Source organism: Inquilinus limosus (genome assembly GCF_051487185.1).
In the GTDB taxonomy this organism is placed as follows: domain Bacteria; phylum Pseudomonadota; class Alphaproteobacteria; order DSM-16000; family Inquilinaceae; genus Inquilinus; species Inquilinus limosus_F.
The window spans coordinates 1-56,456 of sequence record NZ_JAHVDK010000024.1 but is presented as its reverse complement, the minus strand read 5'-3'; the positions used below and the strand labels follow the sequence as shown (position 1 = coordinate 56,456).

Genomic DNA, 56,456 nt, shown 5'->3' with positions numbered 1-56,456 from the left:
TGCGGCCCCGGCTGCAGGCAGCCGAGGCCGTGGTCATCATGAAGCTCAGTCGACACTTCAAGAAAATATCTCAATTGCTTGAAGAAAATGGATTTTATAGCAACGCTCGTTATGTCGAGCGGGCCACGCTCGACCACCAGCGCGTGCTGCCGCTGGCCGAGGTCGATCCGGACTCAGTGCCCTATTTCTCGATGATCCTGGCGCATCGGCGCGGGGCGGCGTGGCGATGACGGCGCTGATCACCCTGACCTCGGGCGGGCTCGCCACCGCGCAACGCCTCAAGCCGCTGCTGCCGGGGGCGGCGATCCACGCGCCGTCCTGCCGCGTCACCGGCGCCGATATCGCCTTTGGCAAGCTGGCCGACCATCTGCGGGCGCTGTTCGCGGCGGGCGAGCCGATCATCGGCCTCTGCGCCGCCGGCGCCCTGATCCGCATCCTGGCGCCGCTGCTGTCCGACAAGCGCGCCGAGCCGCCGGTGCTGGCGGTGGCGGAGGACGGCAGCGCCGTGGTGCCGCTGCTCGGTGGCCATCACGGCGCCAACGAGCTGGCGCGGCGGGTGGCGCAAGCGCTGGGCGTCGCCCCGGCGATCACCACCGCCGGCGACCTGCGCTTCGGCGTGGCGCTGGACGATCCACCGCCCGGCTGGCGCCTGTCAGAAGCCAGCGATTACAAGAGTTTCGTAGCCGATCTTCTGGCCGGCGAGACCGTTCGCCTCGACGGCGACCTGCCCTGGCTGGCCGAGGCCGGGCTTCCGCTCGATCCGGCCGCGCGCAAGGTGATCGTGGCCAACGTTCGCACACTCCCGCCAGATCCCGACCGGCTGGTGTTCCACCCGGCGGTGCTGGCGGTCGGCATCGGCTGCGAGCGCGGCGCCGAGGCGGCGGAGATCGAGGCGCTGATCCGCGACACCCTGACCGGGGCCGGGCTCGCTCTGGAAGCCGTGGCGGCACTGGTCTCGGTCGATCTCAAGGCCGACGAGGCCGGGCTGCAGGCGGCGGCGCAATCGCTCGGATTGCCGGTGCGGGTCTTCGACCCGGTGGCGCTGGAGGCGGAGACGCCGCGCCTCGCCAATCCGTCGGAGGTGGTGTTCCGCGAGATCGGCTGCCACGGCGTGGCCGAGGCGGCGGCTCTGGCCGCGGCTGGACCGGAAGGCCACCTCGTCGCGGAAAAGCGTAAGTCCCGCCGCGCCACCTGCGCCGTGGCCGAGGCGCCTTCGATCCTCGACCCCGACCGGATCGGGCGGAAGCGCGGCACACTGGCGCTGATCGGCATGGGCCCGGGCCGGGCCGACTGGCGGGCGCCGGAGGCCGACCGGCTGATCGCCAGCGCCACCGACCTGGTCGGCTACAGCCTGTACATCGACCTGCTCGGCCCGGCCGCCGCCGGCAAGGCGCGGCACGATTACCGGCTGGGCGAGGAGGAGCTGCGGGTGCGCGCGGCGCTGGACCTGGCGGCGGAGGGGCGGGACGTCGCCCTGATCTGCTCCGGCGACGCCGGCATCTACGCCATGGGCAGCCTGCTATGGGAGCTGATCGAGCGCGGTGGCCGGCCGGACTGGCGCCGGGTCGAGGTCATCACCGTGCCCGGAATCTCGGCGATGCAGGCGGCCGCTTCCCGGATCGGCGCCCCGCTGGGCCATGATTTCTGCGCCATCTCGCTGTCCGACCTGATGACGCCCTGGCCGGCGATCGAGCGACGGATCACCGCGGCGGCGGAGGGCGATTTCGTCGTCGCCTTCTACAACCCGGTGTCGCAGCGCCGCCGCAGCCAGCTGGCCCGTGCCCGCGAGATCCTGCTGGCGCACCGCCCCGCGGCGACGCCGGTGGTGCTGGGCCGCAATCTCGGCCGCGAGGGCGAGACCCTGACCGTGACCACGCTCGGCGACCTGACCGTCGAGATGGTCGACATGCTGACCCTGGTGCTGGTCGGCTCCTCGGAAAGCCGGGCGCTGACGCTCGGCGACGGCACCCCGCGCGTCTACACGCCGCGCGGCTATGGCGACAAGCCGGAGGCGAAGCGGGCATGACCGTGCATTTCATCGGCGCCGGCCCGGGCGATCCGGACCTGCTGACCCTGCGGGGGCGCGACCTGATCGCCCGCTGCCCGGTCTGCCTCTATGCCGGCTCGCTGGTGCCGGAGGCGGTGGTGGCGCATGCGCCGCCCGGCGCGCTGGTGATCGACACCGCGCCCTTGCATCTCGACCAGATCATCGCCGAGATCGAAGCCGCCCATGCCAAGGGCCAGGACGTCGCCCGGGTGCATTCCGGCGACCCGTCGCTGTACGGCGCGATCGCGGAGCAGATCCGCCGGCTGAAGGCGCTGAGCATCCCCTACACCATCACCCCCGGCGTGCCGGCTTTCGCGGCCGCTGCCGCGGCCTTGGGCACCGAACTGACCCTGCCGGACGTCAGCCAGACCGTGATCCTGACCCGGACCACGATGAAGGCCTCGGCCATGCCGCCGGGCGAGGAGCTGGAAACCCTCGGCCGCTCCGGCGCGACGCTGGCGATCCACCTCTCGATCCGCAATATCCCGGCGGTGCGCCGGGCGTTGGAGCCGCATTACGGCGCCGACTGCCCGGTGGTGGTGGTGTACCGCGCCACCTGGCCGGACCAGCAGATCATCCGCGGCACCTTGGCCGACATCGGCGCCAAGGTGCGCGAGGCGAAGATCACCCGCACCGCGCTGATCCTGGTCGGCCGCGTGCTGGGCGACACCGAGTTCACCGACAGCGCCCTCTACGACCCGGCGCATGTCCATGTGCTGCGCCCGAAGCGCGGCACGAAAGTTGCGTCTGCATGATGCCGATGGCCCAAAACCCCGAACCGTCATGGCGAGCCCCGAAGGGGCGTGGCCATCCAGCGGCACCGGCCCCTGGATCGCCACGTCGCTTCGCTCCTCGCGATGACGGTTTCTTACGCATGAACCCGATCACCCGACCCTGGAGACCACAATGAAACTCGCCAAGACCCTCGCCCTGACCGCGCTGGCGACCCTGCTGCCGGTGGCGGCCTATGCCCATCCGGGGCACGACGTGGTCGGCTTCTCGGCCGGCTTCGCGCACCCGTTCTCGGGCCTCGATCACATCCTCGCCATGGTCGCGGTCGGCATCTGGGCCGGCCAGGTCGGCGGCCGCTATATCTGGCAGGCGCCCCTGGCCTTCCTGACCCTGATGGCGCTGGGCGGCGTCGCCGGCATCCAGGGCCTGGACCTGCCGATGGTCGAGCTCGGCATCGCCGGATCGATCATCGTCTTCGGCGCGCTGATCGCGCTCGCGGTGCGGCCGGTGGCCTGGGCCGGCATGGCGGTGACTGGGCTGTTCGCCGTGTTCCACGGCTACGCCCACGGCGCCGAGATGCATCCGGACGGCTCGGCCGTGACCTACGGAATCGGCTTCATCGCCGCGACCGCGATCCTGCACGGGATCGGCATCGGCGCGGCGCTGGGCCTGAACCGGCTGCGCTTCGCCCCGGTGGAGCGCGCGCTGGGCGCGGCCATCGCCGTGGCGGGCGTGGTCATCGCGGCCGGTTGAGCCACTCCAGCGCCCCGGCGACGTCAGGCACGACCGGCGTCGCCGGGGGCGTCGGGCGCCGGATCATGACCACCGGGATCGCCGCCTCGCGTGCCGCCGCCAGCTTCGCCGCCGTGGCCTCGCCGCCGGCATTCTTGGCGACGATGGCGCGGATGCCGTGCCGGCCGATCAGGGCGCGTTCGCTCTCCAGCGTGAACGGGCCGCGCTCGCTCAGCAGCAGGCAGTCGGGCGGCAGGTCTTCGGCCGCGGGCGGCTCGATCGAGCGCAGCACGAAGCGCAGGGCGGGGCAGCGCTTGAACGGCGCCACCTCCTGCCGGCCCAGGGTCAGCAGCACAGCGGAGCCGGCGGGCAGCGCCCCGGCCAGCCAGTCGGCGGCCTCGACGGCATCGGCCACGTCGATCCAGCGGTCGCCCGGTCCTGGCGTCCACGCCGGCCGTTCGATCCGCAGCAGAGGCAGGCCGAGGAGGGCGCAGGCCGCCGCGGCATTGGCCGAGATGGTGGCGGCGAAGGGATGGGTGGCGTCGACCACCCGCTCGATCCGCTTGGTTCGCAGGTATTCCGCCAGCCCGTCGATCCCACCGAAGCCGCCGACCCGCACCGTGCCGGGAAGCGCCGCCGGCGCCCGCGTGCGGCCGGCCAGGGAGGTGACGACGTCCCAGTCAACGGCTTCGGCCAGGGCGCGAGCCAGCGCCGCCGCCTCCGTGGTGCCGCCGAGGATCAGCAGCCGCCTACCAGCCATCGGCGGCCCCCACCAGCCCGCCCTGGCGGTCGAACACCAGGATCTCGACCGCGACGCCGCTGCCCTCGACTACGCCCTGCGCCGTCGCCTGGGCCCGGCGCGCCACCAGATCGGCCAGCTTGATGCCGGCGCCGGAGGCCAGGTCCAGCACCTGCTTCGCCGTGTTCGCCCGCCGCGCCTGCTCGACCAGCACGGCCGGGGCGCCGGCTTCGGCCAGCCGGTCGCCCAGCCAGTCGAAATCCACCTCGCTGCGGCCGGAATGGAGGTCGAGGAAGCCCTGCGCCAGCTTGGTCAGCTTGCCGAAGCCGCCGCCGATGGTCAGGCGCGGGATCGGATGCGCCTTCAGGTATTTCAGCAGCCCGCCGGCGAAATCGCCCATGTCCAAGAGGGCCGTGTCCGGCAGGCCATAGCGGGCGACGACCGCGGCCTCGGAGGTCGACCCGGTGCAGCCGGCGACATGGGTCAGGCCGAGGGCCCGGGCGACATCGATGCCGCTGTGGATGGAATGGATCCAGGCGGAGCAGGAGAAGGGCACGACTACGCCGGTGGTGCCCAGCACCGACAGGCCGCCGACGATGCCGAGCCGCGGGTTCCAGGTCTTCTGCGCCAGCCTTTCTCCATCCGGGATCGAGATCTCGACCACCACGTCGCCGGGATCGCCGTGGTCGGCGGCGATTCTGGCTACGACCTCGGTCATCATCCGCCGCGGCACGGGGTTGATCGCCGGCTCGCCGGGCGGCACCGGCAGGCCGGGCAGAGTGACGGTGCCGACCCCCGGCCCGGCCTTGAAGGTGACGCCCGACCCGGCCGCGCCGCGCCGCACCTCGGCGATCACCAGCGCACCATGGGTCACGTCGGGATCGTCGCCGGCGTCCTTGACGATGCCGGCGCGCGCCCAGCCATCCCCGCGGCCCTCCAGCGCCAGGGCGAAGGACGGGGTCTCGCCGCGCGGCAGCGTGATCGTCACCGGGTCCGGGAAGCGGCCGGTCAGAAGCGCGGTGGTGGCGGCGGCGGTCGCGGCGGTGGCGCAGGCGCCGGTGGTCCAGCCGCGCCGCAGCGGTCCCTCAGGTTTGCGGGCCATGCCTCATCTCATACGTCATGCGTCGCAAGGTGCCTAGCGGCGCCGCAGCACGCCTTTTAAGGTGGCCGCGATGGTTGATCTCCCTCTGTCCTTTCCCGAGTTCGAGCCCGGCTGGGTCTGGCTGGTCGGCGCCGGCCCCGGCGATCCCGGCCTCCTGACCCTGCACGCGCTGCACGCGCTGCGCTCGGCCGATGTCGTGGTCTATGACGCGCTGGTGTCGGACGCGATCATCGGCCTGGCCGCGCCGGGCACCGCGCTGGAATTCGCCGGCAAGCGCGGCGGCAAGCCGTCGCCGAAGCAGCCGGACATCACGGCCAAGCTGATCCAGCTCGCCCAGGCCGGCAAGCGGGTGCTGCGGCTGAAGGGCGGCGACCCCTTCGTCTTCGGCCGGGGCGGGGAGGAGGGGCTGGCCCTGGTCGAGGCCGGCATCCCGTTCCGCATCGTCCCCGGCATCACCGCGGGCGTCGGCGGCCCGGCCTATGCCGGCATCCCTGTGACGCATCGTGACACCAACCATGCCGTCACCTTCCTGACCGGCCACGACGCCAGCGGCGACGTCACCGGCGGCGTCGAATGGGACGCGATCGCCCGCGGCTCGCCGGTGATCGTGATCTACATGGCGATCAAGCACATCGCCCGGATCGCGGCGCATCTGATCGAGGGCGGCCGGTCGCCGGGCGAGCCGGTGGCGGTGATCAGCCGGGCGACGACGCCGCAGCAGCGGGTGCTGGAGACGACGCTGGCCCGGGCGGCGGAGGATGTCGCGGCCCAAGGCATCGAGGCCCCTGCCGTGGTGGTGGTGGGCGAGGTGGTGCGGCTGCGCGCGGCGCTCGACTGGCTCGGCGCGCTGGAGGGGCGGGACCTGACCCCCGACCCGCTCGGCACCCGCGGGAAGGGCGAGGCGGCGTCCTAGCCATGCTTGCGCCCGGCTTGATGATCGCGGCGCCGGCCTCCGGCAGCGGCAAGACGGTGGTCACGCTGGGCCTGCTGCGCCATCTGCGCGACCGCGGCGTGGCCGTGGCCTCGGCCAAGTCCGGGCCGGACTATATCGATCCCGCCTTTCACGCCACGGCCAGCGGCCGGCTCTGCGTTAATCTCGACGCCTGGGCGATGCGGCCGCAGACGCTGGACGCGCTGGCGGCGCGGCAGGCGGAGGGGGCGGAGCTGCTGGTGGTCGAGGCCGCGATGGGGCTGTTCGACGGCGCCCCAGGGCCGGGATCGGTCGGCTCCCTAACAACCAATGGGGGCTCGGCCGCCGACCTCGCCGCCCGTTTCGGCTGGCCGGTGGTGCTGGTGCTGGACGCCGGCGGCCAGGGCTTCTCCGCCGCCGCGGTGCTGGCCGGCTTCAAGGGATTCCGCGACGACGTCCGGATCGCCGGGGTGATCTTCAACCGGGTCGGCAGTGCCCGGCACGAAGCGGTGCTGCGCCGCGCCGCGGCCCATGCCGGCCTGCCGGTGCTCGGCCTGATCCCGCGCCTGCCGGCCCTGGCGCTGCCCTCCCGCCATCTCGGCCTAGTCCAGGCCGGGGAGCACGCGGCGCTCGAGGCGTTCCTGGCCGCGGCCGGGGAGACGGTCGGGGCGGGGGTGGATGTGGAGGCGCTGACGCAGGTCGCTCAAATGGGTCCCCCCTCCCCCCACGGGAGGGGGGACTCTAAAAATCTCGCCCTTCCGCCCCTCGGCCAGCGCATCGCCGTGGCGCAGGACACGGCCTTCGCCTTTGCCTATCCGCATCTCCTGGCCGCTTGGCGCGATGCGGGGGCGGAAATCCTGCCGTTCTCGCCGCTGGCCGACGAGGCGCCGGACGCCTCCGCCGACGCGGTCTACCTACCCGGCGGCTATCCCGAACTCCATGCCGGCAGGCTCTCCGCCAACCGCTGCTTCCTCGACGGGCTGCGCGCGGCGGTGGGGCAGGGCCGGGCGATCTACGGCGAATGCGGCGGCTACATGGTGCTGGGCACCGGCCTCACCGATGCCGAGGGGCAGCGCCACGCCATGGCCGGGCTGCTGCCGGTCGAGACCTCCTTCGCCGAGCGGCGGCTGCATCTGGGATATCGCCGCGCGGTGCTGATCGCCGCGACACCGCTCGGGGCTGCCGGCGCAGCCTGGCGCGGGCACGAATTCCACTATGCCTCGATCCTGTCCGAAGGTCCGGGCGAGGCGCTGTTCGAGGCCTGGGACGCCGAAGGCGCGCCGCTGGGCCGCCTCGGCCGGCGCGCCGGCTCCGTCTTCGGCTCCTTCTTCCACCTGATCGATCGGGCATGAGCATGGTTCCGCATGGCGGCGATCTGGCCGCGGCCGAGGCCCGCTGGGGCCGCCCCCGGGAGGGCTGGCTCGACCTCTCCACCGGCATCAACCCGGTGCCCTATCCGGTGCCGCCGATCGATCCCGCTTCCTGGCACCGCCTGCCTCAACGGGACCGGCTGCAGCGCCTGCTGGACGCGGCACGCGCCTGCTACGGCGCCCCGGCCGAGGCGCCGATCGTCGCCGCGCCCGGCACCCAGATCCTGATCCAGCTTCTGCCCCGGCTGCGTCCCAGCGCCCGGGTGGCGATCCTGGGTCCGACCTATGGCGAGCACGCCGCCTGCTGGGCTGCCGAGGGCGCGACGGTGACCACGGTCGCCTCGCTCGACGAGGCCACGGCAGCCGAGGTCGTCGTGCTGGTCAACCCGAATAACCCGGACGGCCGCATCGTCGCAGCCGAAACCCTGCTGGCCCTGGCCGGGGAGCTGGCGGCGCGCGGCGGTCTTCTGGTGGTCGACGAGGCCTTCGCCGAGGTGACGCCGTGGGTCAGCGTCGCGGTGGAAGCCGGGCGCCCGGGCCTGCTGATTCTCCGATCGTTCGGTAAATTCTTCGGCTTGGCCGGCATCCGGCTCGGCTTCGCGCTCGGCCCGGCGGCGGAGATCGACCGGCTGGCGCGGCTGCTCGGTCCCTGGGCGGTGCCGGGACCGGCGATCGAGACCGGCATCGCCGCGCTGTCGGACCGGGGCTGGCAGGACGAGACGCGGGAGCGCCTGTCGGTCGGCACCGAGCGGCTCACGGCGCTGCTCCTCGCCCATGGCTGTGCCGATCGCGGCGGCACCGATCTGTTCCGGCTGGTCGAGCATCCGGAGGCGGCGAGGGTCTGGGACCGCCTCGGCCACGCCGGCATCCTGGTCCGCCCCTTCCCGGACCGGCCGACGCTGCTGCGCTTCGGCCTGCCGGGCAGCGGGGACGGATTCGCCCGGCTCGCCACTGCCTTCGGCTAAAGGCCTCGCAGCCGCGCCATCAGATAGCTGTCGACATATTCGCCGTCGCGATAGCCCCAGGCGCGTTCGCGGCCCTCGATCTCGAAGCCGAACTTCTTGTAGAGCGCGATCGCCGGCTCGTTGTCGGTCCAGACGCCGAGCTCGAGCCGCTTCAGGTCGAGCCAGTTGTCGGCGGTGTCGATCAGGGCGGCCATCAGGCCGGAGCCGATGCCGCGGCCGTGGAAGGCGTCATGCACGCCCATGATGATGAATCCCGAATGGGCGCGCCGGCCCTTGCCAGGCTGCAGCTGCGCCCGGCCGACCACCCGGCCCTCGACCACGGCGACGATATGGACCTCGTCCGCCGCCGCCGATTCGATCCGTTTGCGGACGGCGTCCGGTGACTGGAACGGGATCTGCATTGTGCCCCAGCGGAAGCGGGGCTGGGCCTGCATCTCGACGATCTCGGGCCAGTCTTCGGCCCGCATCGCCCGCAGGGTGAAGCCGGGATCAGTCATGTGGTCGGCCTCCTCGACACGGTCGGCCATGATAGCTCGCCACGATCGGAATCACGGCCCAAATCTGTTTTAAACTTAAAGCATTTCGTGATTAGATGATCCGAACGCTTCCGCCCGACGGAGGCGCATGAAAGACTGGCGGCGCGACCGGCGGCCATCGTCGGCGCCCGACAAGAAACGGGGAGAGCATCATGGCGAGACGCGTTCCGGCCCTGATCGCCGCTGCGCTGATGGCGACGGTGTCGTTCGCAGCGCAAGCGGAAGAGGGCAAGCTCAAGATCGGCTTCATGGCCACGCTCTCCGGCCCGCCGGCGGCGCTGGGCCAGCACATGCGCGACGGCTTCCTGCTCGGGGTCAAGGAACTTGACGGAAAGCTCGGCGGCCTGCCGACCGAGGTGGTGGTCGAGGATGACGAGCTGAAGCCCGACGTGGCCGTCAACAAGGTGCGCAAGCTGCTGGAGAGCGACCAGGTCGACATCGTCGTCGGCGTCATCTTCTCCAACGTCATGATGGCGATCGCCAAGCCGGTGACCGGCGCCGACAAGATCCTGATCAGCCCGAACGCCGGGCCGTCGCCCCTGGCCGGCAAGGGCTGCAGCCCGTACTTCTTCTCGGTCTCGTATCAGAACGACCAGAACCACGAGGTCATGGGCAAATACGCCCAGGACAAGGGCTGGGCAAAGGTGGCGCTGATCGCCCCGAACTACCAGGCCGGCAAGGACGCGCTGGCCGGCTTCAAGCGTCACTACAAGGGCGAGGTGGTGGAGGAGATCTACACCCAGGTCAACCAGCAGGATTTCTCGGCCGAGCTGGCGAAGATCGCGGCGGCCGAGCCGCAGGCGGTGTTCGTGTTCATGCCCGGCGGCTCCGGCGTCAACCTGGTGCGGCAGTACCGCCAGGCGGGCCTGGCCGACCGCATCCCGTTTCTGTCCGCCTTCACCGTCGACGAGACCACGCTGCCGGCGACCAAGGACGCGGCGCTCGGCCTCTATGCCGGGGCGCAATGGGCGCCGAACCTGGACAACGCCGCCAACAAGGCCTTCGTCGCCGCCTTCGAGAAGGCCTATGGCTACGAACCGGCGCTTTACGCCGCCAACGGCTACGACGCGGCGAAGCTGATCGACGCCGCGATCCGCCAGGCCGGCGGCAAGACCGACGCGGAGACGCTGAAGACGGCGATCCGCGACGCGAAATGGACCAGCGTCCGCGGCGACTTCGCCTGGAACAAGAACAACTTCCCGATCCAGGATTTCTACCTGACCCAGGTGGTGAAGCGCGATGACGGCAAGATCGTCACCAGCCGGGTCGAAACCGTGTTCCCGGATTACGGCGACGCCTACGCCGACCAGTGCAAGATGGATTGAGGCGGGACAGCGGGCCGGTTCGTGATGGCGAAACCCTGCCAGCCCTCACCCGGACGTCCTGGCGGACGTCCGACCTCTCCCGCCACGCGGGAGAGGCAAAGGGGGGCGTATGGATATTTACCTCTCCCGTTTACGGGAGAGGTCGGACTCGCGCAGCGAGACCGGGTGAGGGGCGGCGCGGCCACGCCGCACCAGGCGACGCCATGAGCACCACCCTCCTGGTCGTCCAGACCCTGAACGGGCTGCAACTCGGGGTTCTGCTGTTCCTGATCGCGGCCGGGCTGACGCTGGTCTTCGGGGTGATGGACTTCATCAACCTGGCGCATGGCGTGCAGTACATGCTGGGCGCCTATTTCGCAGTCGCCTTCTACGGGCTCACCGGGCATTTCCTCCTGGCCCTGCTGCTGGCGCTCGGGACGGCTCTGCTGCTCGGCCTGCTGCTCGAGGTGCTGGTGTTCCGGCATCTCTACAGCCGCAGCCATCTCGACCAGGTGCTGGCGACCTTCGGGCTGATCCTGTTCTTCAACGAGGCGGTGCGGGCGATCTGGGGCTCGGCACCGCTGAGCTACCCGATGCCGGAGGCGCTATCGGGGTCGATCGCTCTGATGCCGGGTCTGCTGTACCCCGTCTACCGCCTCGCGGTCCTGGCGGCCGGGCTCGGCGTCGCGCTCGTGCTCTGGATCCTGATCGCGCGCACCCGGGTCGGCATGCGGGTGCGGGCCGGGGCCAGCAACGCCGACATGGTCTCGGCCCTCGGCGTCAACATCCGCCGGCTGTTCATGATCGTGTTCGGCGTCGGCACCATGCTGGCGGGCTTCGCCGGTGCCCTGGCCGGGCCGATCTTCGCGGTCGAGCCGAATATGGGCGACAACTTCCTGATTCTGGCCTTCGTCGTCATCGTCATCGGCGGCATCGGCTCGATCAAGGGGGCCTTCATGGCCTCGTTGCTGGTCGGGCTGGTCGACACGCTCGGCCGGTCCTTCGCCACCGACCTGTTCCGGCTGGTGCTGGCGCCGGCCGCGGCCAACGAGGTCGGGCCGGCACTCGCCTCGATGCTGATCTACCTGCTGATGGCCGCGATCCTGTTCTGGCGCCCGGCCGGGCTCTTCCCCGCCCATGGCCAGTGACGTCGTAACCGGGGCGGCGACCCCGTCCTCCTCCGCCCTGCGCTCGGTCTGGCCGGCGCTGCTGATCTTCGCGTTGCTGGCGCTGGTGCCCGTTGCGGCGCCGCTGGTCGGCGGCGGCAGCTATCCGCTCACCGTGACCGGGCGGATCATGATCTTCGCCATCGCCGCGGTCAGCCTCGACCTGATCCTCGGCTATGGCGGGCTGGTCTCCTTCGGCCATGCCGCCTTCATCGGCCTCGGCGCCTATGCCGTCGGCATCCTCGCCGATGCCGGGGTGGAGGAGGGGCTGGTGCTGCTGCCGGCGGCGATGCTGGCGGCCGCGGTCTTCGCGCTGCTGACCGGCGCGGTGTCGCTGAAGACCCGCGGCGTACACTACATCATGATCACGCTGGCCTTCGGCCAGATGGCCTATTTCACCATGACCAGCCTGTCCGCCTATGGCGGCGACGACGGGCTGACGCTGTGGACCCGGCCGCTGGTCGCCGGCTTCGATTGGCTGAACGATCGGTCAGCCTTTTACTACATCGTGCTGGTCCTCCTGGTCGCCGCCTGGGCCTTGTGCCGGGCCGTCACCCGGTCGCGCTTCGGCCGGGTGCTGCGCGGCTGCCGCGAGGACGAGGAGCGGATGCGCGCCCTCGGCTACGATCCCTTCGCCTATCGCCTGGCCGCCACCATCATCGCTGGCGCCCTGGCCGGGCTGGCCGGGGCGCTGCTGGCGATCCAGGCCGAGTTCGTCAGCCCGGCCTACATGTCCTGGCAGCGCTCGGGCGAGCTGATCGTGATGGTGGTGCTGGGTGGGATCGGCAGCCTGCACGGCGCCATCGTCGGCGCCGCCGCCTTCCTGTTGGCCGAGGAGTTGCTGTCCGGCGTCACCGAGCACTGGCGGATGATCTTCGGACCGCTCCTGATCCTGGTGGTGCTGTTCCTGCGCGGTGGGCTGGGCGGCTTGCTGGGGGCGGTGCGGCATGACTGAGCCGGTACTGGCGGTCGAAGGCCTGTGCAAGCGCTTCGGTGCGCTGGCCGTGACCGAAGCTGTGAGCTTCGACGTTCGCCCTGGCGAGATCCACGCGCTGATCGGCCCGAACGGCGCCGGCAAGACCACGCTGATCCAGCAGATCTGCGGCCGTCTGGCGCCCGATGCCGGCACCATCCGCTTCCTGGGCGAGGACGTCACCCGCCTGCCGGCGCATCGCCGGGCGCAGCGCGGCCTGGCCCGCACCTTCCAGATCACCCGCCTGCTGCCCGGCTTCACCACGCTGCAGAACGTCGCCACCGCGGTGCAGCGCCGGTGGGGCTCCAGCTTCCGCTTCTTCCAGCCGGTCGGGCAGGACGCGGAGATCAACGCGGCAGCCAGGGCGCTGCTGCAGCGGGTCGGCCTCGCAGGCCGCGCCGAGGTGCCGGCCGCCGCGCTGAGTCATGGCGAGAAGCGGCAGCTCGAGCTCGCCATGGCTCTGGCGCTGGAGCCGAAGCTGCTGGTGCTGGACGAGCCGATGGCCGGCACCGGCCAAGAGGAGACGGCGCGGCTGGTCGAGCTGCTGCGCGGCCTGGCCGGCACCGTGCCGATGATCCTGGTCGAGCACGATATGAGCGCGGTCTTCGCGCTGGCCGATCGCATCTCGGTCCTGGTCTACGGAAAGATCATCGCCACCGGCGCGCCGGCCGAGATCCGCGCCAGCCCCGAGGTCCGTGCCGCCTATCTCGGCGAGGAGGCGGCATGACCGCGCTGCTCGAGATCGAGGGGCTGGAGGCCGGCTATGGCGGCGCCCAGGTGCTGTTCGACGTTTCCTTCAGTGTGGCGGCGGGGGAGATCGCGACGCTGCTGGGCCGCAACGGCATGGGCAAGACCACGACCATCCGCAGCCTGATGGGCCTGCTGCGTCCCCGCGCCGGCCGCATCCGGTTTGAGGGATCCGACATCGCCGGCCTGCAACCCTACCGCATCGCCCAGGCCGGAATCGGACTGGTGCCGGAGGGCCGGCAGATCTTCCCGACGCTGACTGTCGAGGAGAACCTGGTCGCCACCGCCGCCGACCGCTTCGGCCGGGCGGCGCCTTGGACCCTCGACCGGGTCTATGCCGCCTTCCCGCGGCTGGCGGAGCGGCGGCGGCACCGTGGCAGCCAGCTCTCCGGCGGCGAGCAGCAGATGCTGGCGATCGGCCGGGCGCTGATGACCAACCCGAAGCTGCTGGTGTTGGACGAGGCGACCGAGGGCCTCGCGCCGCTGATTCGGGCCGAGATCTGGGACTGCCTCGACCGGCTGAAGCAGGAGGGCCAGTCGATCCTGATCGTCGACAAGAGCCTCGACGCCCTGCTGCGCCTGGCCCAGCGCCATGCCGTGATCGAGAAGGGGCGGGTGGCGTGGAGCGGCAGCAGCGTCGAGCTCGCCGCGGCAGAGGGGATACGGGAACGCTATCTGGCGCTATGATCGGGGATCGCCGCCAGACCGAGGGTCACCGATGAACACCGCCAATCTCCAGCTCGAAGGCGTCTATGCCGCCCTCACAGCGCTGATGACAGCGCTGCGGGACAAGGGCCTGCTCAACCAGGACGAGATCGACCAGGCGCTGGCGAAGGCGGAGGCCGGCCTCGTCGCGGACGCCCGGCGCCCCGCCGAGGTCAGCGCCGCCAATGTCGAGGCGATCTGTTTTCCCCTGCGCTACCTCCGCCTGGCCAACCGGGCCGCGGCCGAGGAGCCGGCGCCGTCGTTCTCGATCCTGGCCGCCCGGGTGGGGCAAAGCAAGGTGCGGGTCAATCTGTCTGACAAATAGCCGTTGCGCCGCCTCCCGAGCGCTGCCAGAGTTCCGTCGGGGCTCGGAAGAAGCCTCGTGTGACTGTTTTTCGACAGCACGATATCGGGAGGACGTCCATGGGCGATCGCGAGCATCGCAGCAGGCGTGATTTCATCATGGCCGCGGCGGCCACAGCCGGCGCGGCGGCCGCGCTGGGCGGTCTGGATTTCAAGATGGCGGCGCAGGCGGCGGAAGCCGTCGGCCGGTCCGAGAAGCCGCTGAAGGCGGCCTTCTCCAATGCCGGCCTGCAGGCGACCTGGTGCGCCCAGGGCAAGCAGGCGGCGGAATACTGGGGCAAGCTGTTCAACGTCGAGATCACCTGGTTCGACGGCGAGCTGGCGGCGCCGAAGCAGCGCGCCGCGATCGACAACATGGCCTCCCAGAAATGGGATTTCGTGGCGATCCAGGCCTTTGGCATCGGCACCCTGACCCAGCCGGTGCAGAAGATGATCGACGCCGGCATCCCGGTGATCGACATGGACACGCTGATCGCGCCGCTGGACCAGATCAACGTCCACAGCTTCCTGGCCCCGGACAATGAGTTCATGGGCGCGTCGGTGACGCAGGCGCTGTGTAACGCCATCAACGGCGAGGGCACCATCATCATGACCCAGGGCGCGCTCGGGCACACCGGGGCGCAGGGTCGGGCGCGCGGCTTCGAATCGGTGGTCAAGCAGTTCCCGAAGATCGAGGTGCTGAACACCGACCCGGCGGACTGGGACGTGTCGAAGACAGCCCGCCTGTGGGAGACCCATCTGACCAAGTACCCGAAGATCAGCGCCGCCTTCTTCCACAACGACGACATGGCGCTGGCCGCCTACAACGTGATGAAGGCCCGCAACCGGACCGACATCCTGATCGGCGGCGTCGACGCCATGCCGCCGGCGATCCAGGCGGTGGCGGATGGCCGCATGTTCGCCACCGTGCGCAACCCGTCGAGCCGCATCCATGGCGGTGCGGTGATCGCCGGGGTCGCGGCGGTCGTCGGCGGCGAGAAGACCGGGCCGGGGGGTATCCCGAAGTCCGTGGTCACCGACGGTCCGGTCGTGACCAAGGCGAACGCGGCCGGGATGCAGTGGATGCAGGATCATTTCCTGATCTGACCGCGGCCCGCAGCAGGAGAGCGTTTCCGGCCCCCCGTGCCGTCATTGCGAGCGCAGCGAAGCAATCCAGAGGGCGCACGATCCAGCCCCTGGATTGCTTCGTCGGCTTCGCCTCCTCGCAATGACGACGGGTGGCGGAAGACACACAGACCCGAACGATGACCAAGCCCCCTGTGCTCGAGCTCAGCGGCATCTCGAAGGCGTTCGGCGGCGTCCGGGCCCTTCGGGATGTCGACTTCACGCTCAAGGCCGGCGAGATCCACGGCCTGGTCGGCGAGAACGGCGCCGGCAAGTCGACCCTGATGAAGATCATCGCCGGCGTGCATTCGGAGTATGACGGCCGGATGCGGATCGACGGCCATGACGCGCGCTTCCGCTCGGCTCGCGACGCGCTGGCGGCCGGGGTCGGCATGGTGCATCAGGAACTGAGCATCGTGCCGGACCTCAGCGTGGCCGAGAACGTGTTCCTCGGCACCCAGCCGGTGAACCGGCTCGGCCTTGTCGACTGGGCCGGCATGCGGCGCGCGGCGGAGGAGCAGATTCGCCGGCTCGGCATCGATCTCGATCCGCGCACGCCCGCCGGCACCCTGCCGATCGGGCTGCAGCAGCTGATCGAGATCGCCCGGGTCCTGTTCTCCGGCGCCCGCATCGTCATCCTCGACGAGCCGACCTCCGCCCTGTCGCCGCCGGAGATCGAGCGCCTGTTCGGCGTGCTGCGGCGGCTGCGCGACGAGGGGCGCAGCTTCGTCTTCATCTCCCATTTCCTCGACGACATCCTGCGGATCTCCGACACGGTGACGGTGTTCCGCAACGGCCAGCGCGTCCTGACCGCCCCGGCGGCCGAGACCGACAAGATGACGCTGATCGACCACATGATCGGCGCCGGCCATGAGGAGCTGGAGGAGAGCTATACCGGCGAGTTCCGGCTGGACTCGAAGCCCGGCCAGCCGGTGGTGCTGTCGGTCGACGGCCTGTCGCTCGCCGGTCGATACAGCGACGTCTCGCTCGAGGTGCGAGCGGGCGAGGTGCTGGGCATCTACGGCTTCATGGGCTGCGGTCAGCTTGAGCTGGCGCGGACCCTGTTCGGCAAGCTGCCCTCGGATGCCGGGCGGATCTCGGTCGGCGGCCGTCCCGTGCGGCTCTCCAGCACCGCCAAGGCGCGCCGCGCGGGCATCGCCTTCGTGCCGGAGAGCCGGCGGGCGATGCTGTTCCACCACGAGCCGATCTACAAGAACGTCTCGATCAGCATCCTCGACCGGATCTCGCGCTGGCTGCTGCGGCCGGAGGCCGAGCGTGGCATCGCCCGGAAGCATGTCGAAAGGCTGCGCATCCGCACCCCGCATGTCGACGCCGAGCTAGGCGCGCTGTCGGGCGGCAACCAGCAGAAGGTGGCGCTGGCCAAGTGGCTGACCTATGCGCCGCGGGTGCTGATCCTGAGCGAGCCGACCCGCGGCATGGATGTCGGCGCCAAGGAGGATGTGGTCGGCATCGTGCGGGGCTTGCGCGACCAGGGTATCGGCGTCGTCGTCGTCTCGGCCGAGCCCGAGACGGTGCTGGCGCTGGCCGACCGCATCCTGGTGATGCGCAAGGGCCGGATCACCCGCGAATTCGCGGACGGCACGGTCAGCAAGGACCGCCTGCTCGAGGCGGCGTGACAGGGGGCGGAATCATCATGGACGCGCAGACCACGCAGACGACACGCAGCCCCGGTTCCCGGCTCGGCGCGATGCTGGGCAGCCAGCTGCGCAACATCGCCCCCTTCATCACGCTGATCGCTCTGGTGGTGTTCTTCGGCATCGCCAGCCCGTCCTTCCTGACGGTCGGCAATTTCAGCAACATCCTGAACCAGGTCTCGGTCACCGCGATCATCGCGGTCGGCCTGACCTTCGTCATTCTATGCGCCGAGATCGACCTGTCGGTTGCCGCCATCGCCAACGCCACCGGCATCGTCGTCGCCTTCCTGACGGTGCAGGAATCCTATGTGAACATCGCCAATGTGCCGCTGCCGGGCTGGGCTGCGATCCTGGTGGCGCTGGCGAGCTGCGTGGTCTTGGGCCTGGTCAACGCCTTCGGCGTGACGCGGATCGGCATTCCGTCCTTCATTATGACGCTGGCGATGATGCAGATCGGCGCCGGCATCTGCGCCATGCTGGTGCGCGGCCAGATCGCCTATGCCGTGCCGCCGCTGATCGTCACCCTCGGCTCCGGCTCGATCGGCGGCATCCCCTGGATCGTGATCGTGGCCGGGCTGACGCTGCTGGTCGCCCATCTGGTGCTGACCTACACGCGCTTCGGCCGCTACGTCTACATGGTCGGCGGCAACCGCGAGGCCGCCGAGTTCTCCGGCGTCAATGTCCGGCTGATCATCGGCGCGGTGCTGGTGATCTCGGCCGTCTGCTCCGGCATCGCCGGCATGCTTGGCGTGGCCTATTTCGGCAGCGCCCAGCAGAACGAGTTCGACACCTTCCTGCTCGACGCCATCGCCGCGGTGGTGGTCGGCGGCACCAGCCTGTTCGGCGGCCGCGGCGGCATCGGCAACACCATCGTCGGCCTTCTGATCCTGGGCGTGCTGAACAACGGCCTGGACCACGTCAACATCGACAGTTTCCTGAAGATCCTGATCCGCGGCCTGATCCTGCTGGCGGCGCTGGTGATCAACGTCTACGCTCAGCGGCTGCGGACCACCGTACGGGAGACGGGCCAGGCCGCCTGACGCGGTGGGCCTGCGCCCGAAGAGGGCACCGGAAGGGTGGGGAGGCGGGGCCGGGCGACGGCTCCGCTTGATGCTGCCGCCTCGATCCCCATCTAGGGGACACCCGGCGCCCTCTCCGTCGAGGTGATACATCAAAGACGCCGAGGATCGCGCAAACCCCATGACCATCGCGAAGACCCGCCCGGCCGAGACTTCGGTCGACCACGAGGACATCCTGTATCCGGAGGCGGCTCCCTTCGTGCTGTTCCATCTCGCCGCCTTCGCAGCGATCTGGACCGGGATCACCTGGCAGTCCCTGGCGATCTGTGCTGCGCTTTATATCCTGCGCATCTTCGCCATCGGGGCCGGCTATCACCGCTACTTCGCGCATCGGGCCTATTCGACCAGCCGGGCCTTCCAGGCCGTGCTGGCCTTCCTGTCGCAGAGCACGGCGCAGAAGAGCGTGCTGTGGTGGGCCGCCAAGCACCGGCACCATCACCTCCATTCCGACACGGAGGAGGATGTGCATTCGCCGCGGCATCGGGGCTTCCTCTATGCCCATCTCGGCTGGATCTTCTCGACCCGCCACCGCGAGACGGACCTGACCAGGATCGCCGATTTCGCCCGCTTCCCCGAGCTGATGTGGCTGCACAAATACGAGCTGGTCCCGGCCGTCATCCTGGCCGCGGTCACCTTCCTGATCGGCGGCTGGCCGGGGCTGGTGGTCGGCTTCGTCTGGAGCACGGTGCTGGTCTACCACGCCACCTTCTGCATCAACTCGCTGGCGCATGTGCACGGCCGCAAGCGCTACGTCACCGGCGACGATTCCCGCAACAATTGGCTGCTCGCGATCCTGACCATGGGCGAGGGCTGGCACAACAACCACCACGCCTATCAGAGCAGCGTGCGCCAGGGCTTCCGGTGGTGGGAGATCGACCCGACCTTCTACATCCTGAAGGCGCTGTCCTGGTGCGGCCTGGTCTGGAACCTGAAGACCCCGCCCGAGGCCGTGCTGCGCAACGAGCAGCGGCTCGGCACCAAGATCATCGAGCGGGCGGCGACGGAGCTGGCGGCGAGCTTCCAGATCGAACGCATCGCGACGGCGGTGCGCGAGGCGATGGCGCACGCCCATGCGCCGACCCTGGCCGACCTCCAGGACGCCAGGGTGGCGACACAGCAACGCATCGCGGATCTGCTGGCCAGGGCGCATATCCCGGCCCTGCCGACGCGCGACGACATCCGGGCGCGCGCCGCCTCCATGTTCGCCAGGACCCGGTCGATGGAGGACATCGTCGAACGGGCCCATCGCCTGATCCTGGAAGCCGTGGGCAAGCGGCTGGCCGCGACCTGACCGTGAGGCGCCGAGCGCGGCGCCGATTGACCGCCCGGCGCGCGCCGCCTACTGTGCCGCCATCGCGCAGCCGGTTCCCCGAGGGCGGACGCCCGACGGGATGAAAAGGGAACGCGGGACGGTCTATCCCTTCAGGAGGCCTGATCCGCGGCTGCCCCCGCAACTGTAGGCGGCGAGCCGACCTCCGACAGCCACTGGCCCCTGGCCGGGAAGGCGGAGGCAGGCGAGGACCCGCGAGCCAGGAGACCTGCCGGCGAGGCGATGCGTGCGAACCGCCGGGCGGGGTGAACCGGTGGCGCGGGATGCGCGGCGCCTTCGGGCCCTTCATCGTATCCGGCGTCCGACAGCCCCTTCCGGCCGAGAGGAGGGGCGGGCGTGAAGCTTCGACGGGTTCATGGCTGAGCTGGCGGCGGCGACGCTGGTGCTGGGTGGCGCCCGGTCGGGCAAGAGCCGCCATGCCGAGGCGCTGGTCGAGAGTCAGCCGGGCGACTGCATCTACCTCGCCACCGCCGAGGCCTGGGACGCCGAGATGGTGGAGCGCATCTCTCGCCACCAGGCGCAGCGCGGCTCGCGCTGGCGCACCGTCGAGGCGCCGCTCGAGCTGGTCGAGACGCTGGCCCAGGTCGCCGGCCCCGGCCGCGCCGTGCTGGTCGACTGCCTGACACTCTGGCTCTCCAATCTGATGCATGCCGACCGCGACATCGCCGCCGAGACCGAGCGGCTGGTGCGCTGGCTCGCGGCCCCGCCCGGCCCGGTGGTGCTGGTGTCGAACGAGGTCGGGCTCGGCATCGTCCCCGACAACGCCCTGGCCCGCGCCTTCCGCGACCATGCCGGCCGCCTGCACCAGGCCGTGGCCGCGGTCGTGCCTTCCGTCGTCTTCGTCGCCGCCGGCCTTCCCCTGACCCTGAAATCCGCCTGAGGATCCGCATGCCCGCCAAAATTCCTGCGACTGTCGTCACCGGCTTTCTCGGCGCCGGCAAGACCACGCTGATCCGCCACCTGCTGCAGACGGCGAATGGCCGGCGGCTGGCCCTGATCATCAACGAGTTCGGCGATGTCGGGGTGGACGGGGAACTGCTGCGCAGCTGCGGCGATGCCACCTGCCGCGAGGAGGATGTGGTGGAGCTGGCCAATGGCTGCATCTGCTGCACCGTGGCCGACGACTTCATCCCGACCATCGAGAAGCTGCTGGCCCGCTCCGAGCCGCCGGAGCACATCGTGATCGAGACCAGCGGCCTGGCCCTGCCGAAGCCGCTGGTCCGCGCCTTCGGCTGGCCGGAGATCCGCACCCGGGTGACGGTCGACGGCGTCATCACCGTGATCGACGGCGCCGCCGTGGCCGAGGGCCGCTTCGCGCCGGACGAGGCGGCCCTGGCGGCTCAGCGCGCGGCCGACGAAGCCTTGGACCACGACAGCCCGCTGGAGGAGCTGTTCGAGGACCAGCTGGCCTGCGCCGACATGGTGATCCTGAACAAGACCGACCTGCTGGACGAACCCTCCCTGTCCGCGGTCTCCGCCGACCTCGCAGCCCAGCTCCGCCCCGGGGTGAAGGTGGTCAAGGCCCGGCACGGCGCCATCGACGCCGCGGTGCTGCTGGGCCTCGGCGCCGCCGCCGAGGACGACCTGGCGGCGCGCCCCTCGCATCACGATGCGGAGGAGGAGCACGACCACGATGATTTCGAGAGCTTCCATGTCGACCTCGGCGCCGTGGCCGACCCGGACGCGCTGGCGCGCAAGCTGAAGCCGGTGATCGAGGCGCACGACATCCTGCGGCTGAAGGGCTTCGCCGCGGTCGAGGGCAAGCCGATGCGCCTGGTGGTGCAGGCGGTCGGCGGTCGCATCCAGCACTACTACGACCGCGCCTGGCGTACCGACGAGCCGCGCGGCACCACCCTAGTGGTGATCGGCGAACGCGGCCTCGACCGCGCCGCCATCACCGCGGCGCTGGCGGCCTGATGCACCTCCTCGCCGCCAAGCCGGGCAGCATCGCCGACGGGTCGGAGGCGGTCGATCTGGGCCAGAGCCCGGGCGACATCGTCGTCCTGACCGCGGCGGACACCGAGCTCGCCTGTCTGTCGGCGGCGCGCGCCGGCTTCGGCGCGGATTTCCCGCGGCTGCGCCTGGCCAATCTGCTGCAGCTCGGCCACAACCTGTCGGTCGACACCTATGTCGACGACGTGGTGTGCCGGGCGAAGCTGGTGGTGGTGCGGCTGCTCGGCGGGGCCGGTTACTGGCGCTACGGCATCGAGCAGGTGCACGCCGCCTGCCGGCGCGAGGGCATCGCCCTCGCCGTGCTGCCGGGCGACGACAAGCCGGATACCGATCTCGACGACCTCTCGACCCTGCCGCAGGAGGCGAGGGGCCGGCTGTGGCGCTATCTGGTCGAGGGCGGAATCGAGAACGCCCGCAACTTCCTGGCCTATGCCGCGACCCTGGCCGGCCGGGACCTGCCCTGGGCCGAGCCGCGGCCGCTGCTGCGCGCCGGCCTGTACTGGCCGGATCTGCGGCACCCGTCGTTTGCGGAGATTGCGGGGCGGTGGAATGAAGGAGCCGCCGTCATCGGCCTCGTCTTCTACCGGGCGCTGGTGCAGGCGGGGAACCTGGCTCCGGTCGACGCTCTGATCGCGGCGCTCAAGGCCCGCGGCCTGAATCCGCTGCCGATCTTCGTCTCCAGCCTCAAGGATGCGGTCTCGGCCGAGCTGGTCACCGACGCCTTCGCCCGGCATCCGCCGGCGGTGATCCTCAACGCCACCGGCTTCGCCGTCTCCAGCCCCGGCGGCCCGGCGCAGCCGACACCCTTCGACGCGGCGGACTGCCCGGTGCTGCAGGTGGTGTTCGCGGGCGGCGGCGAGGCGGTGTGGCGCGAGGGCACGCGCGGCCTGTCGGCCCAGGACCTGGCGATGAACGTCGCCCTGACCGAGATCGACGGAAGGGTGCTGACCCGCGCCGTGTCGTTCAAGTCGGAGGCGCGCTGGGACCCGCTGACCGAATGCACCGTGGTGTCCTACCGCCCTGTGCCCGACCGGATCGGCTTCACCGCCGATCTGGCCGCCGCCTGGGCCCGACTGCGCCGCACGCCGCCGGCCGAGCGCCGGGTAGCGCTGGTCCTGGCCAATTATCCGAACCGCGACGGCCGGCTCGGCAACGGCGTCGGCCTCGACACCCCGGCCGGGACGGTCGAGGTGCTGCGCGCTCTGGAAGCGGCCGGCTACCGGGTCGAGGACGCCCCGGCCGACGCCGCCGCCCTGATGGCCCGGGTCTCCGCCGGCCCGACCAACGCGCTGGAGGACCGGGCCGGCCGCTCCGGCGGCGTGGCTTATCCGCTCGCCGAGTACCGCGCCTTCTTCGACAGCCTTCCCGAGGCGGTCCGGACCGCGGTCTCGGATCGCTGGGGGCCTCCGGAGGCCGATCCCTTCATCGAGGGCGACGCCTTCCGGCTGGCGGTGCACCGCTTCGGCCATGTCGCCCTCGGCGTGCAGCCGGCGCGGGGCTATAACATCGACCCGCAGGCGACCTATCACGACCCGGACCTGGTGCCGCCGCACGGTTACCTGGCCTTCTACGCTTGGCTGCGCCGCGGTTTCGGCGCCCAGGCGATCGTCCACATGGGCAAGCACGGCAATCTGGAATGGCTGCCAGGCAAGGCGCTGGCCCTGTCGCGGGACTGCTTCCCCGAGGCCGCCCTCGGCCCCGTGCCACATCTCTACCCCTTCATCGTCAACGACCCGGGCGAGGGCACCCAGGCCAAGCGCCGCGCCGCCGCGGTGATCATCGACCATCTGACGCCGCCGCTGACCCGGGCCCAGAGCTACGGCCCGCTGAGGGTTCTGGAGGCGTTGGTCGACGAATACTACGAGGCCGCCGGCATGGACCCGCGCCGGCTGGCCCATCTGCGCGATCGCATCCTCGACCTCGCCCGCAGCACGGGTCTCGACCGCGACTGCGGCGTGGCGCCGGACGAAGACTCCGATTCCGCCCTGGCCCGGATCGACAACCATCTCTGCGAGCTGAAGGAGATGCAGATCCGCGACGGGCTGCACGTCTTCGGCCGCTCGCCGGAGAGCGACCAGCGCACCGACCTGCTGGTGGCGCTGACCCGGGTGCCGCGCGGTGCGGGGCAGGGCGGCGACGCCTCTTTGATCCGGGCGCTGGCCAACGATCTCGGCCTCGACTTCGACCCGCTGGACGGACGCCTCGGCGACCCCTGGACAGGCCCGCGACCGGCGGCGCTGGGGTCGGAGAAAGGCTGGCGCACCCAGGGCGACACGGTGGAGCGGCTGGAAGAACTGGCGCGCGACCTGGTTGCCGGCGTCCGGCAGCCGGAACCGGGCTGGACCGCCACCGCCGCGGTGCTGGCGGAGATCGAGACGCGCGTCGCCCCGGCCGTCGACCGCTCCGGCGCCGCCGAGATCGAGGGGCTGCTGCGCGGCCTGGACGGCCGCTTCGTGCCGCCCGGCTCCTCCGGCGCGCCGACCCGTGGGCGGCTGGACGTGCTGCCGACCGGGCGCAACTTCTACTCGGTCGACAGCCGCACCGTCCCGACGCCCGCCGCCTGGCATCTCGGCTGGAAATCCGCCGCTCTGCTGGTCGAGCGGCACCGGCAAGAGCATGGCGACTGGCCGCGCACCATGGCGCTCAGCGCCTGGGGCACCAGCAACATGCGCACCGGCGGCGACGACATTGCCCAGGCTTTGGCTCTCCTCGGCGTGCAGCCGCGCTGGGACCCCGCGTCCCGTCGCGTCACCGGCTTCGAGGTGATGCCGGAAAGCGTGCTGGGCCGGCCGAGGGTCGACGTGACCCTGCGCGTCTCCGGCTTCTTCCGCGACGCCTTCCCGAGCCAGATCGACCTGTTCGACAGCGCCGTCCGCGCCATCGCCGCGCTGGACGAGCCGGAGGAGGCGAATCCGCTCGCCGCCCGGGTGCGGGCCGAGGCGGCGGCGCTGGTCGAAGGCGGAATGCCCGAGGCCGAGGCCCGGCGCCGCGCCGGCTTCCGCGTCTTCGGCTCCAAGCCGGGCGCCTATGGCGCCGGTCTGCAGGCGCTGATCGATGAGCGGCTGTGGCGCGACGAGGCCGATCTCGGCCGCGCCTATCTGGAATGGGGCGGCTGGGCCTATGGCGACGGGGCCGAGGGCGCGGCCGCGCACGACCTGTTCGCCCGGCGGCTGGAGCGGGTGGAGGCGGTGGTCCACAACCAGGACAACCGAGAGCACGACCTGCTCGATTCCGACGACTACTACCAGTTCGAGGGCGGGCTGGCGGCGGCGATCCATCACCTGTCCGGCGCCCGGCCCGCGGTCTACCACAACGACCATTCGCGGCCCGAACGGCCGGTGATCCGGACCCTGCGCGAGGAGATCGCCCGCGTCGTCCGCGCCCGTGTGGTCAACCCGAAATGGATCCGCGGCGTGATGCGCCACGGCTACAAGGGCGCCTTCGAGATGGCGGCGACGGTCGACTATCTCTTCGCTTTCGCCGCCACCACCGATGCCGTGGCCGACCACCAGTTCGACCTGGTCTATGACGCCATGCTCGGCGACCCCGAGGTGCGGACCTTCCTGCAGCAGGCCAACCCCGCGGCGGCGCGGGAGATCGCGGAGCGGCTGCGCGAGGCGCTGGACCGCGGCCTGTGGCAGCCGCGCGCCAATGCCGTCTACCATGAGCTCGATACGCTGACGAAGGAGGCCGGCCGATGACCACCGAAGGCATGACCGAGGCGGAGATCAACGCCCGCCACGCCGAGAAGATGGCGAAGAAGAAGGCGGTGCGCGACCGGATGCTGGCCGGCAAGACGATCGAGAAGGGCCTGCTGATCGTCCACACCGGCAAGGGCAAGGGCAAGTCGACCGCGGCCTTCGGCATGGTGCTGCGCGCCATCGGCCACGGCTTCCGCACCGGCGTGGTGCAGTTCGTCAAGGGCAGCTGGGACACCGGCGAGCGGCACGTGCTGGAGCGGTTCCCGGAGTTGGTGACGATCGCCGCCATGGGCGAGGGCTTCACCTGGGAGACGCAGGACCGCGAGCGCGACATCGCCGCTGCCCGTGCCGGCTGGGAGGCGGCGAAGGCGATGATCCGCGACCCGTCCTACCGCATGGTGCTGCTGGACGAGCTGAACATCGTGCTGCGCTACGATTACCTGCCGACGGAGGAAGTGGTGGCCTTCCTGCGCGACGAGAAGCCGGCCGATACCCATGTCATCGTCACCGGCCGCAACGCCAGGGACGAGCTGATCGAGATCGCCGACCTGGTCACTGAGATGACGCTGATCAAGCACCCGTTCCGCGACGGCGTGAAGGCGCAGGCCGGGATCGAGTTCTGATGTCCCCCTCACCCTCCCGTCGCCTGTGGCGCCGGGCCCCTCCCTCTCCCCAAGGAGAGGGGTATCTGAGCCGAGCCCGTTTCACCTCTCCTTGGGGAGAGGTCGAAATCGCGCAGCGATTTCGGGTGAGGGGGATCGCCGGCCGTGCCGCAGGGTAAACCGCCCGCCCTGATGATCCAGGGCACCGGCTCCGACGTCGGCAAGTCGCTGATCGTGGCCGGGTTGTGCCGGGTCTTCATCCGGCGGGGGCTGCGGGTACGCCCGTTCAAGCCGCAGAACATGTCGAACAACGCCGCGGTCACGGCCGATGGCGGCGAGATCGGTCGGGCCCAGGCGCTGCAGGCGCGGGCCTGCGGTGTCGAGCCGACCGTTCACATGAACCCCGTGCTGCTGAAGCCGGAGACGGATACCGGCGCCCAGGTGATCGTCCAGGGCCGCCGCATCGCCACGCTGAAGGCCCGCGACTACGCCGCCCGCAAGCCCGAGCTGCTGGCGGCGGTGCTGGACAGCTATCGCCGCCTGTCGGCCGAGGCCGATCTGGTGCTGGTCGAAGGCGCCGGCAGTCCGGCCGAGGTCAATCTGCGCGCGGGCGACATCGCCAATATGGGCTTCGCCGAGGCGGCGGACCTGCCGGTCGTGCTGGTGGCCGACATCCATCGGGGCGGCGTTATCGCCAGCCTGGTCGGCACCCATGCGGTGATCGAGCCGGCCGAGGCGGCGCGGATCCGCGGCTTCATCGTCAACCGCTTCCGCGGCGACCCGGATCTCTTCGCCGACGGCGTGCGGTTTGTCGAGGACTGCACCGGCTGGCGCGGCCTCGGCATCGTGCCGCACTGGCCCGACGCCGCCCGGCTGCCGGCCGAGGACGCCAACGCCCTGGCCGAGGTGGAGACGCCGAAGGGCCGCGCGATCACCATCGCCGTGCCGAGGCTGTCACGCATCGCCAATTTCGACGATCTCGACCCGCTGCGGCTGGAGCCGGACGTGGCGGTGCGCATGGTGCCGCCGGGCGAGGCGCTGCCGGGCGATGCGGACCTGGTGCTGCTGCCGGGATCGAAATCGACGCTCGGCGACCTCGCCTTCCTGCGTGCCCAGGGCTGGGACATCGACCTCGCCGCCCATGTCCGGCGCGGCGGAAGGGTGCTGGGCCTTTGCGCCGGCTTCCAGATGCTGGGCCGGCGGCTGCACGACCCGGGCGGCGTCGACGGTCCGCCCGGCTCGGCCGACGGGCTGGGGCTGCTCGAGCTCGAGACGGTGATGACGCCGGATAAGAGCCTGGTCGCGGTGGCCGGCACGCATCTGCCGACCGGTGCTGCGATCCGCGGCTACGAGATGCATGTCGGCCGCACCGAAGGCCCGGCGCTGGCGCGGCCGCTGCTCGACCTGGACGGACGGCCGGACGGCGCGGTTTCCCCCGACGGCCGTGTCGCCGGCTGCTATGTCCACGGCCTGTTCGCCGCCGACGGCTTCCGCGCCGCCTTCCTGGCCGGGCTCAAGCCGCGCATCGAAGCCGGTACGGCCTATGACGCCACGGTCGACACCACGCTGGACCGGCTGGCCGACCATCTGGAACGGCATCTGGACCTGCCGGCGCTGACGAGGATCGCCGGCCTTACCGCCTGACCTACAGCAGCAGCGCCGCCGCTGCCGTCGCTACGAACAGGATCACCCCCGCGCCTCTGGTGACCGCCAGCGCCCGGCGGATGTCGCGCGGCGTCGCCTCCGGCCGCCCGCCTTCGCCCATCCAGGCATCGGTCACCACCGTGCCGTGATACTGGCGCGGCCCGGCCAAGGCGAGGCCGAGGCCACCGGCCATCGCCGCCTCCGGCCAGCCGGCATTGGGCGAGCGGTGCTTCGGCGCGTCGCGCAGCATCGCCCGCCAGGCCGCGCCGATGCGGCCGCCGCCGAAGGGCGCGGCGAGGGCCAGCAGGGAGCCGCACAGCCGGGCGGGAATCAGGTTGAGGACGTCGTCCAGCCGGGCCGCGGCCCAGCCGAAGGCCTCGTGCCTTGCCGTGCGGTGACCGATCATGCTGTCGGCGGTGTTCACCACCTTGTAGACCAGGATCCCGGGCAGGCCGAGCAGCGCGTACCAGAAGGCCGGCGCGACGACGCCATCGGAATAGTTCTCGGCATCGCTCTCGATCGCGGCGCGGCAGACCCCGGCCATGTTCAGGCTCTGCGGGTCGCGGCCGACGATCATCGACACGGCGCGGCGCCCGCCCTCCAGCCCCTCCAGATCGCAGGCCGTGGCCACGGCCGAGACGTGATCGTGCAGGCTGCGCTGGGCCAGGAAGATGGCGATCAGCCCGACCTCGATCAGCCAGCCGAAGGGCAGGGCGCGCAGCAGGGCTGAGACGCCCCAGCCGACGCCGCCGGCCAGCATCACCAGCAGCAGCGTCGCGCCAATCCCCGCCATCCGGCGCCGGGACGGGGCATCGCCGTCCTGGTTCAGGCGGCGGTCCAGCCAGCCGATCAGCCGGCCGATCAGGGCGACGGGATGCGGCAGACGGCGCCAGAGCCAGGGCGGGTCGCCGACCAGGGCATCGAGCAGCAGGGCCGCGGCCAGCAGGAGGAAATGAGTCTGGAGGTCCGGCATGCTCACGCGAATGATAGAGATCGCGGCCCCTTTATTGTCATCGCCGGGCTTGACCCGGCGATCCAGGGACGTCGCGAACTGCTCTGGCCGTCCTGGATGCCCGGGTCAAGCCCGGGCATGACAGAAAGGGGACTCAGCGCGCGTCGGACAGCGCCGCAAAGACCAGCACCGCTACCAGCGTCGCCAGCACGGCCAGGCCGATCTTGACCCAGCTCCACGGCCGCTGGCCCTGCACCTCGCCGGTGCGGCCGTTGACCACGAAGCTGTAGGTCCGGCCGCCATAGCGGAAGCTGTTCAGCCAGACCGGCAGCAGCACGTGCTTGAATGTGACGGCGCTGTAGCTGGTCCGAATCCGGCTGATGGTCTGCCGGTCGCCGCCGATGTCCCGGCGCACGTCCAGGCGGATCTCCGGTTCCATCTTCGCCTTCGCCGTCTCGAACCCGTCGGCCAGGCCGAGCTGATAGTGCTGGGCGCCGAAGCCGCGCAGATAACGTTCATCATAGGGCACGAGCGCGCCGAGATCCCAGGGCTCGAGCTTGTCGAGGTACCCCTGCGGCAGGGACCGGCTGGCCACCACCATCACGTCGTCGAAGTCCCGGGCCACCGTGCCGCTGCGCGGCGTCCAGCGGGTCTCGATCACGGTGCGGGTCTTGCCGCCGTCCCGGATCGTCCGGGTGTGGTCGTCGCCGCGCTGGCCGGCATAGTCGCTGCTGGTGGCGCAGTCGAACGTCCAGTACGGCACATACATGCCGACGAAGCCGTTGTCCGCCTTGGCCAGGCGCTTCACGTCGTTCGGCGCGAACCACAGGCCGGATAGCCAGGCCTCGTATTTCGCCCGCGCCGCCTTGGCGTCGAAGCCGAAGGGCAGCACCGCGCCGGGGCGCAGATGGGTCAGGGCGCGCGGCTCCAGCACGATCGGCGTGCCGCAGAACGGGCACCGCGACGCCTGGATCGCGGGGTCGAGCTGGAACTCGGCGGCGCAGCGCTTGCAGGCGACCACCGACACCGTCTCGGTCGGGGCCGACTGCTCCGCCTCCGCCAGCCCGGCCGAATAATCGATCTCCTCGACCGCCGAGGCCGGGGCCGGCTCGATCGGGTTCTCGTGGCCGCAATAGGGGCATTTCATCGCCCGGGTGCCGGGCGCGTATTCGAGCTGCGCGCCGCAGGACGCGCAGGTGAAGGCCAGATCCGCCATGATCCGGGATCAGGCGGGCGGCAGCGGCGGCGGCTGGTCGGTGAACAGCGCGGCCAGGGCGGCGACCTCGCCGGCCTTGGTCCAGTTCGCCATGCCCCGGCTCCAGACCAGGCTGTCGCGGCTCAGCCGGCCGTCGCGCACCAGCCCCGGCAGCTGGTCAGTCGGGAACGGGCCGGCCTGCTGGCCGCCGATGGCGACGTGGTAGGACATGGCGTCGGGCAGGGGCGGCGGGGCCGAGCCCGCGGCCGGCGCCGGCTGGACGCCCTGTTGCACGGCGGCGCCCATGGCGGAAGCGAGGCCCCCGGCCGTTGCCATGCCGATGCCGATACCGGCGGCCCCGCCGGGGTTCTCGGCCGCGGCCTTGATCGCCTCGGCGGTCTGGTACTGGGTGTAGCGGCCAAGATCGCCGACCACGCCCATGCTGCTGCGCCGGTCCAGCGTCTTCTCCACCTCCTCGGGCAGCGAGACGTTCTCGACCAGGAGCGTCGCGACCTCCAGGCCGTAGGCGTCGAATTCCGGCTGGATCGCGCTGCGGATGAAAGTGCCGAGCTTGTCGTAATTGGCGGCTAGGTCGAGCACCGGGATGCCCGACGTCGCCACCGCGCCGGCGAAGCTGGTGACGATCAGGTTGCGCAGCTGCTCGGTGATCTCGTCGGTGGTGAAACGGCCGTCGGTGCCGGCGATCTCGCGGATGAAGGCGGCCGGATCCTTGACCCGGATGGCGTAGGTGCCGAAGGCGCGCAGCCGCACCGGCCCGAATTCCGGGTCGCGCAGCATCACCGGGTTCATCGTGCCCCATTTCAGGTCGGTGAACCGCTTGGTGTTGAGGAAGTAGACCTCGGCCTTGAACGGGCTCTCGAAACCGTATTTCCAGCCCTGCAGCGTCGACAGGATCGGCAGGTTCTTGGTCTCCAGCCGGACCATGCCGGGCTGGAACACGTCGGCGACCTTGCCCTCGTTGACGAAGACGGCGACCTGGCTCTCGCGCACCGTCAGCTGGGCGCCGTATTTGATCTCGTTGTTGTGCCGCTCGAAGCGGTAGACGATGGTGTCCTGCGAGTCATCGGTCCATTCGATGATGTCGATGAACTCGCCGGCAATCTTGTCCCACAGGGCCATGGTCCCCTCCATCGCCGTCCCCCACGGGCCGGACTGCGCGGGAGGATAGTGTTAGCTTGGGACGAAAAAGAGGCGGGCCGGGAAATGAGCCCCGGTCCGCCATGATCTCAGCTGCGCGGGTTCGGCTGCGGCGCCGCCGTCCCGGCCGCTGGCGGGGCCAGCTTCACGCCCGGCAGGGTGCGGGGCAGGGCGCGCGGGTCGAGCCGCAGGTCGTAGCGCTCGGCCAGGAGGGCCGTGCCCATGACCAGCAGCCCGGTGCCGGAGACGATCAGGAACGGCAGGTACCAGGCCAGGTCGGTCGCCACGGTGCCGAGCAGCACCGCGCCGGCCGCCGTCTCCGGAATGCCGCTGCCGGCGCCGCTGCGATAGCCCGAGCGGCGCGAGCTGCCCTTCTTCGGCGTGCGCACGAAGCCGCTGCGCCGGCCGATGAAGGCCTCGATCACGCCGCGGGTGTTCGACAGCGACAGGCCTGCGTTCAGCGCCATGGTGGCGAGCATGTCCATCATGGCCTGGCCGAGCCGTTCCCGCCGCACGGCGCAACGGCCGGAGATCAGGAAGGCCGCGGTGCCGGAGATGCCGAGCATGGTCGAGACCACGCCGAGCGCGGTCAGTGCCACGGGCTGGTCGAAGCCGATGCCGAGGAACATCAGCGTGTTCACCATCGCCAGCGCGCCCAGCGGGTAGAACAGGCACTGCAGCAGCTGCAGGCTGACCGCGACCTTGGCCCTGGGCGGCAGGGCCGAGCGCCAGATCGTCGGCAAGAGCTTGCAGGCGACCTGGGCGAAACCCTTGGTCCAGCGGAACTGCTGCACCCGCCAGGCGGCGATGGACGAAGGCAGCTCGCCCGGTACGGTGATGTCGGATAGGTAACGGGCACGCCAGCCCTTGAGATGGGCACGCAGGCTGAGGTCCAGGTCCTCGGTCAGCGTGTCGGCTTTCCAGCCGCCGGCATCCTCGATCGCGGCGCGGCGCCAGATGCCGCACGTGCCGTTGAAGGGCAGGGGCAGGCCGGTCATGCTGCGGGCCGGCTGCTCGATGCCGAAATGCGCGTCCAGCATCAGCGTCTGGGCGCGGGTCAGCCGGTTCTCGTCGCCGTTCAGATGCTCCCAGCGGCCCTGCACGAAGGCCAGGCGCTTGTCGTTCTCCAGCACGCCGACGGTGCGGCGCAGGAAGTCCGGCCGCGGGATGAAGTCGGCATCGAAGATCGCGACATAGGGATGGTCGGTCACCGCCAGCCCGGCATGCAGCGCCCCGGCCTTGAAGCCGGTGCGGTCGGTCCGGTGCAGCCGGTGGGCGTCGACGCCGGCGGCGCGCAGCTCCCGAATCGCCGCTTCGGAGATTGCGCGGGTTTCGTCGACGCTGTCGTCCAGCAGCTGGATCGTCAGCTTGTCCTGAGGCCAGTCGAGGGCGGCGGCGGCACCCAGGATCCGCCGCACCACATGCCGCTCGTTGAACACCGGAATCTGGATCAGGACCCTGGGCAGGTCGTCGTCATCCGGGGCTGGGGCCGCCGTCTGATTCGCCAGGCTCTGGCCCTGCGACTGATGGCGCCAGAAGGTGATTGCGAGCCAAAGGAGATTGCTTGACAGGAGGCACAATAGCGTCAGCGCGATGGCGAGTAGACCGTATACGCTGAATTCGAAGATCTCTAAGGGGGTCAAGATGGCCCGGCCTTTTCTTGCGTATAGTCAGTGTTCAAAACAGCCGACTCATGTCGTTGTTCCGTCATAGTACCGTATCGACGGACAGCCGACATCAAACGCAGCGGAACGTGGCGTCACCATGGCGGGCATCGGGCAACTGGCCGGCATCGGAATGCCTTGAATCGTCGGACTTGTGCGATAGGCTGGGCGCCGGCCCGCCGATCCGGGGCCGCGGAGGAAAGCCACAATGACCAAACCCGTCGTCCTCGCTTTGGCCGGCCTGATGCCCGGCCCCTTCGCCGAGCTGGAGGCGAACTGCACCGTGCACCGGCTGTGGGAGGCGGAGGATCGGGAGGCGCTGATCCGGCGGGTGGCGCCGGAGGTCCGCGGCATCGTCACCGGCCCCGGCGTCTCGGCGGAGTTCATGGACCGGTTCCCGGCGCTGGAGATCATCGGCAATTTCGGCGTCGGCTACGACAAGGTGGATGTCGGGCACGCGCGGAAGCGTGGCGTCCGCGTCACCAACACCCCCGGCGTGCTCGACGACGAGGTGGCGGATCTCGGCCTCCTGCTGATGCTGGCGACGGCGCGGCGGCTCTGCGTCGGCGACCGCTTCGTCCGCGCCGGGAAATGGCTGGAAGGCGGCCTGCCGCTGGCGCGCAGCCTGCGCGGCAAGCGACTCGGCGTCGTCGGCATGGGCCGGATCGGCCAGGCGGTGGCGGAACGGGCGAAGGTCTTCGGCCTGTCCATCGCCTGGCACGGGCCGCGGGCGAAGCCGGAGCTCGACTATCCCTATTATCCCGACCTGGTGGCGCTGGCCCGGGACAGCGACGTGCTGGTGCTGTGCTGCCCGGGCGGCGCCGCGACCCATCACATCGTCAACCGGGCGGTGATCGAGGCGCTGGGGCCCGAGGGCATCCTGGTCAACATCGCCCGCGGCACGGTGGTGGACGAGCCGGAGATGGTCGCGGCCCTGGTCGATGGCCGCCTCGGCGCCGCCGGCCTCGACGTGTTCGAGCACGAGCCGAAGGTGCCGGAGGCGCTCTGGGGCCTCGACAACGTGGTGCTGCAGCCGCATGTCGGCAGCGCCACGGTCGAGACCCGCAACGCCATGGCCGACCTCGTCGTCCGCAACCTCCTGGCCCATTTCGCCGGCCAGCCGCTGCTGACGCCGGTGGCGTGAGGCCGGCGAGCACACCCTTAAATCGTCATTGCGAGCGGAGCGAAGCAATCCAGGGCCGCAAGAGCGGAGGCATGGATTGCTTCGTCGGCTTCGCCTCCTCGCAATGACGGTGGGGCCGCTCAGCGCCCGTTCGCCTTGCGCCAGGCGGCGAAGTCGAGCTTGGTCTGCTCCTCGGTGGCCGGGTAGAGGCCGAGGATCGAGCGGCCCTTCATCACCTCCTCGGTGACGAAGTCCTCGAAGGCGGTCATCTCGACAGCCTCGTCGGCGATCTCGTCGGCGATGTGCGCCGGGATGACCACCACGCCTTCGGCGTCGCCGACCACGACGTCGCCCGGAAAGACCGGCACGTCGCCGCAGCCGATCGGCACGTTGATGTCCAGCGCCTGGTGTCGGGTCAGGTTGGTCGGCGCCGCCGGGCGGTTGTGGTAGGCGGGGATGCCGAGCTTCGCGATCTCCGGCGAATCGCGGAAGCCACCGTCGGTGACGACGCCGGCGACGCCGCGTTTCATCAGCCGCGCCACCAGGATCGACCCGGCCGAGGCGGCGCGCGGGTCCTTGCGGCTGTCGATGACGAAAACGGCGCCGGGCGGGCATTCCTCCACCGCCTTGCGCTGCGGATGGGCGCGGTCCTGGAATACGCTGATCGGGTTCAGGTCCTCGCGCGCCGGGATGTAGCGCAGGGTGAAGGCCTCGCCGACCATCGGCCCGGCCCCCGGGTTCAGCGGGTGCACGTCCTGGATGAACTGGTTGCGCAGGCCGCGCTTGAACAGCGCCGTGGTCAGCGTGGCGGTGCTTACGGTCTTCAGCTTGTCCCGGGTCTCGGGCTTCAATCCGGTCATTCGATCATCCTCGCTTGGAAGGGTCCCGCTCAGCCGACGGTGGCGCCCTGGGTGCCCACATACAGGGCATAGACGGACTGGCTGGCGGCCATGAACAGGCGGTTGCGCGCCTCGCCGCCGAAGCACAGGTTGGCGCAGCGCTCCGGCAGCGCGATCCGGCCGATCGGCTTGCCAGCCGGGTTGAACACCATCACCCCGTCCAGCTCGTCGCTGCCCATGCCCCAGCCGCACCAGAGATTGCCGTCGACATCGACGCGCAGCCCGTCCGCGGTGCCCTTGCCGCAATCCACCGCGACGCGGCGGTTGGCGATGCCGCGGCCGCCGTTGACCACGTCATAGGCCTGGATCAGGCGGTTCGGCTTGGCGCCGCCTTCGACCACATAGAGGATCTTCTCGTCGGGCGAGAAGGCGAGGCCGTTGGGCCGGTTCAGATCGCCCGCGACCACCGTCAGCGAACCCGTCTCCGGGTCCAGCCGGTAGACATTGGTCGGCAGCTCCGGCTCCGCCTTGCGGCCTTCGTAGTTGCCAAGGATGCCGAAGGGCGGATCGGTGAACCAGATCGAGCCGTCGGACCTGACCACGATGTCGTTGGGCGAGTTCAGCGGCTTGCTTTCGAAGCGGTCGGCCAGCACGGTGATGGTGCCGTCATATTCGGTGCGGGTGACGCGGCGCCCCAGATGCTCGCAGGTGACCAGCCGGCCCTGGCGATCGCGGGTGTTACCGTTGGCGTTGTTGGAGGGCTTGCGGAACACGCTGACCGCCCCGGTCTCCTCATCCCATTTCAGGATCCGGTTGTTCGGGATGTCGCTCCACAGCAGATAGCGGCCGTCGCCGAACCAGACCGGCCCCTCGCACCAGCGGCAGCCGGTGGCGATCCGTTCCACCGCCGCGTTGCCGATCATGTATTTGGCGAAGCTGGGGTCCAGCGCCTGCACCGCCGGGTCGGGATAGCGCGCCGACGGCGCCCACTGGGCCTGGGCCGCGGTCGTGATCGATGCGGCGGCGATGGTGGCTCCGGCCATGATCACCTCACGTCTGCTCCGGTTCATGCGTCGGTCTCTCGTGGCGTCAGAAGATGTCGGGTTCGCCCACCGGCGCGCCGAAGCCGGTTTCGAGGAAGTCGAAGTCGCAGCCCTCATGGGCCTGGCGGATGTGGCGGTTGAACATCCAGCCATAGCCGCGCTCGAAGCGGGGCTGCGGCGGCGACCATTCGGCCCGGCGGCGCGCCAGCTCCGCCTCCGGCACCTCCATGTCGATCCGGCGGGCGGCGACGTCGAGCGTCACCGTGTCGCCGGTGCGAAGCAGCGCCAGCGGGCCGCCGACATAGGATTCCGGCGAGACGTGCAGGATGCAGGCGCCGTAGCTGGTGCCGCTCATGCGGGCGTCGGAGATGCGGACCATGTCGCGCACGCCCTGCTTCACCAGCTTCTTCGGGATCGGCAGCATGCCCCATTCCGGCATGCCCGGGCCGCCCTGCGGGCCCGCATTCCGCAGCACCAGCACATGGTCCGGCGTGACGTCGAGGTCGTCGAGGTCGATCGCCGCCTTCATCGACGGGTAGTCGTCGAACACCAGGGCCGGGCCGCTGTGCTTCAGGAAGCGCGGGTCGCAGGCGCTGGGCTTGATGACGCAGCCGTCCGGCGCCAGGTTGCCGCGCAGCACCGCCAGCGCGCCCTCGGCATAGACCGGGTTGTCGACCGGGCGGATCACGTCGTCGTTGTAGACTTCGGCGCCGGCGATGTTCTCGCCCAGCGTGCGGCCGGTGACGGTCAGCGCGTCGAGCTTCAGATGATCGCGGATCCGCGTCATCAGCGCCGGCAGGCCGCCGGCGTAGAAGAAATCCTCCATCAGGTATTGGTCGCCGCTGGGGCGGACATTGCCGATCACCGGCACCACCCGGCTAGCGGCATCGAACGCGTCGAGCCCGATGTCGGCGCCGGCCCTTCGCGCCATGGCGACGAGATGGATGATGGCGTTGGTCGAGCAGCCCATGGCCATCGCCACCGCGATCGCGTTCTCGAAGGCGGCGCGGGTCTGGATCCGTGCCGGAACCAGATCCTCCCACACCATCTCGACGATGCGGCGGCCGCAGGCGGCGGACATGCGGATATGGCCCGCATCCGCGGCGGGGATCGAGGAGGCGCCGGGCAGGGTCATGCCGATCGCCTCGGCGATGGCGGTCATGGTGCTGGCCGTGCCCATGGTCATGCAGTGGCCGTAGCTGCGGGCGATGCCGCCCTCGATCTCGACCCATTCCGCGGCACTGATGTTGCCGGCCCGGCGCTCGTCCCAGAACTTCCAGGCGTCGGAGCCGGAGCCGAGCACCTTGCCCTTCCAATTGCCGCGCAGCATCGGCCCGGCCGGCAGGTAGATCGCCGGCAGCCCGGCGCTGGTGGCGCCCATCAGCAGGCCGGGCGTGGTCTTGTCGCAGCCGCCCAGCAGCACCGCGCCGTCGACGGGGTGGGAGCGCAGCAGCTCTTCCACCTCCATCGCCAGCAGGTTGCGGTACAGCATGGTGGTCGGCTTGACGTAGTTCTCCGACAGCGACAGCGCCGGCAGCTCGATCGGGAAGCCGCCGGCCTGCAGCACGCCGCGCTTCACGTCCTCGACCCGGTGCTTGAAATGGGCGTGGCAGGGATTGATGTCGGACCAGGTGTTGATCAGCGCGATCACCGGGCGGCCGGCCCAGTCCTCAGGCGCGTAGCCCATCTGCATGGCGCGGGAGCGGTGGCCGAAGGAGCGCAGGTCGTCGGGCGCGAACCAGCGGGCGCTACGCAGGGTGTCGGGCGTCTTGCGGCGGATGTCGGTCATGGCTCGCTGCCGTCTCGGTGGGATCGGTGGCTGGGGCAGAGACTCAATTCTGCAGCCCCCATCGTCGCACCGTCCGGCGCTCGATCGACCGGAAAATCACATTCTCGACCAGGAGGCCGATGACGATGACGGTCAGCAGCCCGGCGAAAACCGAGGGGATGTCGAGCAGGTTGCGGTTCTCGAAGATGAACCAGCCGAGCCCGCCCTGGCCGGAGGAGACGCCGAACACCAGCTCGGCCGCGATCAGGGTACGCCAGGCGAAGGCCCAGCCGATCTTCAGCCCGGTCAGGATCGACGGAAAGGCGGCCGGCACCAGGATGCGGGCGACGTAGCCGAGACCCTTGAGGCCGTAGTTGCGCCCGACCATGCGCAGCGTCTGCGACACGCCGAGGAAGCCGGAATGGGTGTTCAGCGCCACCGCCCACAGCACCGAATGGATCAGCACGAAGACCAGGCTGCCGGTGCCGAGGCCGAACCAGATCAGGGCAAGGGGCAGAAGGGCGATCGCCGGCAGCGGGTTGAACATCGCCGTCATGGTCTCGAGGAAATCGGTGCCGATCCGGGTGTTGATGGCCAGCACCGTCAGCAAGGCGGCGAGCGCGATGCCGGCGGCGTAGCCCATCAGCAGCACCTTGATCGAGGTCCAGGCCCGCAGCGCCAGCGGGCCGCGGACGAAGCCGTCGACCATGGCCGACAGCGTGTCGCCCAGCGTCGGGAACAGCAGCGGGTTGTCGAGGATCGAGGCGTAGACCTGCCAGATCGCGGCCAGCAGCAGGATCAGCACGGTCTTGCGGATGACGGGGCTGCCCCACAGCAGCTCGGCCATCCCGAGCTTCCGCTCGACCGGAGCGATCTGGGCAGAGGCGGCCGCGTCGGCCCCGCTCATCATCAGGATCTGGGCCTGGCCCATCGTGTCACTCCCTGTGTCCCGAGCCGGCGAAGAGCAGATCGTGGATCTGCTGTTCCAGCTGGCCGGCGCTGCCGTCCTCGGACGAGACCTGGTCGACGTCGCGCACCTCGGCCTTGACCCGGCCGGGGTGCGGGGACAGCAGCAGGATGCGGTTGCCGATGCGGATCGCCTCGGCGATGGAATGGGTGACGAAGAGGACGGTGAAGCGCGTGTCCTCCCACAGCTGCAGCAGCTCGTCCTGCATCTGTCGGCGGGTGAGGGCGTCGAGCGCGGCGAACGGCTCGTCCATCAGCAGGATGTCCGGTTCCATCGCCATGCCGCGGGCGATGGCCACGCGCTGCTTCATGCCGCCCGACAGCGTGTGCGGATAGGCGTCGACCGCCCGGGTCAGATGGACCTTCTCGATATAGGCCCTGGCCCGCTCCTCCGCTTCGCGGCGCGGCAGCTTCCGCGCCGTGCGCAGCGGGAACATCACATTCTCCAGCACCGTCTTCCAGGGCAGCAGCTGGTCGAACTCCTGGAACACCATCATCCGGTCGGCGCCCGGCTCCTCGACCTCGCGGTCCTTGATCCGGATCGCGCCCTCGCTCGGCCGCATATAGCCGCCGACCGCCTTCAGCAGAGTGGACTTGCCGCAGCCGGAGGGACCCAGCAGGACGAAACGGTCGGAGCGGTCGACCTGGAAGCTGACCCGCTCGGTCGCGGTGACCTGGACCGACGGCGTCTTGTAGCGCAGCGTGACGCCGCGGACGTCGAGCAGCGCCATCTCAGTTCCCGTTCAGGTCGTGGGCGACCGGCAGGTAATAGTCGGTCCAGGCCTTCGGCTCGGTCTTCAGCGTGCCGATCTTGTACAGGTGCTGGGCGAACTTCATCGTGCCCTGCGGCGCCGCGATGAAATCCATCATCCCCGGCTGCTTCAGCATCTCCATCAGGTCGTCGACGCTGGTCTTGTCGCTGGTGACCTCGCGATAGATCTCCACCGCGGCGCGCGTGTCCTTGTGGATGAAGTCGATCGCCTCCAGCGTCGCGGCCTTCACTGCCTGCACGACCTTCGGATTGGCGTCGGCGAAGCGGGTGGTGGTGAAGAACTGCGCCTGGGTCAGCGGCCCGCCGATGATGTCTGGCGAGCGCAGCACGACATGGGTGCCGGGGATGGTCTTCAGCTCGTAGTAGTCGAAGGGCGGGGCCGAGAAGTGGCTGGCCACCTCATGCTGCGGGTTGGCCAGAGCGGCCGCCGCGTCCGGGTGGCCGAGCTGCACCGTGTTGCCATCCAGCTTGGCCCACTGGTCCGCGCCGAAGGCTTGGGCCGCCGCCATCTGCAGCAGGATCGCCTGGGTCGAGACCCGGACGGTCGGCACCGCAACCTTGTCGGAAGGCCCGAAATCCTGCAGGGATTTGATCTTCGGGTCGCGGCTGATCAGGGTGAGGGGCAGGGCGGAGGAGGCGGTGATCCCCTTCACCTCGCCGCGGGTGCGGTCCCACAGCAGCAGCAGGTTGCCGACGCCGGTGTTGACGATGTCGACGCCGCCGGCCAGCAGCGCGTCGGTCTGGGCGCCGCCGCCCGAGAAGGTGGTCCAGCTGACCTTGAGGTCCGGCAGGCCCAGCGCCGCGGCCTGCTTCTCCACCAGCTTCTGCTTCTCCATGACGTGAGCCGCCATGTAGAGGATGCCGGGCTGGCGGGAGATGGTGATCTCTCCCTTGTCCTGCGCCATGGTCGGGGCCGCGGCGACCAGTGTGCCGGCCAGGGCCAGCGCGGCCGCGCAGAATCGCATCCACTTCATCCGTGTTTCCTCCTCATCCGGCGCCTGTCTCGTCCGGTTGATCCGGCTTCGGGTCTCAGGAGGCGCCCTGGTTTCGAGTCGCTGGAACACTAATGCATTAGTGCATCGACAGCCAAGCAGGATTAACATCGCGATTGCGGGAGCACGCCGGTCCCGCTCAAATCGGAAGCGGAAGGGACGAGGATTCCAGCAGCATGAGCGTCACGATGATCCAGCTCGACCGCGCCCGGCAGGCGGCGCCGCAGGTGTTCGAGCGGCTGCGCGAGCAGATCATCGCGCTGACCCTGGTGCCGGGCTCGGTGCTGGCGCGCAACGAGCTGATGGCGCAGTTCGGGGTCAGCCAGACACCGATCCGCGATGCCCTGCTGCGCTTGGCGGAGGAGGGGCTGGTCGACATCTTCCCGCAGCACGCCACGGTGGTCAGCCCGATCGACCTGGTGGCGGCGCGGCAGGCGCATTTCCTGCGCCGGTCGGTGGAGCTCGAGGTGGTGCGCACCCTGGCGCTGCGCGAGGACCGGTCCTTCGTGCCCCGGCTGCGGGCGCTGATCGCCCGCCAGCGGGCCCTGCTCGACGCCGAGGATTTCGAGGCCTTCGCCGAGACCGACCAGTCGCTGCACCGCCAGCTCTGCGAGGTCGCGGAGGTGCCGGACCTGTGGGCCCTGATCCGCAGCCGCAGCGGCCATCTCGACCGGCTGCGGCGGCTGCACCTGCCGGTGCCGGGCAAGGCGCAGTCGATCCTGGACGACCACGCCCGCATCCTCGACGCCATCGCGGACGGTGACGCGGACCGGGCGCAGGAGGCGCTGCGCCAGCACCTGTCCGGGACACTGGCGCAGGCCGACGAGATCCGGGCGCGGTTCCCGGATTACGTCAGGGGATAGGCGGACCGGTTCGGTCCGGACCCCGCTGTTCCCGCCACCAGACATAGGCTCCGGCGGCGACGATGACGGCGCAGCCCAGGGTCGGGCGGGCCCCGATCACGTCGCCGAACACCAGCCAGCCATAGACCAGACCGTAGATCAGCTGGCTGTACTGGAGCGGCGCCAGGGTGGAGGCGGGCGCCTGGCTGAAGTCCGCGATCAGCAGGGTGTGCGACAGCAGGCCCAGCAGCCCCATGGCTATCATCAGACCCCAGCCGGCCGCGTCCGGCGGTGTCCAGACGAAGGGCTGCGCCAGGCTCAGCAGCACCGTCCCGACCAGCGCGGTGATGAACAGGGTGGTGCGGGGATCCTCGCCGTCCAAGCGTCGCGTGGCGACCAGGCCGATCGCCCAGAACAGCGCCGCCCCGAAGGCAACGGCGCCGCCGAGGAGTCCGACACCGTCGCCGCTGGGCCAGACGATGATCAGCATGCCGGCGAAGCCGGCCGCCACCGCGGCCCAGCGGTGCGGGCCGACATGTTCGCCCAGGAACAGCACCGACAGCACGATCACAAGCAGCGGCGCGACGAAGGAGATCGCGAACAGATCGGCCAGTGGCATCAGGCTGAAGCCGACGATCGCGAGCACGGCGGAGCCCAGCAGCGCCAGGGCGCGCACCAGCTGCAGCGCCGGCCGGGCTGTCGTCGCCATCCGCCGGAAGCGGGCCGGGCCCGCGATCAGCAGCATCGGCAGCGCATGGAAGGTGTATCGCGCCCAGGTCACCTGGATCGGATCGTGGCTGCCGGTCAGCAGCTTGGACACGGTGTCCATGGTGGTGAAGCTGCCCATCGCCGCCAGCATGAGAAGCATGCCGGCGGCGGGGACGGCCGCGGTCCGCTGCAGGGCGGGCATGGAACCGTCAGGGCGTCAGCACGCCCCGCGTGTTCAGATAGACCGCCCGCAGCGAGGTGGTGGAGCAGATGAACAGGCGGTTCTTCTTCAGGCCGCCGAAGCAGACATTGGCCACCACCTCCGGCACCTTGATCTTGCCGATCAGCGTGCCGTCTGGGCTGTAGCAATGCACGCCGTCGCCGGCGCTGGTCCAGATGTTGCCGTGATGGTCGATGCGGAAGCCGTCGAACAGGCCGAAGGTGCATTCGGCGAAGACCTCGCCGCCGGCCAGCGTGCCGTCGTCGCGCACCTGGAAGCGGCGGATATGCTTCGGCCCGTCCGGGTCGTGGCTGGCGCCGGTGTCGGCGACGTAGAGCAGCGTCTCGTCGGGTGAGAAGGCGATGCCGTTGGGCTTGTCGAAATCGGTCGCGACCGTCTTCAGCGTCCCGGACTTCGGGTCGAAGCGGTAGACGTGGCAGCCGTCCTGCTCGATCTCCGACTGGTGGCCTTCGTATTCGGAGAGGATGCCGTAGGGCGGATCGGTGAACCACACCGTGTCGTCCGACTTCACCACCACGTCGTTCGGCGAGTTCAGGCGCTTGCCGTTGTGGCTGTCGGCCAGGACGGTGACGCGGCCGTCATATTCGGTGCGGCTGACCCGGCGGCCGCCATGCTCGCAGGACACCAGGCGGCCCTGGCGGTCGCGGGTGTGGCCGTTGGTGTAGTTCGACGGGTTGCGGAAGACGCTGACGCTGCCGTCGGTCTCGTCCCACCGCATGATCCGGTTGTTCGGGATGTCGCTCCACAGCAGGTAGCGGCCGTCGCCGAACCAGACCGGCCCCTCCGACCAGCGCAGCCCGATGTCGCTGGCCAGCACGTCGATATGGACATTGCCCATGACATAGGCCGCGAAGCGCTTGTCCAGCACCTCGAAACAGGGATCGAGCATTCCCGGATTCCTCCCTTGGCCCGGGCTCGGCCCGGGCGGTCCCATTGATCGGACATAACCGGCCGGAGTGTTGCGCCCCGCCCATCGGCCGTCAACGATTCGGCGGCTGAGAAGGCCGGTCAGGTCGCCGGCCGGCCGCCGCGCCCGTACAGCACCAGCATCAGGATGATGACCAGTCCGTAGATGATCTGCCGCCCGGCCTCCGGCATCTGCATCACCGACAGCACGCTCTGCAGCAGCACGATCAGGATGGTGCCGACCACGGTCCCGGCATAGCGGCCCTGGCCGCCCAGGATGTTGGTGCCGCCGATCACCACCGCGGCGATAGCGGGCAGGAGATAGGCGTCGCCCATCGCCTGATAGGCCTTGCTGGAATAGCCGGCGAGCAGCAGGCCGGCGAGGGCCGAGCACAGCCCGCACAGGGTGAAGGCGCCGAGGATGACGAGCCGGGTGCTGACGCCGGACAGATAGGCTGCGGCCTCGCGGTTGCCGATGGCGTAGATGTAGCGGCCCATCGGCGTGCGGGTCAGCAGGAAGACGATGCCGAGCGACAGCAGGGCCCAGACGAACACCGCCATCGGGATCCCCAGCAGCTCGGCCTTGGCCAGGAACTGCATCGGCGGTGTCGCCATGGTGGTCGGGGAGAAGCCGCCGGTCAGCATAACCATCAGCCCGCGCAGCACGGTGTTGACCCCGAGCGTGAAGATCATCGACGGCACGCGCAGGAAGGCGATGCCGAGCCCGTTGAACAGCCCGACCAGCGCGCCGACGGCGAGGCCGACCGGGATCGCCTCGGGCCCGCCGACCGCGGTCGCCAGCATGGCCGAGGCGGCGATGGTCCAGGGCACCGACAGGTCGATATGGCCCATCAGGATCACCAGCATCATCCCGGCGGCGACGATGCCGAGGAAGGAGGCGACCTTGAGCTGCTGCAGCAGGTAGACCGGGGACAGGAAGGTCGCCGTGCCCTGGGTGACCGCGGTGTAGACCGTGCCCGCCGCCAGGATCAGCACCACGAAGCCGCAGGCCACCAGGATCGGGCGGTCGATGGAGCGGAGAAACGTCTGCATCGATCCTCCGCTACCCGAACAGCTGCAGGCGGTTTCTGACCGTGAACACGCGGGCGGCGCCCAGCGAGACCGCGGCCAGCAGGATCAGGCCTTCGAACAGCGGCTGCAGCAGCGGGTTGGCCAGGACGCCGACGACGCTGTCCTCCGGCACCACGCGGAAGCAGAAGGAGATGGCGCGCAGCACCATGACGCCGACGATCGAGGCGACGGCCCCGCCCGAGCCGCCGAAGAGCGAGGTGCCGCCGATCACCACCGCCGCGATCGAGTTGAGCGTGTAGGCGCCGGCCATCGGCGTGTCGGCGTTGCCGCTGCCGGTCTGCAGCGCCAGGTAGACGCCGGCGACCGCGGCGAAGAAGCCGGCCAGGGTGAAGGCCGCGAGCTTCGACCGGTCGATGGCGACGCCGGACATGAAGGCCGCCTGCTCCGACGAGCCGATGGCGTAGCAGCCGCGCCCGGTCACCGAATTCCGGAACGGCAACCAGACCAGCAGCACCACCAGCACGACCAGGATCACCGGCACCGGGATGCCCTGGATCGCCTGGAACCAGCCCGGAAGGTCGCCGCCCCACCAGCCATAGGTGTCGGCCACGTCGAACAGCGTGTTGGTGGCGGCCCAGGACAGGTCGCCGTCGACCGCGCCGCCCGGGGTGGGGCGCAGGAACAGGGCGATGCCGATGAAGACGGCCCCGGTCGCCAGCGTCGCGATGATCGGCTGGATCCGGCCATAGACGACCAGCGCGCCGTTGACGAAGCCGGCCAGGAGACCGGCGGCGAGGCAGAGCAGGATGCCGAACGCGAGCTCCCAGCCGCTGCCGGTCAGGAGATGCGAGGCGAGGCAGTTCACCATCGTCATCAGCGGGCCGACGGAGAGGTCGAGCCCGCCCAGCAGCACAGGGACGGTCTGGGCCATCGCCACCAGCGCCAGGGTGAAGGTCTCGTTGGCGTTCTGGACGATCAGGTCGGCGCTGCCGCCGCGCGGGTGCTGGGCCGTATAAAGACCGTAGAACAGGACGAACAGGCCGAGGGCGAGGAGGATGCCGCTGTGGCGCGAGAGGCGGTGGAGCAGGGTCATGCCGGCACCGCCTCCGCCGCCTGGCCGTTGGTCTCGAGGTTCAGGGCGCTGGCCACGATGTTGGTCTCGGTGATCGCTTCACCCTCCAGCGTCCGGATCACCCGCCCGCCATAGAGGATCAGCACCCGGTCGCAGCAGCCGATCAGCTCGTCATAGTCGGTGGAGTAGAACAGGATCGAGGTGCCGGCGGCGGCCAGGTCGTGCAGCAGCTGGTAGATCTCCTGCTTGGTGCCGACATCGATGCCGCGGGTCGGGTCGTTCAGCAGGATGATGCGGGCGTCGGTCAGCAGCCATTTCGCGATCGCCACCTTCTGCTGGTTGCCGCCGGACAGGGTGCCGACCGGGGCGTCGACTGACCCGACCTTGATTCGCAGCGCCTCGACCATGCGGGAGATGCCGTCGCTCTCGCGCCGGCGGTCGATGACGCCGCCGCGGGCCATGCCGCCCAGAGCCGCCAGGGTGATGTTCTCCCCGACCGACATCGGCAGCAGCAGCCCTTCGGTCTTGCGGTCCTCCGGGATCAGCGCCATGCGGATGCCGGCGCGCTTGGCCTGCGCCGGGCTGCCGATCCTGGCCGGCCGGCCGTCGACCAGCACGCTGCCCTCGACCCCGCGCAGCACGCCGAACAGGGCCAGCAGCAGCTCGCGCTGCCCCTGGCCGTCCAGCCCGCCGAGGCCGACGATCTCGCCGCGGCCGACGGTCAGGGAGATGTCGGACAAGCGCTGGCCCCAGCGCAAGCCGCGGGTCTCCAGCACCGCAGGCGGCGGCTCCGCCCGCACCGGCTTCGGCGGATAGGCGCCGTGGATCTCACGGCCGATCAGCATCCGCACCACCTCGTCGTCGCTGCGCGCGTCGGCCGGGAAGGTGTCGATGTGCCTGCCATTGCGGAACACCGAACAGGTGTCGCACAGCGCCTTGATCTCCGGCATTCGGTGGGAGATGTAGAGGATGCCGAGGCCCTCCCGGCGCAGCTGGTGCAGCAGGGCGTAGACCTTCTCCACATCCGCCGCGGTCAGGGCCGAGGTCGCCTCGTCGAGGATCAGGAGGCGCGGGTTGCGCCCGAGCGCCTTGGCGATCTCGACCATCTGCCGGCGCGACAGGGGCAGGGCCTTGACCGGCAGCCGCGGGTCGATGTCGGCGCAGCCGATCCGGGCCAGCAGTTCCTCCGCCCGCCGCCGCTGCGCCCTGTGGTCGATCAAGCCGAAGCGGCGCGGCGGACGGGTGATGCAGATGTTGTCGGCGACCGACAGATCCGGCATCAGCGACAGCTCCTGGAACACGCAGACGACGCCGGCCGCATTCGCCGCCTGCGGCGAGGCGAAGCTGGCCGGCCGCCCGTCGATCAGCAGCTCGCCGGCGCTGGGCTGCACCACCCCGGCGATGATCTTGATCAGCGTGCTCTTGCCGGCCCCGTTCTCGCCCAGGACACCGTGGATCGAGCCGGCGCGGGCCGAGAACTCCACCTCGCGCAGCGCGTGCACGCCGCCGTAGCTCTTGCTGACTCCCGTCAGCTGCACCAGCGGCGGCGTGTCGGCAGCGGCCATCCCCGACGCCACGGCCTACTTGTTCTCGGGGGACTGGGCCATGATCTGCGGCGCCGTGAAGGTGATGCCGCAGGGTTCGAACGAGTTTGGCGCGAAGAAATCGACCGTCAGGTTCGACCAGTAGTTCTCGCCGTCCTTCAGCGTCTTGTAGTCCGCGACCGGGATCGGGATCGACACCATCTGCGGCATGGTCTCGCCCTTCAGCGCGGCGATGGCCGCCTTCATCGCGATGGCGACGAGGGCCGGGGACTGGCCGTAGGACAGGCCCTTCAGCCCCTGGTCCTTGTATTGCGCGATCTGCTGGCGGAACAGGTTCTCGCCTTCGCCCGCCATCGGCACGAAGGGGTGCTTGGCGTCGATCAGCGCCTGCACCGTGCCGTTCGACCCGCCCTGGGTGAAGATGCCGTCGAAATGCCCGTGCACCGCGAGCGCGTCGGCCGTGGCCTTCTGCGAATCGCCCGGCGCCCAGTTGCCGACGACCTCGACGATGTCATAGGGCTTACCGGCCTCCTTCATCGTCTTCTGGAAGCCCTCGTGCCGGTCGCGGTCGACCGAGTTGCCGGGCAGGCCGCGCACCTCGAGGATCTTGCCGCCATTCGGCACGTTCTCGATCAGGAACTTGGCCGACATCACGCCCATCTCGGTCTGGTCCTCGTTGACCTGCATCACCTCGGTGGTGTCGAGGATGTTGTCGAACGGCACCAGCACGACGTTCTTGCGGTTGGCCAGCCGGATCACCCTGTCGAAGCCGGTCGGGCTGACCGCGATGGTGACGATGGCGTCGAAGCCCTGGTTGATGAAGTCCTCGATCGTGCCCAGCTGCGCTGCCGCGTCGGTGCCGGTGGAGACGACCTTGAACTCCTTGATGTCCTTGGCGACATCCGGCAGCGCGGCATAGGCCTTGGCCGTCTGGATCATCTGGATGCGCCAGATGTTGCCGACGAAACCGTTGACCAGGGCGATGCGGTACGGCCCGGGGCGGGCGTCCCATTTGAAGTACTTCGTATCCTTGCTCCAGGGCGCGAAGCATTCGGGCAAGTAGCCTGGCCCATCCACCGTCTTCGGCGCGGCGAAGGCGGAAGCGGTGAGCGCGGCGATGGAGAGAGATGCGGCCGCGGCGACCGTGGCGAAACGGTGGAGCAGCATTCGGGTCCTCCCTGTGCCGGGGCTATCGCCCGCGAACGATTCGAACTCGTCCGGCATATTTGACGATGGGAATGTTGTGCCCATCGCCGTCGGCCGTCAATTCATCAGACTGTACGCTGCGCCGGCCTCGTTCCCATCTCTTCAGGAGGATGGCGCCGCCCAAACGTCCGACGTAAAGTGGCGAACGCCCGAGATTGCCAGGCAAGCCCAAGAACACGTGCGAAACCGATGCCCAGCCCCAGCCTCTTCATCCGCCTGAACCGCGACGACAACGTCGTCCTCGCCCGCGCCGACATCACGGCGGGCACGCCGATCCCGGAGGAGGGGGTGACGACATCCGGTCACATCCCGGCCGGCCACAAGATGGCGACCCGGCCGATCGCGCAGGGCGAGCCGATCCGGCGCTACAACCAGATCATCGGCTTCGCCACCGAGGCGATCGCGCCGGGCGAGCACGTCCATGTCCAGAACTGCGCCATGGGCGATTTCGAGCGCGACTACGCCTTCTGCGCCGACGCCAAGCCGACCGACACCGTGCCGGAAGCGGAGCGGGCGACCTTCCAGGGCTATCGCCGTCCCAACGGCCGGGTCGGCACCCGCAACTACATCGGCATCCTGTCGTCGGTGAACTGCTCGGCCACGGTCAGCCGGATGATCGCCGCGCATTTCGAGCGCTCCGGCACGCTCGACGCCTTTCCGCATGTCGACGGCGTCGTGGCGATCACCCATTCGACCGGCTGCGGCATGGCGGATTCCGGCGAGGGCTACGACAACCTGCAGCGCACGCTTTGGGGCTATGCCCGCAACCCGAACTTCGCCGGGGTGCTGATGATCGGCCTGGGCTGCGAGGTCAACCAGATCGACTTCCTGCTGGAGGCCTATCAGATCCAGCGCGGGCCGCTGTTCCAGACCATGAACATCCAGAATCTGGGCGGCACCCGGAAGACGGTCGACCACTGCATCGCCAAGGTGATGGAGATGCTGCCCGAGGCCGACAAGGCGCGGCGCGAGACCGTGCCGGCCAGCGAGCTGATGGTGGCGCTGCAATGCGGCGGCTCGGATGGCTATTCCGGCATCTCGGCCAACCCGGCGCTGGGCGCCGCGGTCGACCTGCTGGTCCGCCACGGCGGCAGCGCCGTGCTGTCGGAGACGCCGGAGATCTACGGCGCCGAGCACCTGCTGACCCGGCGCGCGGTCACCCGCGAGGTCGGCGAAAAGCTGATCGCCCGGATCAAGTGGTGGGAGGGCTACACCGCCCGCAACGGCGGCGAGATGAACAACAACCCGTCGCCGGGCAACAAGCGCGGCGGCCTGACCACGATCCTGGAGAAGTCGCTGGGCGCCGCCGCCAAGGGCGGCACCACCAACCTGGTCGAGGTCTACAAATACGCCGAGCAGATGACGGCCAAGGGCTTCGTCTTCATGGACACGCCCGGCTACGACCCGGCCTCCGCCACCGGCCAGGTGGCGGGCGGGGCGCAGCTCGTCTGCTTCACCACCGGCCGCGGCTCGGTCTCGGGCTTCAAGCCGGCGCCCTGCATCAAGGTCGCCACCAACTCCTCCATGTACCGGCACATGGAGGAGGACATGGACATCAACTGCGGCACCATCATCGATGGCGACGAGACCATCGAGCAGGCCGGCCGCCGGATCTTCGAGAAATTCCTGGCCGTCGCCTCGGGCGAGCAGACCAAGAGCGAGGCCCAGGGCTTCGGCGACAACGAGTTCGTGCCCTGGCAGATCGGCGCCGTGATGTGACGGCGGGAACGCCGGACGAGAAGAGAAGCGGGAAGGGACATCCATGAAGGACTACATCTCGGTCGCGGCCTGCCTGCCGGCGGATGCCGATCGCGCCACCCTGGTCGGCCGGGTCTGGCTGCCGCAGGTCGAGGGGCCGGCGGTGGTGGCGCTGCGCGGCGGCCAGGTGATCGACATCACCCGGGCCGCGCCGACCGTCGCCGACCTGATCTCGGCCGCCGATCCGGCCGCAATCGCCAAGGCGGACGGTCCGGTGATCGGCAGCGCCGCCGACCTGCTGGCCAATGCCGACGAGTCCGCGCGCGACCCATCCAAGCCGTGGCCGCTGGCGCCGATCGACCTGCAGGCGGTGAAGGCGGCGGGCGTCACCTTCGTCGCCTCGATGCTGGAGCGGGTGATCGAGGAGCAGGCGCGCGGCGACGCCACCAAGGCCGACGCCATCCGCCAGCGCATTGTCTCGATCATCGGTGACGACCTGGCGGCGGTCCGCCCCGGCTCGGCCGAGGCGCAGCGGATCAAGGAGGTGCTGCTGGCCCAGGGCGCCTGGTCGCAGTATCTCGAGGTCGGCATCGGCCCCGACGCGGAGATCTTCACCAAGAGCCAGCCGATGTCCTCGGTCGGCCTCGGCGCCGAGATCGGCATCCATCCGATCTCGACCTGGAACAACCCGGAGCCCGAGGTGGTGCTGGTGGTGGCACCGACCGGCAAGGTCGTGGGCGCGACCCTCGGCAACGATGTCAATTTGCGCGACCTCGAGGGCCGCAGCGCCCTCTTGCTCGGCAAGGCCAAGGACAACAACGCCTCCTGCGCCGTCGGCCCCTTCATCCGTCTGTTCGATGGTGGCTTCGGCATCGATGACATCCGCAAGGCCGACCTGTCGATGGCGGTGCACGGGCCGGAGGGCTACACGCTGCAGGGCCACAGCTCGATCTCCAAGATCAGCCGCGACCCGCTCGACCTCGCCGGCCAGATGCTGGGCCCGAACCACCAGTATCCGGATGGGGCGGTGCTGTTCCTCGGCACCATGTTCGCGCCGACCGACGACCGCGACGCGCCAGGCATGGGCTTCACCCACAAGATCGGCGACATCGTCACCATCTCGACCCCGAGCCTGGGGACGCTGGTCAACCGGGTGAACCACAGCGACAAGATCGCGCCCTGGACCTTCGGCGCCCGGGCGCTGATGGCCAGCCTGGCGAAGCGCGGACTGTTGTGATGTAGCCCTGGGCTATAGCCCTTTGATGGGGCTATAGCCCATCCCATATTATGGCCATGTGGTCATTTTCGGGGATGGCGCCGTGAAGAGTGTCTCCGTAGTCGAAGCGAAATCCCGCTTCTCCGCCTTGCTGGCCGAGGTGGAAGCCGGTGAGGAGGTCGCCGTCACGCGGCATGGGAAGGTGGTGGCCAGGCTGGTACCGGAACGTCGGCGGGTCGCGGCCGACGCCTTCCGCGACTTCTGGTCTGAGAGCGATATCGACCTGCAGGCACCGGAGGATAGACCGGCCGAGGATGTGGCTTTGTTGGACGACTAGGCCGTGGCTGGGCTCTACATCCTGGACACGAATATCCTAATCGCCGCGTTGAACGGACGTCCGACGGTGCGGCAGCGGCTGGAAGACATGCCGCTGGACGCCTTGCGCCTGTCGGCCATCGTGTTGGGAGAACTGGAGTTCGGTGCTGAGAAAAGCGCGCACGGAGAGCGGAATCGCGCGCGTCTCGAAGCCTTGGCCCGACAGTTGCCGCTGGTCGGCATCGACCGCGACACCACACGTCGCTACGCCCAGGTTCGGGCACTGCTGGAGCGGCAGGGCACGCCGATCGGTGCGAACGACACTTGGATCGCCGCACAGGCGCTTGCGATCGATGCCACGCTGGTGACGGACAACGAGCGCGAATTCTCCCGGGTCCCTGGGTTGAGGCTCGAAAACTGGCTGTAGCGAGTCAACTCAGCCGAACCGGCTGAAGTCCGGCTTCCGCTTCTCCAGGAAGGCGGTGAAGGCTTCCCGGGCTTCAGCCGATTTCAGCTGGGCGCCGAAGGCCTCGACCTCGCGGGTCATGGCCTCGCGCACCGCCGCCTGCTGCGGTGCGCGCAGCAGCGCCTTGGTGTGGCGGATCGCGGCCGGGGGCAGGGCGGCGAGGCGTGCTGCCGCGCCGTCGATCTCGGCGTCCAGCGCCTCGTCGGGCAGGAGCTTGGTGATCAGTCCGGCCCCAAGCGCGGCCTCGGCGTCGAAGCCTTCGCCGGTCAGCAGCCACCAGGAGGCGCGCAGCCGTCCGGCCGCGGCGGGCAGGAGCAGGGAGGACGCGGCCTCCGGCACCAGGCCGAGCTGGACGAAGGGCAGCTGGAATCGGGTCGACGCCGCGGCCAGCACCACGTCGCAATGCAGCAGCAGGGTGGTGCCGATGCCGATGGCGGCGCCGCGCACCCCGGCCACCACCGGCTTCGGAAAGGCGGACAGGGCGTCGAGGAAGCCGAGGATCGGCGCCAGCCCGGACTCGCCGCCAGCCGCCAGGAAATCGGCGATGTCGTTGCCGGCCGAGAAGTCCTCGCCGCCCCGGATGACCGCCACACGCACCGCCGGATCCTCAGAGGCAAGGTTCAACGCGGCGGTCATCGCCTCGTACATCGCGAGGCTGATGGCGTTCTTCTTCTCCGGCCGGTTCAGCCGGATGGTCAGGACCGGCCCCTCGGTTTCGGTCAGGACGGGATCGGTCATGGCGCTGTCTCCCTCGCTCTTCGGAGCGCCACGGTAGGAAGAGAGCTGCAGCCTTGTCGAGGATCAGGGCCGGCTGAGCACCCCGCGGGCGGCGGCGACGCCGGTGGCGAAACAGCCCTGCAGCAGGTAGCCGCCGGTCGGCGCCTCCCAGTCCAGCATCTCGCCGCAGGCGAAGACGCCGGGCAGGGCCTTCAGCTCCAGCGCCGGGGTGAGGGCGTCGAGACAGATGCCGCCCGCCGTCGAGATGGCGCGGTCGAGCGGCCGGAGGCCAGCCACCCGCAGCGGGATCGTCTTGATCGCGGCGGCCAGCGAGTCCGGCGTCGCCAGCGCCTCGGCCGCGAAGCCCTCACGCAGCAGGGAATAGGCCGGGCCGGTCAGCGACAGCGCCCGGCGCAGCCGGTTCGGAGCGCTGTCGCTGCTGCCGGTCCGAGCCAGCCGGTCGGCTATTTCCGTCGCCGTCATGTCCGGCCGCAGGTCGAGCGTCAGCACTGCGCCGCCCTCCCGCACGACCGCCTCGCGTAGCTCCGCCCCTAGCGCGTAGACGGCGCCGCCTTCGAGGCCGGCGGCGGTGATCACCGCCTCGCCGCGCATGGTGCGGCCGGCGAAGGTGAGGGCGATGCGCTTCAGCGGAGTTCCGGCGAAACGGTCGCGCAGAGTCGGCGACCAGGCGATGTCGATTCCGGCATTGGCCGGCTGCAGCGGCGCGATGGCGACGCCGCGCTCGGCGAGGATCGGAACCCAGCCGCCGTCGCTGCCCAGCCGCGGCCAGCTGGCGCCGCCCAGCGCCAGGATCACGGCGTCGGCTTCGGCGGTGAACTCGCCCTTCGGCCCGCGCAGCACCGGCCGGTTGTCGCCGGTCAGCCCAATCCAGTCGTGCCGGTTGTGGATGACGACGCCGAGCTGCCCCAGCCGGGCGAGCCAGGCGCGGAGCAGGGGAGAAGCCTTCAGGCTCTCCGGGAACACCCGGCCGCTGGAGCCGACGAAGGTCGGGACGCCCAGATCCGCGCACCACGCCCGCAGGTCGTCCGGGGTGAAGGCGCGCACCAGCGGCCCCATCCAGCCCTGCGCCGCGCCGTAGCGGGTGACGAAGCGGTCCAGCGGCTCGGAGTGGGTCAGGTTCAGCCCGCCGCGCCCGGCCATCAGGAACTTCCGCCCGACCGTCGGCATGCGGTCGTAGACGGTCACCTGCCGTCCGGCCTCGGCCAGGCGCTGCGCGGCGATCAGCCCGGCGGGGCCGCCGCCGATGATGGCAATGGTCTCGGTCATGGCGGTGCGGACCATAGCCCGTATTTCTCACCCTCGTTGTGCCCTGCGCCGTCGTCCCATGCCGGCAGGGCAGAAGAGCGGCGTAGCGCGATGCGGGGACATCGGGCAAGCCGCTCGACGCACCCTGCCGGCATGGGACGACGGCCCGGAGGTCGCCTTGCGGCGGCCGCCTGCGGGCGCGGGCCGCTCGACCGTAGTCCCGCTACGCTCTTCGCGTCCCGCCCCCGCATCCGACTCGCCGCAAGGCGACGCAGGGCGCAAGGAGGGTGAGAAATGCGGGCTAGCAGCCTGCGCCGGATTGGCGAGTCCGTTCCGCGCCGGGCGGCCATGCCGGGAACCCGCCGCCTCCGGGCGCGATTGGGATTCAAAGCGGGCACCGGCTCATCCGTGAAGCAGCGACGGAGGCATCGTGGCGACGCCATCCGCCCCCCAGGGGCGCCCATCCGAACCGCGTCCCGGCGCGAAGGACATCATCATCGTCACCGGCAGCAGCGGCTTCCTCGGCCGGGCGATCATCCGCCGGCTGGCGGAGCGCTACGACGTGGTCGGACTGGACTTCGCCCTGCCGCCGACGCCCGCGCCGTTCGGCGAGGCGATCCGCGTCGACCTGACCTCGGATGCCAGCGTGGCGGCGGCGCTGCAGCGGGTCCGCGCCGGCCACGGCGACCGGATCGCCTCGGTGATCCATCTCGCCGGCTATTACGATCTCTCCGGCGAGCCGAGCCCGAAATACGAGGCAGTGACCGTGCGCGGCACCGAGCGGCTGCTGCGCGGGCTGCGGGAGTTCGAGACGGAGCAGTTCGTCTTCGCCAGCACCATGCTGGTCCACGCGCCCTGCGCGGTCGGCGAGCGGATCAACGAGGATTGGCCGATCCGGCCGAAGACGCCCTATCCGCAGTCGAAGATCGACACCGAGGCGCTGATCCGGCAGCAGCGCGGCGGCATCCCGGCGGCGATCCTGCGGCTCGCCGGCGTCTATGACGAGCAGTGCCACGCCGCCTTCCTGGCCCAGCAGATCGCCAATATTTTCGAGCGCCACCCGGTCAGCGGCCTTTATCCGGGCGATCCCGACAAGGGGCAGCCCTATCTGCATCTCGAGGATCTGGTCGACGCGATCGACCGGCTGGTCGAGCGGCGCCGGGACCTGCCGCCGGAAACGACCCTCCTGCTCGGCGAGGAGGAGACGCTGAGCTATGGCGAGCTGCAGCGCCGCATCGGCGTCGAGCTGCACGGAGAGGCCTGGGAGACGCGGGAGATCCCCAAATCCCTGGCGAAGACCGGGCAGTGGCTGCAGGAGGATGTGCTGGGGCACGATCCCTTCATCCAGCCCTGGATGATCGACCAGGCCAGCGATCACTACGCGCTCGATGTTTCCCGCGCCCGGGCCCTGCTCGGCTGGCAGCCGCGCCATTCGCTGTCCGGAACCCTGCCGGAGATGCTGAAGGCGCTGAAGGCCGATCCGCCCGGCTGGTACCGCGCCAACAAGCTCAACGCGGCCAAGGTCGCGGCCTCCGAGCCGGTGCTCGAGAGGATCGAGCGGGAGGCGACCGCTCCCGCCACCCAGACTCACGAGGAGGTCGAGGCCGATCTGGCCGAGCATCATCTGCGGACGCTGTGGGCACATCTGGTGGTCATGGCGCTCGGCGTCTGGCTCCTCATCGGCCCCTTCACCCATGGCGTGTTCGAGCCGGGGGCGGTGCCGACCCCGCCCGCCGCAGGCCGTCCGCTGCCGCCGCCGGAGGTCCGTGATGCCTGGCTGGCCGCCAGCGACATGATCTCGGGCGCCGCGATCATCCTGCTGTCGATCCTGGCGATGGCCAGGCCGCGGTCCTGGGTGCAATGGATCACGGCGTCCGTTGGAATCTGGCTGGCCTTGGCGCCGCTCGTCTTCTGGACCGTCAGCCCCGCCGCCTATGCTCTGGACACGCTGATCGGCGCCTTCGTCGTCGCCTTCGCAGTGATGGTGCCGGCCCCGCCGGGGATCAGCCGGGCCGCGCTGGCCTCGCCCTCAGACCTGCCGCTCGGCTGGTCCTACTCGCCCTCGACCCACACCCAGCGCGTGCCGATCCTGGGCATGGCGCTGATCGGACTGCTGGTGTCGCGCTACCTGGCCGCCTATCAGCTCGGCCACATCGATTCGGTCTGGGACCCGGTCTTCAGCGGCGGCGCCCCGGGGGCCGAGAACGGCACCGCGGCCGTGATCACCTCGGAGGTGTCGAAGGCGTTCCCGATCGCCGACGCCGGCTTCGGCGCCTTCGCCTATCTGCTCGACATCCTGACCGGCGCGATCGGGGACCGGCGGCGCTGGCGGACCATGCCCTGGATCGTCCTGATCTTCGGTCTGCTGATCGTGCCGCTGGGGATGGTCAGCGTCGTCTTCATCATGATCCAGCCGACCATCATCGGCGCGCTGTGCCTGCTGTGTATCGCCCAGACGGTGCTGACCGTGCTGATGATGCCCTATTCGGTCGACGAGGTCTGGGCTTCTGCCCAGTTCCTGCTGCAGAGCCGCCGCGCCGGCCGTCCGTTCTGGCGCACCCTGTTCCGGGGCGGCCCGCCGCTGAAGGAGGGACGCGACCCATCGTCGGATCTCGACGCGCCCTTCGCCAAGGTGGCGCACAATTTCCTCAGCGGTGGGGTGTCCTATCCCTGGACCCTGGCCGCGAGCGTTGTCGTCGGCATCTGGCTGATGGCGACCGGGCCGCTGATCGGCGCCCAGCCGCCGCTGGCCCACAGCGACCATGTGACGGGCTGCCTCGTCATCACCGTCGCGGTGATCGCGATGGCGGAGGTGGCACGGCCGCTGCGCTTCCTGAACGTGGCGCTCGGCCTCTGGGTCGCGCTGTCGCCCTTCGTCCTGGACGGCGCCGGGACCGCGGCCATGATCGCCGACATCGTCGCCGGCCTGGGCCTGGCGCTGCTCAGCCTGCCGCGCGGCAAGCTGAGCCCGGACCACTACGGCGGCTGGGACCGCTATATCGTTTGAGCCGTCGACCGGTCCCGTCATCCGGTGTCCGGTGCGGGCTTCGGGTCGTCGACATAGAGGCCGAGGCCGAGGGAGCGGCAGAGGCGGTCGGCGGTGGTGGCGGTGGTCTCGGTGTCGAGCCACTCGACCACGTCGGGCTCCTGCAGCCGGACCGCGAGCCCGGCCCGGAGCCCCGGCACCCGGGTCGGATCGCGGATCTCGGCGAAGGCCCGCTCCATGGCGGCGGCGACCGCCTGCCGGCGCCGGGCCCGCTCGGCCGCGATCGCGGCCGGGCCGCCGGCCGGCTTGG

General features: G+C 70.2%; 51 protein-coding genes and 1 riboswitch (1 of these 52 running past the window's edge). Of the genes, 29 read left to right on the top strand and 22 right to left on the bottom strand.

Annotated features, from left to right (window positions below):
* From cobI to KXR53_RS24735, 4 genes are all read left to right on the top strand, one after another.
* Positions 1-230: the final stretch of a precorrin-2 C(20)-methyltransferase gene (cobI, locus tag KXR53_RS24750; RefSeq protein ID WP_437377966.1), read on the top strand. It extends 475 nt beyond the left edge of the window; only the last 230 of its 705 coding nucleotides appear in the window; its start codon lies off the left edge, out of view; it ends in the stop codon at positions 228-230.
* Positions 227-2,026, top strand: coding sequence for a precorrin-3B C(17)-methyltransferase (cobJ, locus tag KXR53_RS24745; protein WP_437377965.1), 1,800 nt, complete (start codon positions 227-229; stop codon positions 2,024-2,026). Before cobI ends, cobJ begins: the two co-directional genes overlap by 4 nt.
* Positions 2,023-2,802: a precorrin-4 C(11)-methyltransferase gene (gene cobM, locus KXR53_RS24740; protein WP_437377964.1), complete on the top strand. Its 780-nt coding sequence runs from the start codon at positions 2,023-2,025 to the stop codon at positions 2,800-2,802. The genes cobJ and cobM overlap by 4 nt, the downstream gene beginning before the upstream one ends.
* A gap of 151 nt (positions 2,803-2,953) precedes the next feature.
* Positions 2,954-3,532: a HupE/UreJ family protein gene (locus KXR53_RS24735; protein ID WP_437377963.1), complete on the top strand. Its 579-nt coding sequence runs from the start codon at positions 2,954-2,956 to the stop codon at positions 3,530-3,532.
* Here KXR53_RS24735 and KXR53_RS24730 read toward each other — a convergent pair.
* Both KXR53_RS24730 and KXR53_RS24725 read right to left on the bottom strand, forming a co-directional pair.
* Positions 3,516-4,271: a cobalt-precorrin-6A reductase gene (locus tag KXR53_RS24730; protein ID WP_437377962.1), complete on the bottom strand. Its 756-nt coding sequence runs from the start codon at positions 4,269-4,271 to the stop codon at positions 3,516-3,518. The two genes, KXR53_RS24735 and KXR53_RS24730, sit on opposite strands and share 17 nt — an antisense overlap.
* Entirely contained in the window at positions 4,261-5,352 is a 1,092-nt protein-coding gene (locus tag KXR53_RS24725; protein WP_437377961.1) for a cobalt-precorrin-5B (C(1))-methyltransferase, read from the bottom strand. Before KXR53_RS24725 ends, KXR53_RS24730 begins: the two co-directional genes overlap by 11 nt.
* 70 nt (positions 5,353-5,422) lie before the next feature.
* On the opposite strand from KXR53_RS24725, the gene cobA reads away from it, so the two are divergent.
* From cobA to cobD, 3 genes are read left to right on the top strand one after another with little or no spacing between them, the layout of a single operon-like run.
* On the top strand, positions 5,423-6,265 hold the full coding sequence (gene cobA / locus KXR53_RS24720; protein ID WP_437377960.1) for a uroporphyrinogen-III C-methyltransferase: 843 nt from the start codon (positions 5,423-5,425) through the stop codon (positions 6,263-6,265).
* Between the two features lie 2 nt (positions 6,266-6,267).
* Positions 6,268-7,614, top strand: coding sequence for a cobyrinate a,c-diamide synthase (locus KXR53_RS24715; protein WP_437377959.1), 1,347 nt, complete (start codon positions 6,268-6,270; stop codon positions 7,612-7,614).
* Positions 7,611-8,597, top strand: a complete 987-nt coding sequence (gene cobD / locus KXR53_RS24710; protein WP_437377958.1) for a threonine-phosphate decarboxylase CobD — start codon at positions 7,611-7,613, stop codon at positions 8,595-8,597. Before KXR53_RS24715 ends, cobD begins: the two co-directional genes overlap by 4 nt.
* On the opposite strand, the gene KXR53_RS24705 is transcribed toward cobD, so the two are convergent.
* A complete protein-coding gene (locus KXR53_RS24705; protein ID WP_437377957.1) occupies positions 8,594-9,124 on the bottom strand; it encodes a GNAT family N-acetyltransferase in 531 nt (176 codons plus the stop codon). The genes cobD and KXR53_RS24705 overlap by 4 nt on opposite strands.
* A 161-nt stretch (positions 9,125-9,285) precedes the next feature.
* On the opposite strand from KXR53_RS24705, the gene KXR53_RS24700 reads away from it, so the two are divergent.
* The 15 genes from KXR53_RS24700 (at position 9,286) to KXR53_RS24630 (ending at position 27,459) form a co-directional block, all read left to right on the top strand.
* Entirely contained in the window at positions 9,286-10,458 is a 1,173-nt protein-coding gene (locus tag KXR53_RS24700; RefSeq protein ID WP_437377956.1) for an ABC transporter substrate-binding protein, read from the top strand.
* A gap of 203 nt (positions 10,459-10,661) precedes the next feature.
* Positions 10,662-11,585 carry a branched-chain amino acid ABC transporter permease gene (locus tag KXR53_RS24695; protein WP_437377955.1) on the top strand — a complete coding sequence of 308 codons (924 nt, stop codon included), beginning with the start codon at positions 10,662-10,664 and terminating at the stop codon, positions 11,583-11,585.
* On the top strand, positions 11,575-12,558 hold the full coding sequence (locus KXR53_RS24690; protein WP_437377954.1) for a branched-chain amino acid ABC transporter permease: 984 nt from the start codon (positions 11,575-11,577) through the stop codon (positions 12,556-12,558). Before KXR53_RS24695 ends, KXR53_RS24690 begins: the two co-directional genes overlap by 11 nt.
* Complete coding sequence (locus KXR53_RS24685) at positions 12,551-13,303, top strand: ABC transporter ATP-binding protein (protein ID WP_437377953.1); 753 nt, start codon at positions 12,551-12,553, stop codon at positions 13,301-13,303. The genes KXR53_RS24690 and KXR53_RS24685 overlap by 8 nt, the downstream gene beginning before the upstream one ends.
* Positions 13,300-14,010 carry an ABC transporter ATP-binding protein gene (locus KXR53_RS24680; RefSeq protein ID WP_437377952.1) on the top strand — a complete coding sequence of 237 codons (711 nt, stop codon included), beginning with the start codon at positions 13,300-13,302 and terminating at the stop codon, positions 14,008-14,010. Before KXR53_RS24685 ends, KXR53_RS24680 begins: the two co-directional genes overlap by 4 nt.
* Before the next feature lie 31 nt (positions 14,011-14,041).
* On the top strand, positions 14,042-14,353 hold the full coding sequence (locus tag KXR53_RS24675; RefSeq protein WP_437377951.1) for a hypothetical protein: 312 nt from the start codon (positions 14,042-14,044) through the stop codon (positions 14,351-14,353).
* Positions 14,354-14,451: 98 nt separating this feature from the next.
* Positions 14,452-15,477, top strand: a complete 1,026-nt coding sequence (locus KXR53_RS24670) for a sugar ABC transporter substrate-binding protein (protein ID WP_437377950.1) — start codon at positions 14,452-14,454, stop codon at positions 15,475-15,477.
* A gap of 158 nt (positions 15,478-15,635) precedes the next feature.
* A complete protein-coding gene (locus KXR53_RS24665) occupies positions 15,636-17,132 on the top strand; it encodes a sugar ABC transporter ATP-binding protein (protein ID WP_437377949.1) in 1,497 nt (498 codons plus the stop codon).
* Between the two features lie 17 nt (positions 17,133-17,149).
* The gene (locus KXR53_RS24660) at positions 17,150-18,190 is read left to right on the top strand and encodes an ABC transporter permease (RefSeq protein ID WP_437377948.1); all 1,041 of its coding nucleotides are present in this window, start codon (positions 17,150-17,152) and stop codon (positions 18,188-18,190) included.
* A 160-nt stretch (positions 18,191-18,350) separates the two neighbouring features.
* Positions 18,351-19,520 (top strand): acyl-CoA desaturase, encoded by a 1,170-nt coding sequence (locus KXR53_RS24655; protein ID WP_437377947.1) that lies wholly within the window; start codon positions 18,351-18,353, stop codon positions 19,518-19,520.
* Between the two features lie 54 nt (positions 19,521-19,574).
* Positions 19,575-19,789: riboswitch (cobalamin riboswitch) on the top strand.
* A gap of 125 nt (positions 19,790-19,914) precedes the next feature.
* On the top strand, positions 19,915-20,439 hold the full coding sequence (gene cobU / locus KXR53_RS24650) for a bifunctional adenosylcobinamide kinase/adenosylcobinamide-phosphate guanylyltransferase (RefSeq protein WP_437377946.1): 525 nt from the start codon (positions 19,915-19,917) through the stop codon (positions 20,437-20,439).
* Between the two features lie 8 nt (positions 20,440-20,447).
* On the top strand, positions 20,448-21,476 hold the full coding sequence (gene cobW, locus KXR53_RS24645) for a cobalamin biosynthesis protein CobW (RefSeq protein ID WP_437377945.1): 1,029 nt from the start codon (positions 20,448-20,450) through the stop codon (positions 21,474-21,476).
* On the top strand, positions 21,476-25,213 hold the full coding sequence (cobN, locus tag KXR53_RS24640; RefSeq protein WP_437377944.1) for a cobaltochelatase subunit CobN: 3,738 nt from the start codon (positions 21,476-21,478) through the stop codon (positions 25,211-25,213). Before cobW ends, cobN begins: the two co-directional genes overlap by 1 nt.
* Positions 25,210-25,836 (top strand): cob(I)yrinic acid a,c-diamide adenosyltransferase, encoded by a 627-nt coding sequence (gene cobO / locus KXR53_RS24635; RefSeq protein WP_437377943.1) that lies wholly within the window; start codon positions 25,210-25,212, stop codon positions 25,834-25,836. Before cobN ends, cobO begins: the two co-directional genes overlap by 4 nt.
* A gap of 171 nt (positions 25,837-26,007) precedes the next feature.
* Positions 26,008-27,459, top strand: a complete 1,452-nt coding sequence (locus KXR53_RS24630; protein WP_437378039.1) for a cobyric acid synthase — start codon at positions 26,008-26,010, stop codon at positions 27,457-27,459.
* Between the two features lies 1 nt (position 27,460).
* Here KXR53_RS24630 and cbiB read toward each other — a convergent pair whose 3' ends face one another.
* The 4 genes from cbiB to KXR53_RS24610 form a co-directional block, all read right to left on the bottom strand.
* Positions 27,461-28,432 (bottom strand): adenosylcobinamide-phosphate synthase CbiB, encoded by a 972-nt coding sequence (gene cbiB, locus KXR53_RS24625; RefSeq protein WP_437377942.1) that lies wholly within the window; start codon positions 28,430-28,432, stop codon positions 27,461-27,463.
* Between the two features lie 133 nt (positions 28,433-28,565).
* Positions 28,566-29,627 carry a hypothetical protein gene (locus tag KXR53_RS24620; protein WP_437377941.1) on the bottom strand — a complete coding sequence of 354 codons (1,062 nt, stop codon included), beginning with the start codon at positions 29,625-29,627 and terminating at the stop codon, positions 28,566-28,568.
* A 9-nt stretch (positions 29,628-29,636) separates the two neighbouring features.
* Positions 29,637-30,746 (bottom strand): SPFH domain-containing protein, encoded by a 1,110-nt coding sequence (locus KXR53_RS24615; protein WP_437377940.1) that lies wholly within the window; start codon positions 30,744-30,746, stop codon positions 29,637-29,639.
* 107 nt (positions 30,747-30,853) lie between these two features.
* Positions 30,854-32,407 carry a glycosyltransferase gene (locus KXR53_RS24610; RefSeq protein ID WP_437377939.1) on the bottom strand — a complete coding sequence of 518 codons (1,554 nt, stop codon included), beginning with the start codon at positions 32,405-32,407 and terminating at the stop codon, positions 30,854-30,856.
* A 229-nt stretch (positions 32,408-32,636) separates the two neighbouring features.
* Between KXR53_RS24610 and KXR53_RS24605 the strand changes: the two genes are divergently transcribed.
* A complete protein-coding gene (locus tag KXR53_RS24605; protein ID WP_437377938.1) occupies positions 32,637-33,572 on the top strand; it encodes a 2-hydroxyacid dehydrogenase in 936 nt (311 codons plus the stop codon).
* A 119-nt stretch (positions 33,573-33,691) separates the two neighbouring features.
* Here the strand turns inward: KXR53_RS24605 and KXR53_RS24600 are convergent, their stop codons facing one another.
* The 6 genes from KXR53_RS24600 to KXR53_RS24575 are packed head-to-tail and all read right to left on the bottom strand — an operon-like array spanning position 33,692 to position 39,913.
* Positions 33,692-34,411, bottom strand: coding sequence for a ribonuclease activity regulator RraA (locus tag KXR53_RS24600; RefSeq protein ID WP_437377937.1), 720 nt, complete (start codon positions 34,409-34,411; stop codon positions 33,692-33,694).
* Positions 34,412-34,440: 29 nt separating this feature from the next.
* The gene (locus tag KXR53_RS24595; protein ID WP_437377936.1) at positions 34,441-35,433 is read right to left on the bottom strand and encodes an SMP-30/gluconolactonase/LRE family protein; all 993 of its coding nucleotides are present in this window, start codon (positions 35,431-35,433) and stop codon (positions 34,441-34,443) included.
* A gap of 46 nt (positions 35,434-35,479) precedes the next feature.
* On the bottom strand, positions 35,480-37,222 hold the full coding sequence (gene araD, locus KXR53_RS24590; protein ID WP_437377935.1) for an L-arabinonate dehydratase: 1,743 nt from the start codon (positions 37,220-37,222) through the stop codon (positions 35,480-35,482).
* Positions 37,223-37,265: 43 nt separating this feature from the next.
* Complete coding sequence (locus tag KXR53_RS24585) at positions 37,266-38,132, bottom strand: ABC transporter permease (protein WP_437377934.1); 867 nt, start codon at positions 38,130-38,132, stop codon at positions 37,266-37,268.
* Positions 38,133-38,136: 4 nt separating this feature from the next.
* Positions 38,137-38,898: an ABC transporter ATP-binding protein gene (locus tag KXR53_RS24580; protein ID WP_437377933.1), complete on the bottom strand. Its 762-nt coding sequence runs from the start codon at positions 38,896-38,898 to the stop codon at positions 38,137-38,139.
* Position 38,899: 1 nt separating this feature from the next.
* Positions 38,900-39,913, bottom strand: coding sequence for an ABC transporter substrate-binding protein (locus KXR53_RS24575; protein ID WP_437377932.1), 1,014 nt, complete (start codon positions 39,911-39,913; stop codon positions 38,900-38,902).
* A gap of 194 nt (positions 39,914-40,107) precedes the next feature.
* On the opposite strand from KXR53_RS24575, the gene KXR53_RS24570 reads away from it, so the two are divergent.
* Positions 40,108-40,794 carry a GntR family transcriptional regulator gene (locus KXR53_RS24570; protein WP_437377931.1) on the top strand — a complete coding sequence of 229 codons (687 nt, stop codon included), beginning with the start codon at positions 40,108-40,110 and terminating at the stop codon, positions 40,792-40,794.
* On the opposite strand, the gene KXR53_RS24565 is transcribed toward KXR53_RS24570, so the two are convergent.
* The 6 genes from KXR53_RS24565 to KXR53_RS24540 form a co-directional block, all read right to left on the bottom strand.
* A complete protein-coding gene (locus KXR53_RS24565; protein WP_437377930.1) occupies positions 40,784-41,683 on the bottom strand; it encodes a DMT family transporter in 900 nt (299 codons plus the stop codon). The genes KXR53_RS24570 and KXR53_RS24565 overlap by 11 nt on opposite strands.
* A gap of 7 nt (positions 41,684-41,690) precedes the next feature.
* Positions 41,691-42,611, bottom strand: coding sequence for an SMP-30/gluconolactonase/LRE family protein (locus KXR53_RS24560; protein WP_437377929.1), 921 nt, complete (start codon positions 42,609-42,611; stop codon positions 41,691-41,693).
* A 119-nt stretch (positions 42,612-42,730) separates the two neighbouring features.
* On the bottom strand, positions 42,731-43,681 hold the full coding sequence (locus KXR53_RS24555) for an ABC transporter permease (RefSeq protein WP_437377928.1): 951 nt from the start codon (positions 43,679-43,681) through the stop codon (positions 42,731-42,733).
* A gap of 10 nt (positions 43,682-43,691) precedes the next feature.
* Entirely contained in the window at positions 43,692-44,753 is a 1,062-nt protein-coding gene (locus KXR53_RS24550) for an ABC transporter permease (RefSeq protein ID WP_437377927.1), read from the bottom strand.
* Complete coding sequence (locus tag KXR53_RS24545; RefSeq protein WP_437377926.1) at positions 44,750-46,297, bottom strand: sugar ABC transporter ATP-binding protein; 1,548 nt, start codon at positions 46,295-46,297, stop codon at positions 44,750-44,752. The genes KXR53_RS24550 and KXR53_RS24545 overlap by 4 nt, the downstream gene beginning before the upstream one ends.
* Positions 46,298-46,312: 15 nt before the next feature.
* Positions 46,313-47,443, bottom strand: coding sequence for a sugar ABC transporter substrate-binding protein (locus KXR53_RS24540; RefSeq protein WP_437377925.1), 1,131 nt, complete (start codon positions 47,441-47,443; stop codon positions 46,313-46,315).
* 228 nt (positions 47,444-47,671) lie between these two features.
* On the opposite strand from KXR53_RS24540, the gene KXR53_RS24535 reads away from it, so the two are divergent.
* The 4 genes from KXR53_RS24535 to KXR53_RS24520 all read left to right on the top strand — a co-directional run bounded on the left by KXR53_RS24535 (position 47,672) and on the right by KXR53_RS24520 (position 51,138).
* Positions 47,672-49,201, top strand: coding sequence for a UxaA family hydrolase (locus KXR53_RS24535; protein ID WP_437377923.1), 1,530 nt, complete (start codon positions 47,672-47,674; stop codon positions 49,199-49,201).
* Between the two features lie 43 nt (positions 49,202-49,244).
* Positions 49,245-50,417 carry a fumarylacetoacetate hydrolase family protein gene (locus KXR53_RS24530; RefSeq protein ID WP_437377921.1) on the top strand — a complete coding sequence of 391 codons (1,173 nt, stop codon included), beginning with the start codon at positions 49,245-49,247 and terminating at the stop codon, positions 50,415-50,417.
* Positions 50,418-50,499: 82 nt separating this feature from the next.
* Entirely contained in the window at positions 50,500-50,733 is a 234-nt protein-coding gene (locus KXR53_RS24525; protein WP_437377920.1) for a type II toxin-antitoxin system Phd/YefM family antitoxin, read from the top strand.
* A 3-nt stretch (positions 50,734-50,736) separates the two neighbouring features.
* Entirely contained in the window at positions 50,737-51,138 is a 402-nt protein-coding gene (locus KXR53_RS24520) for a PIN domain-containing protein (RefSeq protein WP_437377918.1), read from the top strand.
* A gap of 9 nt (positions 51,139-51,147) precedes the next feature.
* Here the strand turns inward: KXR53_RS24520 and KXR53_RS24515 are convergent, their stop codons facing one another.
* Positions 51,148-51,915, bottom strand: a complete 768-nt coding sequence (locus KXR53_RS24515) for an enoyl-CoA hydratase (RefSeq protein ID WP_437377917.1) — start codon at positions 51,913-51,915, stop codon at positions 51,148-51,150.
* Positions 51,916-51,978: 63 nt separating this feature from the next.
* Complete coding sequence (locus KXR53_RS24510) at positions 51,979-53,196, bottom strand: TIGR03862 family flavoprotein (RefSeq protein ID WP_437377916.1); 1,218 nt, start codon at positions 53,194-53,196, stop codon at positions 51,979-51,981.
* A 394-nt stretch (positions 53,197-53,590) separates the two neighbouring features.
* Between KXR53_RS24510 and KXR53_RS24505 the strand changes: the two genes are divergently transcribed.
* Positions 53,591-56,167, top strand: coding sequence for an NAD-dependent epimerase/dehydratase family protein (locus KXR53_RS24505; protein ID WP_437377915.1), 2,577 nt, complete (start codon positions 53,591-53,593; stop codon positions 56,165-56,167).
* 17 nt (positions 56,168-56,184) lie between these two features.
* Here KXR53_RS24505 and KXR53_RS24500 read toward each other — a convergent pair.
* Positions 56,185-56,456, bottom strand: a 272-nt coding sequence (locus KXR53_RS24500) for a hypothetical protein (protein ID WP_437377914.1), incomplete at its 5' end; no start/stop codon positions are given.

Bases quoted from the DNA above. Each gene is read 5' to 3' on its own strand.
- KXR53_RS24685 (WP_437377953.1), top strand. From the start codon at position 12,551: ATGACTGAGCCGGTACTGGCGGTCGAAGGCCTGTGCAAGCGCTTCGGT.
- KXR53_RS24535 (WP_437377923.1), top strand. From the start codon at position 47,672: ATGCCCAGCCCCAGCCTCTTCATCCGCCTGAACCGCGACGACAACGTC.
- KXR53_RS24700 (WP_437377956.1), top strand. From the start codon at position 9,286: ATGGCGAGACGCGTTCCGGCCCTGATCGCCGCTGCGCTGATGGCGACG.
- cobW (WP_437377945.1), top strand. From the start codon at position 20,448: ATGCCCGCCAAAATTCCTGCGACTGTCGTCACCGGCTTTCTCGGCGCC.
- cobD (WP_437377958.1), top strand. From the start codon at position 7,611: ATGAGCATGGTTCCGCATGGCGGCGATCTGGCCGCGGCCGAGGCCCGC.
- KXR53_RS24620 (WP_437377941.1), bottom strand. From the start codon at position 29,627: ATGGCGGATCTGGCCTTCACCTGCGCGTCCTGCGGCGCGCAGCTCGAA.
- KXR53_RS24690 (WP_437377954.1), top strand. From the start codon at position 11,575: ATGGCCAGTGACGTCGTAACCGGGGCGGCGACCCCGTCCTCCTCCGCC.
- cobN (WP_437377944.1), top strand. From the start codon at position 21,476: ATGCACCTCCTCGCCGCCAAGCCGGGCAGCATCGCCGACGGGTCGGAG.
- KXR53_RS24715 (WP_437377959.1), top strand. From the start codon at position 6,268: ATGCTTGCGCCCGGCTTGATGATCGCGGCGCCGGCCTCCGGCAGCGGC.
- KXR53_RS24735 (WP_437377963.1), top strand. From the start codon at position 2,954: ATGAAACTCGCCAAGACCCTCGCCCTGACCGCGCTGGCGACCCTGCTG.
- cobO (WP_437377943.1), top strand. From the start codon at position 25,210: ATGACCACCGAAGGCATGACCGAGGCGGAGATCAACGCCCGCCACGCC.
- KXR53_RS24570 (WP_437377931.1), top strand. From the start codon at position 40,108: ATGAGCGTCACGATGATCCAGCTCGACCGCGCCCGGCAGGCGGCGCCG.
- araD (WP_437377935.1), bottom strand. From the start codon at position 37,222: ATGACCGACATCCGCCGCAAGACGCCCGACACCCTGCGTAGCGCCCGC.
- KXR53_RS24515 (WP_437377917.1), bottom strand. From the start codon at position 51,915: ATGACCGATCCCGTCCTGACCGAAACCGAGGGGCCGGTCCTGACCATC.
- cobU (WP_437377946.1), top strand. From the start codon at position 19,915: ATGGCTGAGCTGGCGGCGGCGACGCTGGTGCTGGGTGGCGCCCGGTCG.
- KXR53_RS24705 (WP_437377957.1), bottom strand. From the start codon at position 9,124: ATGGCCGACCGTGTCGAGGAGGCCGACCACATGACTGATCCCGGCTTC.
- KXR53_RS24730 (WP_437377962.1), bottom strand. From the start codon at position 4,271: ATGGCTGGTAGGCGGCTGCTGATCCTCGGCGGCACCACGGAGGCGGCG.
- KXR53_RS24555 (WP_437377928.1), bottom strand. From the start codon at position 43,681: ATGCAGACGTTTCTCCGCTCCATCGACCGCCCGATCCTGGTGGCCTGC.
- KXR53_RS24575 (WP_437377932.1), bottom strand. From the start codon at position 39,913: ATGAAGTGGATGCGATTCTGCGCGGCCGCGCTGGCCCTGGCCGGCACA.
- cobM (WP_437377964.1), top strand. From the start codon at position 2,023: ATGACCGTGCATTTCATCGGCGCCGGCCCGGGCGATCCGGACCTGCTG.
- KXR53_RS24680 (WP_437377952.1), top strand. From the start codon at position 13,300: ATGACCGCGCTGCTCGAGATCGAGGGGCTGGAGGCCGGCTATGGCGGC.
- KXR53_RS24725 (WP_437377961.1), bottom strand. From the start codon at position 5,352: ATGGCCCGCAAACCTGAGGGACCGCTGCGGCGCGGCTGGACCACCGGC.
- KXR53_RS24615 (WP_437377940.1), bottom strand. From the start codon at position 30,746: ATGGCCCTGTGGGACAAGATTGCCGGCGAGTTCATCGACATCATCGAA.
- KXR53_RS24670 (WP_437377950.1), top strand. From the start codon at position 14,452: ATGGGCGATCGCGAGCATCGCAGCAGGCGTGATTTCATCATGGCCGCG.
- KXR53_RS24550 (WP_437377927.1), bottom strand. From the start codon at position 44,753: ATGACCCTGCTCCACCGCCTCTCGCGCCACAGCGGCATCCTCCTCGCC.
- KXR53_RS24585 (WP_437377934.1), bottom strand. From the start codon at position 38,132: ATGGGCCAGGCCCAGATCCTGATGATGAGCGGGGCCGACGCGGCCGCC.
- KXR53_RS24630 (WP_437378039.1), top strand. From the start codon at position 26,008: ATGATCCAGGGCACCGGCTCCGACGTCGGCAAGTCGCTGATCGTGGCC.
- KXR53_RS24605 (WP_437377938.1), top strand. From the start codon at position 32,637: ATGACCAAACCCGTCGTCCTCGCTTTGGCCGGCCTGATGCCCGGCCCC.
- KXR53_RS24540 (WP_437377925.1), bottom strand. From the start codon at position 47,443: ATGCTGCTCCACCGTTTCGCCACGGTCGCCGCGGCCGCATCTCTCTCC.
- KXR53_RS24655 (WP_437377947.1), top strand. From the start codon at position 18,351: ATGACCATCGCGAAGACCCGCCCGGCCGAGACTTCGGTCGACCACGAG.
- KXR53_RS24695 (WP_437377955.1), top strand. From the start codon at position 10,662: ATGAGCACCACCCTCCTGGTCGTCCAGACCCTGAACGGGCTGCAACTC.
- KXR53_RS24600 (WP_437377937.1), bottom strand. From the start codon at position 34,411: ATGACCGGATTGAAGCCCGAGACCCGGGACAAGCTGAAGACCGTAAGC.
- KXR53_RS24565 (WP_437377930.1), bottom strand. From the start codon at position 41,683: ATGCCCGCCCTGCAGCGGACCGCGGCCGTCCCCGCCGCCGGCATGCTT.
- KXR53_RS24560 (WP_437377929.1), bottom strand. From the start codon at position 42,611: ATGCTCGATCCCTGTTTCGAGGTGCTGGACAAGCGCTTCGCGGCCTAT.
- KXR53_RS24580 (WP_437377933.1), bottom strand. From the start codon at position 38,898: ATGGCGCTGCTCGACGTCCGCGGCGTCACGCTGCGCTACAAGACGCCG.
- KXR53_RS24665 (WP_437377949.1), top strand. From the start codon at position 15,636: ATGACCAAGCCCCCTGTGCTCGAGCTCAGCGGCATCTCGAAGGCGTTC.
- KXR53_RS24530 (WP_437377921.1), top strand. From the start codon at position 49,245: ATGAAGGACTACATCTCGGTCGCGGCCTGCCTGCCGGCGGATGCCGAT.
- KXR53_RS24545 (WP_437377926.1), bottom strand. From the start codon at position 46,297: ATGGCCGCTGCCGACACGCCGCCGCTGGTGCAGCTGACGGGAGTCAGC.
- cbiB (WP_437377942.1), bottom strand. From the start codon at position 28,432: ATGCCGGACCTCCAGACTCATTTCCTCCTGCTGGCCGCGGCCCTGCTG.
- KXR53_RS24675 (WP_437377951.1), top strand. From the start codon at position 14,042: ATGAACACCGCCAATCTCCAGCTCGAAGGCGTCTATGCCGCCCTCACA.
- KXR53_RS24510 (WP_437377916.1), bottom strand. From the start codon at position 53,196: ATGGTCCGCACCGCCATGACCGAGACCATTGCCATCATCGGCGGCGGC.
- cobA (WP_437377960.1), top strand. From the start codon at position 5,423: ATGGTTGATCTCCCTCTGTCCTTTCCCGAGTTCGAGCCCGGCTGGGTC.
- KXR53_RS24660 (WP_437377948.1), top strand. From the start codon at position 17,150: ATGGACGCGCAGACCACGCAGACGACACGCAGCCCCGGTTCCCGGCTC.
- cobJ (WP_437377965.1), top strand. From the start codon at position 227: ATGACGGCGCTGATCACCCTGACCTCGGGCGGGCTCGCCACCGCGCAA.
- KXR53_RS24595 (WP_437377936.1), bottom strand. From the start codon at position 35,433: ATGGCCGGAGCCACCATCGCCGCCGCATCGATCACGACCGCGGCCCAG.